This is a genomic window from Bradyrhizobium sp. RT6a (genome assembly GCF_040547675.1).
Classification (GTDB): domain Bacteria; phylum Pseudomonadota; class Alphaproteobacteria; order Rhizobiales; family Xanthobacteraceae; genus Bradyrhizobium.
Genome location: NZ_JBEPQC010000012.1, coordinates 56,527 through 113,789, shown reverse-complemented (window position 1 = coordinate 113,789; position 57,263 = coordinate 56,527). Strand labels below are relative to the sequence as shown.

48 protein-coding genes and 1 pseudogene (2 of these 49 only partly in view) are annotated in these 57,263 nt (G+C 64.0%); 20 read left to right on the top strand and 29 right to left on the bottom strand.

The window, feature by feature from the left end; translation table 11 throughout:
* On the bottom strand, nt 1–241 hold the beginning of the coding sequence (locus ABIC03_RS36780) for an alpha/beta hydrolase (protein ID WP_354065517.1). Its footprint begins 1,076 nt before the window's first position; 241 of the gene's 1,317 nt are visible here — the first part of the coding sequence; its start codon is at nt 239–241; the stop codon falls past the left edge of the window.
* 501 nt (nt 242–742) lie between these two features.
* Here ABIC03_RS36780 and ABIC03_RS36775 point away from each other — a divergent pair.
* Nucleotides 743–2,747: pseudogene (locus ABIC03_RS36775) on the top strand (putative bifunctional diguanylate cyclase/phosphodiesterase).
* 2 nt (nt 2,748–2,749) lie between these two features.
* Here the strand turns inward: ABIC03_RS36775 and ABIC03_RS36770 are convergent.
* The 8 genes from ABIC03_RS36770 to ABIC03_RS36735 are packed head-to-tail and all read right to left on the bottom strand — an operon-like array spanning nt 2,750 to nt 11,113.
* A complete protein-coding gene (locus ABIC03_RS36770) occupies nt 2,750–3,469 on the bottom strand; it encodes an ABC transporter ATP-binding protein (protein ID WP_354065515.1) in 720 nt (239 codons plus the stop codon).
* The gene (locus ABIC03_RS36765; RefSeq protein WP_354065513.1) at nt 3,462–4,217 is read right to left on the bottom strand and encodes an ABC transporter ATP-binding protein; all 756 of its coding nucleotides are present in this window, start codon (nt 4,215–4,217) and stop codon (nt 3,462–3,464) included. The genes ABIC03_RS36770 and ABIC03_RS36765 overlap by 8 nt, the downstream gene beginning before the upstream one ends.
* Nucleotides 4,214–5,212, bottom strand: a complete 999-nt coding sequence (locus tag ABIC03_RS36760; RefSeq protein WP_354065511.1) for a branched-chain amino acid ABC transporter permease — start codon at nt 5,210–5,212, stop codon at nt 4,214–4,216. Before ABIC03_RS36760 ends, ABIC03_RS36765 begins: the two co-directional genes overlap by 4 nt.
* Nucleotides 5,209–6,084: a branched-chain amino acid ABC transporter permease gene (locus ABIC03_RS36755; RefSeq protein ID WP_354065509.1), complete on the bottom strand. Its 876-nt coding sequence runs from the start codon at nt 6,082–6,084 to the stop codon at nt 5,209–5,211. Before ABIC03_RS36755 ends, ABIC03_RS36760 begins: the two co-directional genes overlap by 4 nt.
* Before the next feature lie 10 nt (nt 6,085–6,094).
* Nucleotides 6,095–7,336: an ABC transporter substrate-binding protein gene (locus tag ABIC03_RS36750; RefSeq protein ID WP_354065507.1), complete on the bottom strand. Its 1,242-nt coding sequence runs from the start codon at nt 7,334–7,336 to the stop codon at nt 6,095–6,097.
* A gap of 23 nt (nt 7,337–7,359) precedes the next feature.
* Entirely contained in the window at nt 7,360–9,735 is a 2,376-nt protein-coding gene (locus tag ABIC03_RS36745) for a xanthine dehydrogenase family protein molybdopterin-binding subunit (RefSeq protein ID WP_354065505.1), read from the bottom strand.
* The gene (locus ABIC03_RS36740) at nt 9,732–10,256 is read right to left on the bottom strand and encodes a (2Fe-2S)-binding protein (RefSeq protein WP_354065503.1); all 525 of its coding nucleotides are present in this window, start codon (nt 10,254–10,256) and stop codon (nt 9,732–9,734) included. The genes ABIC03_RS36745 and ABIC03_RS36740 overlap by 4 nt, the downstream gene beginning before the upstream one ends.
* On the bottom strand, nt 10,253–11,113 hold the full coding sequence (locus ABIC03_RS36735; protein WP_354065501.1) for an FAD binding domain-containing protein: 861 nt from the start codon (nt 11,111–11,113) through the stop codon (nt 10,253–10,255). The genes ABIC03_RS36740 and ABIC03_RS36735 overlap by 4 nt, the downstream gene beginning before the upstream one ends.
* A gap of 251 nt (nt 11,114–11,364) precedes the next feature.
* Here ABIC03_RS36735 and ABIC03_RS36730 point away from each other — a divergent pair, with 251 nt between their 5' ends.
* Complete coding sequence (locus tag ABIC03_RS36730; RefSeq protein ID WP_027519406.1) at nt 11,365–11,985, top strand: TetR/AcrR family transcriptional regulator; 621 nt, start codon at nt 11,365–11,367, stop codon at nt 11,983–11,985.
* Nucleotides 11,986–11,991: 6 nt separating this feature from the next.
* Here the strand turns inward: ABIC03_RS36730 and hutU are convergent, their stop codons facing one another.
* The 3 genes from hutU to hutI are packed head-to-tail and all read right to left on the bottom strand — an operon-like array spanning nt 11,992 to nt 16,446.
* Entirely contained in the window at nt 11,992–13,662 is a 1,671-nt protein-coding gene (hutU, locus tag ABIC03_RS36725) for a urocanate hydratase (protein WP_354065499.1), read from the bottom strand.
* 13 nt (nt 13,663–13,675) lie between these two features.
* On the bottom strand, nt 13,676–15,235 hold the full coding sequence (gene hutH, locus ABIC03_RS36720; RefSeq protein WP_354065497.1) for a histidine ammonia-lyase: 1,560 nt from the start codon (nt 15,233–15,235) through the stop codon (nt 13,676–13,678).
* Nucleotides 15,232–16,446, bottom strand: coding sequence for an imidazolonepropionase (hutI, locus tag ABIC03_RS36715; protein ID WP_354065495.1), 1,215 nt, complete (start codon nt 16,444–16,446; stop codon nt 15,232–15,234). Before hutI ends, hutH begins: the two co-directional genes overlap by 4 nt.
* A gap of 99 nt (nt 16,447–16,545) precedes the next feature.
* On the opposite strand from hutI, the gene ABIC03_RS36710 reads away from it, so the two are divergent.
* From ABIC03_RS36710 to ABIC03_RS36680, 7 genes are all read left to right on the top strand, one after another.
* Entirely contained in the window at nt 16,546–17,904 is a 1,359-nt protein-coding gene (locus ABIC03_RS36710) for a formimidoylglutamate deiminase (protein WP_354065493.1), read from the top strand.
* Nucleotides 17,901–18,629, top strand: a complete 729-nt coding sequence (hutC, locus tag ABIC03_RS36705; RefSeq protein WP_354065491.1) for a histidine utilization transcriptional repressor HutC — start codon at nt 17,901–17,903, stop codon at nt 18,627–18,629. The genes ABIC03_RS36710 and hutC overlap by 4 nt, the downstream gene beginning before the upstream one ends.
* Before the next feature lie 106 nt (nt 18,630–18,735).
* A complete protein-coding gene (locus ABIC03_RS36700) occupies nt 18,736–19,680 on the top strand; it encodes an ABC transporter substrate-binding protein (protein WP_354065489.1) in 945 nt (314 codons plus the stop codon).
* Nucleotides 19,681–19,753: 73 nt separating this feature from the next.
* Nucleotides 19,754–20,527 (top strand): ABC transporter permease, encoded by a 774-nt coding sequence (locus ABIC03_RS36695; RefSeq protein ID WP_027519414.1) that lies wholly within the window; start codon nt 19,754–19,756, stop codon nt 20,525–20,527.
* Nucleotides 20,524–21,309, top strand: coding sequence for an ABC transporter ATP-binding protein (locus tag ABIC03_RS36690; protein WP_275173273.1), 786 nt, complete (start codon nt 20,524–20,526; stop codon nt 21,307–21,309). The genes ABIC03_RS36695 and ABIC03_RS36690 overlap by 4 nt, the downstream gene beginning before the upstream one ends.
* Nucleotides 21,302–22,534, top strand: coding sequence for a Zn-dependent hydrolase (locus ABIC03_RS36685; RefSeq protein WP_275173275.1), 1,233 nt, complete (start codon nt 21,302–21,304; stop codon nt 22,532–22,534). Before ABIC03_RS36690 ends, ABIC03_RS36685 begins: the two co-directional genes overlap by 8 nt.
* Before the next feature lie 1,009 nt (nt 22,535–23,543).
* Nucleotides 23,544–24,683 carry an MFS transporter gene (locus ABIC03_RS36680; RefSeq protein WP_354065487.1) on the top strand — a complete coding sequence of 380 codons (1,140 nt, stop codon included), beginning with the start codon at nt 23,544–23,546 and terminating at the stop codon, nt 24,681–24,683.
* 6 nt (nt 24,684–24,689) lie between these two features.
* Here ABIC03_RS36680 and ABIC03_RS36675 read toward each other — a convergent pair whose 3' ends face one another.
* Complete coding sequence (locus ABIC03_RS36675; protein WP_354065485.1) at nt 24,690–25,679, bottom strand: Bug family tripartite tricarboxylate transporter substrate binding protein; 990 nt, start codon at nt 25,677–25,679, stop codon at nt 24,690–24,692.
* 287 nt (nt 25,680–25,966) lie between these two features.
* On the opposite strand from ABIC03_RS36675, the gene ABIC03_RS36670 reads away from it, so the two are divergent.
* On the top strand, nt 25,967–28,807 hold the full coding sequence (locus ABIC03_RS36670) for an ATP-binding protein (RefSeq protein ID WP_354065482.1): 2,841 nt from the start codon (nt 25,967–25,969) through the stop codon (nt 28,805–28,807).
* A gap of 16 nt (nt 28,808–28,823) precedes the next feature.
* Here ABIC03_RS36670 and msrA read toward each other — a convergent pair whose 3' ends face one another.
* The 6 genes from msrA to ABIC03_RS36640 form a co-directional block, all read right to left on the bottom strand.
* A complete protein-coding gene (msrA, locus tag ABIC03_RS36665) occupies nt 28,824–29,339 on the bottom strand; it encodes a peptide-methionine (S)-S-oxide reductase MsrA (protein WP_354065480.1) in 516 nt (171 codons plus the stop codon).
* A 172-nt stretch (nt 29,340–29,511) separates the two neighbouring features.
* The gene (locus tag ABIC03_RS36660; protein ID WP_275173283.1) at nt 29,512–29,934 is read right to left on the bottom strand and encodes an OsmC family protein; all 423 of its coding nucleotides are present in this window, start codon (nt 29,932–29,934) and stop codon (nt 29,512–29,514) included.
* 168 nt (nt 29,935–30,102) lie between these two features.
* Nucleotides 30,103–30,951 (bottom strand): enoyl-CoA hydratase/isomerase family protein, encoded by an 849-nt coding sequence (locus ABIC03_RS36655; RefSeq protein ID WP_354065478.1) that lies wholly within the window; start codon nt 30,949–30,951, stop codon nt 30,103–30,105.
* A gap of 63 nt (nt 30,952–31,014) precedes the next feature.
* Nucleotides 31,015–32,328 (bottom strand): epoxide hydrolase family protein, encoded by a 1,314-nt coding sequence (locus tag ABIC03_RS36650; RefSeq protein WP_354065476.1) that lies wholly within the window; start codon nt 32,326–32,328, stop codon nt 31,015–31,017.
* Nucleotides 32,329–32,592: 264 nt separating this feature from the next.
* Entirely contained in the window at nt 32,593–33,318 is a 726-nt protein-coding gene (locus ABIC03_RS36645) for a VOC family protein (protein WP_354065474.1), read from the bottom strand.
* Nucleotides 33,319–33,351: 33 nt separating this feature from the next.
* The gene (locus ABIC03_RS36640; RefSeq protein WP_354065472.1) at nt 33,352–34,023 is read right to left on the bottom strand and encodes a sensor histidine kinase; all 672 of its coding nucleotides are present in this window, start codon (nt 34,021–34,023) and stop codon (nt 33,352–33,354) included.
* Nucleotides 34,024–34,357: 334 nt separating this feature from the next.
* Between ABIC03_RS36640 and ABIC03_RS36635 the strand changes: the two genes are divergently transcribed.
* Both ABIC03_RS36635 and ABIC03_RS36630 read left to right on the top strand, forming a co-directional pair.
* Entirely contained in the window at nt 34,358–37,201 is a 2,844-nt protein-coding gene (locus ABIC03_RS36635) for an ATP-binding protein (RefSeq protein ID WP_354065470.1), read from the top strand.
* Nucleotides 37,202–37,319: 118 nt separating this feature from the next.
* Nucleotides 37,320–38,027 (top strand): hypothetical protein, encoded by a 708-nt coding sequence (locus ABIC03_RS36630; RefSeq protein WP_354065468.1) that lies wholly within the window; start codon nt 37,320–37,322, stop codon nt 38,025–38,027.
* A 26-nt stretch (nt 38,028–38,053) separates the two neighbouring features.
* Here ABIC03_RS36630 and ABIC03_RS36625 read toward each other — a convergent pair whose 3' ends face one another.
* Complete coding sequence (locus ABIC03_RS36625) at nt 38,054–40,936, bottom strand: ATP-binding protein (RefSeq protein ID WP_354065466.1); 2,883 nt, start codon at nt 40,934–40,936, stop codon at nt 38,054–38,056.
* A 355-nt stretch (nt 40,937–41,291) separates the two neighbouring features.
* On the opposite strand from ABIC03_RS36625, the gene ABIC03_RS36620 reads away from it, so the two are divergent.
* Entirely contained in the window at nt 41,292–42,275 is a 984-nt protein-coding gene (locus ABIC03_RS36620; protein WP_354065464.1) for a helix-turn-helix domain-containing protein, read from the top strand.
* Between the two features lie 82 nt (nt 42,276–42,357).
* On the opposite strand, the gene ABIC03_RS36615 is transcribed toward ABIC03_RS36620, so the two are convergent.
* A complete protein-coding gene (locus ABIC03_RS36615; protein WP_354065462.1) occupies nt 42,358–44,679 on the bottom strand; it encodes a molybdopterin guanine dinucleotide-containing S/N-oxide reductase in 2,322 nt (773 codons plus the stop codon).
* A gap of 339 nt (nt 44,680–45,018) precedes the next feature.
* Between ABIC03_RS36615 and ABIC03_RS36610 the strand changes: the two genes are divergently transcribed.
* Both ABIC03_RS36610 and ABIC03_RS36605 read left to right on the top strand, forming a co-directional pair.
* On the top strand, nt 45,019–45,369 hold the full coding sequence (locus ABIC03_RS36610) for a RidA family protein (protein ID WP_354065460.1): 351 nt from the start codon (nt 45,019–45,021) through the stop codon (nt 45,367–45,369).
* A gap of 476 nt (nt 45,370–45,845) precedes the next feature.
* Entirely contained in the window at nt 45,846–46,610 is a 765-nt protein-coding gene (locus ABIC03_RS36605) for an outer membrane protein (protein ID WP_354065653.1), read from the top strand.
* Between the two features lie 80 nt (nt 46,611–46,690).
* On the opposite strand, the gene ABIC03_RS36600 is transcribed toward ABIC03_RS36605, so the two are convergent.
* The 4 genes from ABIC03_RS36600 to ABIC03_RS36585 are packed head-to-tail and all read right to left on the bottom strand — an operon-like array spanning nt 46,691 to nt 50,681.
* Nucleotides 46,691–46,891: a LuxR C-terminal-related transcriptional regulator gene (locus ABIC03_RS36600; RefSeq protein WP_354065458.1), complete on the bottom strand. Its 201-nt coding sequence runs from the start codon at nt 46,889–46,891 to the stop codon at nt 46,691–46,693.
* A 41-nt stretch (nt 46,892–46,932) separates the two neighbouring features.
* Nucleotides 46,933–47,283 (bottom strand): phasin, encoded by a 351-nt coding sequence (locus ABIC03_RS36595; RefSeq protein WP_063995345.1) that lies wholly within the window; start codon nt 47,281–47,283, stop codon nt 46,933–46,935.
* 17 nt (nt 47,284–47,300) lie between these two features.
* Entirely contained in the window at nt 47,301–48,164 is an 864-nt protein-coding gene (locus tag ABIC03_RS36590) for an alpha/beta fold hydrolase (RefSeq protein ID WP_354065456.1), read from the bottom strand.
* A gap of 9 nt (nt 48,165–48,173) precedes the next feature.
* Nucleotides 48,174–50,681: an alpha/beta hydrolase gene (locus ABIC03_RS36585; protein ID WP_354065454.1), complete on the bottom strand. Its 2,508-nt coding sequence runs from the start codon at nt 50,679–50,681 to the stop codon at nt 48,174–48,176.
* Nucleotides 50,682–50,816: 135 nt separating this feature from the next.
* Between ABIC03_RS36585 and ABIC03_RS36580 the strand changes: the two genes are divergently transcribed.
* The 5 genes from ABIC03_RS36580 to ABIC03_RS36560 all read left to right on the top strand — a co-directional run bounded on the left by ABIC03_RS36580 (nt 50,817) and on the right by ABIC03_RS36560 (nt 54,196).
* Entirely contained in the window at nt 50,817–51,743 is a 927-nt protein-coding gene (locus ABIC03_RS36580) for an alpha/beta fold hydrolase (RefSeq protein WP_275173308.1), read from the top strand.
* Nucleotides 51,740–52,333 (top strand): hypothetical protein, encoded by a 594-nt coding sequence (locus ABIC03_RS36575; RefSeq protein ID WP_354065451.1) that lies wholly within the window; start codon nt 51,740–51,742, stop codon nt 52,331–52,333. Before ABIC03_RS36580 ends, ABIC03_RS36575 begins: the two co-directional genes overlap by 4 nt.
* A gap of 90 nt (nt 52,334–52,423) precedes the next feature.
* A complete protein-coding gene (locus tag ABIC03_RS36570; RefSeq protein WP_354065449.1) occupies nt 52,424–53,071 on the top strand; it encodes a CoA transferase subunit A in 648 nt (215 codons plus the stop codon).
* 4 nt (nt 53,072–53,075) lie between these two features.
* Entirely contained in the window at nt 53,076–53,726 is a 651-nt protein-coding gene (locus ABIC03_RS36565; protein ID WP_354065447.1) for a 3-oxoacid CoA-transferase subunit B, read from the top strand.
* 11 nt (nt 53,727–53,737) lie between these two features.
* Nucleotides 53,738–54,196: a MaoC family dehydratase gene (locus ABIC03_RS36560; protein WP_354065445.1), complete on the top strand. Its 459-nt coding sequence runs from the start codon at nt 53,738–53,740 to the stop codon at nt 54,194–54,196.
* Between the two features lie 18 nt (nt 54,197–54,214).
* On the opposite strand, the gene fabI is transcribed toward ABIC03_RS36560, so the two are convergent.
* The 4 genes in view from fabI to ABIC03_RS36540 are tightly spaced (at most 23 nt apart) and all read right to left on the bottom strand, a layout consistent with a single transcriptional unit that may run on beyond the window.
* Entirely contained in the window at nt 54,215–55,003 is a 789-nt protein-coding gene (gene fabI / locus ABIC03_RS36555; protein WP_275173316.1) for an enoyl-ACP reductase FabI, read from the bottom strand.
* Nucleotides 55,000–56,214: an acetate/propionate family kinase gene (locus tag ABIC03_RS36550; RefSeq protein ID WP_354065443.1), complete on the bottom strand. Its 1,215-nt coding sequence runs from the start codon at nt 56,212–56,214 to the stop codon at nt 55,000–55,002. Before ABIC03_RS36550 ends, fabI begins: the two co-directional genes overlap by 4 nt.
* A 5-nt stretch (nt 56,215–56,219) precedes the next feature.
* Nucleotides 56,220–57,182, bottom strand: a complete 963-nt coding sequence (locus ABIC03_RS36545; RefSeq protein ID WP_354065441.1) for a phosphate acetyltransferase — start codon at nt 57,180–57,182, stop codon at nt 56,220–56,222.
* A gap of 23 nt (nt 57,183–57,205) precedes the next feature.
* Nucleotides 57,206–57,263, bottom strand: partial view of a DUF3141 domain-containing protein gene (locus ABIC03_RS36540; RefSeq protein WP_354065439.1) — the end only. It continues 2,168 nt past the right edge of the window; 58 of the gene's 2,226 nt are visible here — the last part of the coding sequence; its start codon lies off the right edge, out of view — the gene reads right to left on this strand; the stop codon is at nt 57,206–57,208.

Below are 57,263 nucleotides of genomic sequence, written 5' to 3'. Positions count from 1 at the left end.
TTCCGTCAGGAAGCTCAGTGGCACGCGGATAGTTGGGATTGGAGGGATCGCGCGTCGGAGGTGTCGTCTTGAAATCGAGACCCGCCGTATCGATAAAGAACGGGCCCGTCTTGTCGACGGTGTTGGCCCCAGGCGGCACCACCATGTTCTGGGTGACGCAGGCCGGCTGCGAGAAGGCAATCGATGTGGAAGAGACGAGGGAAATCAGCGTCCCCGCAACAACGGAGAATGAATTGATCATTTGAGCTCCCGGTGTTGACGAGTCTTTCTGGCTCGCCTTGGCGCAAAGTATGACGAGCCGCCTGCGCGCGGTCAAACCCCAGCCGGCCGCATTGCAGCTATGGCCGCCATGCTCAAATCGGACAGGGAGGGTTATTCCGCGCACTGTCACGAAATTACGGGACACGTGGCGCTCGAGAAAACAGCGATCGTCTCGCGCTATCTTCACCTCTCCTTCTCCGGGGGAGAGGTGAAGCGGCCATGCCGGCTCGCACCGTTGTCGGTGCGACAATACGTTGCGCCGCGCATATGGTTAGCAGAGCGTAGCCGCTACTTATGCAGGCTCTTTCAGCCAATCACCGCGCTTCCGCCGCCGGATATCGTTAACGCGGTCTCACCGGTGCGCGGATCGAGAAGATCCGCGGCGCGTCGAACCTCTCGCGAGGACGCCAATCTAACGCCCCCTTTACCCCCGCCGTGCAAGATCGCCCGCGTTTTGAGGGAATTCAGGGCTGATATTGCAATGCCTGTCACCAATTTGAAGTCTCATCTAGCTGCCGTTGTAGAGCTGTTTCGCGTGCCGGCCGACAATCCGGAGCTGATGCGGGCGCAATTCGACGCGTTCTCAAAACAGATCCCACTGCTCTATTTCATCCTGATCACCAACACGATCGCGGTGGCTTATACCTATGTGCCGCTGGCACCGGCTTCGCTCAGTATGATCGTGCCGGCCGTGTTGATCGCGGTGACAGGCTTTCGCACATTCTGGTGGCTGCGCCAGCGCGGTGTCGTCCGCAACGATGCCGACATCCTGCGCAACCTGCGCCTCACCAACTGGATTGCAGCGCCGATCGCGGCGGGTTTTACTCTCTGGTCGTTTGCCCTGTATCCCTACGGCGATGCTTTCGCCAAGAGCCAGGTTGCCTTCTACATGGCGGTGACCGTGATCGGCTGCATCTTCTCGCTGATGCATTTGCGTTCGGCGGCACTGATCGTGACGCTGGTCGTCGACGTGCCCTACGTGCTGTTCTACTTCGCGACGGGCGAACCGACGCTGGAGGCGATGGCCGTCAACAATCTGCTGGTCACCGGTGCGATGGTCACGGTGCTGTTCATCTACTATCGCGACTTCGCCGACCTTGTCGCGAGCCGCAAATCGCTGCTGGCGCAGCAGGCGGCCACCCAAGCCCTCTCGGACGAGAACTTCCGCCTCGCCAATCTCGATTCCCTCACCGAGTTGCCGAACCGCCGCCGTTTCTTCGCCGAGCTGTCGAGCGCATTCACCGATGCCGAGCGCAGGAACGTTCGCGTCGCGGTCGGGATCATCGACCTCGATGGCTTCAAGCCGATCAACGACAATTATGGCCATTTGGTCGGCGACCGCGTTCTGATCGAAGCGGGCCGGCGCATCCGCGAGGTCTGCGAGGGCTTCGGCCCGCAGCGAGTGGAATTCGCCAGGCTCGGCGGCGACGAGTTCGGCCTCGTCGTGTGCGGCGACCCTGACGATGCGGATCTGATGCGGCTCGGCGAACGCATCGGTGACCGGGTCAAGCTGCCCTACCAGCTCGACACCGCCCATACCGGGCTGCTCGATCGGCTTCGCGCTATTCCCGCAATCGGCAACGACGGCGGAAGCGCTCTATGAATGCGCCGACTATTCCCTCTATCATGCCAAGCGCCATCTGCGCGGCCGCACCGTGATCTTCTCGAGCGAGCTCGAGGCCGAGATCCGCAGCCGCGGCGTCATCGAGAATTTGCTGCGCACCGCCGATTTCAGCACCGAGATGGACCTGGTGTTCCAGCCGATCGTGGACGCCATGAGCGAGCACACCGCCGGCTTCGAGGTCCTGGCGCGCTGGCGCAGCTCCCGCCTTGGCCTGGTTTCGCCGGCCGACTTCATTCCGGCCGCCGAGCGCATCGGCCTGATCCGGCCGCTGACGCAGGCGCTGCTGGTGCGCGCGCTCGCGACGGCCAAGACCTGGCCCGACCATATCCGTCTGTCGTTCAACCTGTCCGCCCACGACGTCTGCTCGCCCGAGGGCATCCTGCCGCTGATCACCATCATCGAGAGGAGCGGGCTGCCGCCGCACCGGATCGATTTCGAGATCACCGAGACCGCCGTTACCTTCGATTTCGTACGCGCACAACAATCGATCGCGGCATTGAAGGCGATGGGCTGCGGCATTTCGCTGGACGATTTCGGCACCGGCTATTCCTCGCTGAGCCACGTGCATTGGCTGCCGCTCGACAAAATCAAGATCGATCGCAGCTTCATCGCCGACGTCAACGACAATGCAGTGAGCCACAAGATCATCAAGTCTCTCACGGGCCTCTGTGACGACATGGAGATCGCCTGCGTGGCCGAGGGCGTAGAGACCCGCGCTCAGCTCGATACCCTGCGCCGGCTGGGATGCGACTTCATCCAGGGTTACTACTTCGCAAAGCCCATGCACGGCGACGCGATCGACGAGTATCTCGCAAAGGAACGCCAGCGCCTCAGCGGCGCCGGAGCCAGGGTCGTGGCCTAAAGTCAGACCGCGCAGTAGCGCTCCTGGATGTCCTTGTCCGCCAGCAGCGCCGCGGCGCTGCTTTGATGCACGACTTCACCCTGATCGATGATCACGGCACGGTCGGCGAGCCGCAGCGCCCATTCGACGTTCTGCTCGACCAGGAGCAGCGTCTTGCCCTCGTCGCGCAGGCGACGGAACAGCACGCCCATCTCCTCGACCAGGACAGGCATGATGCCTTCCGATGGCTCGTCGAGCAGAAGCATCTTCGGCTTCGCGATCAAGGCGCGTGCAATCGCCAGCATCTGCTGCTCGCCGCCCGACAGCGTGACACCCTCCTGGTCGAGACGCTCCTTCAGGCGCGGAAAAGTCTCGGCGATCTCGTCGATCGCCACGCGTTCATCGATGTCGCTTCCTGCCGCGACGAGGCCGAGACGAAGGTTCTCGCGCACGGAGAGACCGGGGACGATGCGGCGCTCCTCGGGAACGTAAGCCAGGCCGAGATGGAAGCGCTGATGGGCGCGCAGCTGCAGAAGCTCCCGGCGCGCAAAGCGCACGCGACCTGTCGCCTTGGGCATCAGGCCCATCATCGACCGCAGCGTGGTGGTCTTCCCGGCTCCGTTGCGACCCACAAGGGCAACGACCTCGCCGGGCTGGACATGCAAGGAAATGCCGTGAAGGACGTGGCTCGCCCCATACCAGGCGTGGAGATCCCTGATTTCGAGCAGTGCGGTCTCAGCCATAACCTTCACTCTGTCCGAGATAGACCCGGCGTACCTCCGGATTGCTCCTGATCTCATCGGGTGCGCCGTCGGCAAGCAGGCGGCCATGATGCAGCACCACGACGCGCTTGGATAGGCCCAGCACCATCTTCATCTTATGCTCGACGAGAAGCACGGTGCGCTTCTCGGCGAGCCGTTCGAGGAGCGCGACCATGTCCTTTGTCTCTTCCGGCCCCATGCCGGCGGTCGGCTCGTCGAGCAGAAGCAACTCCGGCTCCGAGACCAACGCGATCGCGATCTCCAGCGCGCGTTGCTGGCCATGCGACAGGAGCTTCGCCAATTCGGCGCGCCTGCCCAGCAGCCCGACTGCGTCGAGTGCAACATCGGCGCGAGCATGGAGTTCTGTTAGTCGAGCGCGGTTGCGCCAGATGTCGTAGCTCACGGTCAATGCCTGCGCCGCCACGCGGACGTTCTCGTGCACGGACAGGTCCGGGAAGATGTTTGTGATCTGGTACGAGCGCGAGATGCCCTGATGCACGAACCGATGCTGCGGCAGACCGTTCAGCTCGCGTCCTCTGAAATGCAGCTTGCCTGACGTCGGTGTCAGCGCGCCGGAGAGGATGTTGAAGAACGTGCTCTTACCGGCGCCGTTCGGCCCGATGATCGAGGTGAGCTGTCCGGCCGCAAAAGACACGGTGATGCCTTCGAGCGCGACGAAGCCGCCGAAGTGCTTGCCGATCCCCTCGGCACGAAGCAATTCGCCGCTCATGGCCGCGCCTTTCCGACACCCAATGTGTCGAGCAGCGTGCCCCAGATGCCCTTGGGGAGGAACAGCACGAACAGGACGAAGATCGCGCCGACGAAGAGCTGCCAGTGTGGAGTCCAGACCGAGATGACGTCCTCCAGGATCAGGAACGCCGCCGCGCCGACGAACGGCCCGAAGAAGCTGCGCGCGCCGCCGAGCAGCACCATCATCACGATCATCCCCGAGGTCTGGTAGTGCAGGATGTCGAGCGGCACGATCGACAGATGTAGCGCCAGCATGCAGCCACCGAGCGAGGAGATCGCGCCCGACAGCATGAACACGATCAGCTTGCTGCGCTCGACGTGATAGCCGCAGGCCCGCGCCCGCTGCTCGTTCTCGCGGATTGCCTCGATCACGGCGCCGAAGGGTGAGTTCAGGATGCGCGACTGGAACCACATGGCCAATGCGGCGAAGACCATCAGCACATAATATTTGTTGACGGGGTCGAGGAAATTGACGGGGAGGCCGAACAGGCTGATGCGATCGACGGTAAAGCCGCGCAGGCCATTCTCGCCACCGGTGAAGGACGAGGCCTGGAGCGCCACATAATAAACGAGCTGTGCCAGCGCAAGCGTCACCATGGAGAAGTAAATGCCGCGGGTGCGCGTCGAGACGATGCCGATCGCGGCGGCGAGGCCGGTGCTGAGCAGAACGGCGATCGGCACCGCGGCGAACCAGGGCACGCCGTAACGACCGATCGCAATGCCGGTGAAGTAGGCGCCCGCGCCGAAGAAGGCGGCCTGGCCGAACGACAACAGCCCGGTGTAGCCGAACAGCAGATTGTAGCCCATCACAACGACGCCGTAGATCAGGACGTTGACGGCCAGCGCCTGGGACGGCAGCAGCCACGGCAACACGGCCAGCACCGCGATGGAGAGCAACACGCGTTGGTCGAGAAGCCGGCCGAGCCCGCTGGACGACGGTTTGGCGACCGCTTCGCCGCTCGATGGTGAGGTCACGCGGTCCTCCCTCTGATGCCGAACAGGCCCTGCGGACGGATCAGCAGCACCACGGCCATCAGCGCGAACATGACGATGGTCGCCATCTCCGGCGCGAACAGCGCGACCAGGCTGATGGAGATGCCGACCATGAGGCCTGCGATCACCGCCCCGACGATCGACCCGAGGCCGCCGATCACGGTCACCACGAAGGCTTCCGCCAGCACCAGCGATCCCATCTCCGGATTGACGCTGCGCATGGGACCCGCGAGCACGCCCCCGAGCGCGGCCAGCCCAACGCCGAGTCCGAAAATCGCGAGCCAGACCCGGCCGATGTCGACACCGAGCACCTGCATGATGGTGGGATCGCGGGCCCCTGCGCGCACGATCAAGCCGATTCGGGTCTTCTCCAGCGTCAGCCAGAGCACCAGGAGCACCACCGCCACCAGCGCAATGACGAACAGGCGGTAGCGCGGGAAGAATCCGATCCCGAGATCGAGCACACCGATCAGCTGCGGCGGGGTCGGAAACGGGATGCCGTCGCTGCCGAACACGATCCGCACGCCCTCGACCAGGATGTAGCTGAGGCCGAAGGTAAGCAGCAGCGGATCGTCGATCGAGCGCCCATAGAGCCTGCGGATCAGGACGAACTCGATCAGCATGCCGAAGCCGCCGATCAGGATGGGAGCGAGCAGCAATCCCCACCAGAAGCTTCCGGTGAGAGACGCCAAATACAGCCCCGCATAGGCCCCGATCATGAACAGCGCGCCATGGGCGAAATTGACCACCCCGAGCATGCCGAACACGATCGTCAGTCCAAGCGCAGTGATCACCAGGACCGCCCCAAGGGCGATCCCGGAAAGAAGCTGCATGATGATCAGCGACAGGTCCATTGCCCAGGCTTCAGGTCGCGTGGCCCAGCTCGCTGCAACTGCGCAGCATGTCGTCGGAACCCGTGTCGTTGGCGAGAATGGCGAACAGATCGTTGTCGTTGGCCATGGCGGACTTCTTCTTGGACTCCAGCACCAGCACTGGCTGCACCGACTGGTGGTCGCATTTGCGGTAATGCTGCGGACCCTTGGTCAGGTCGTATTGCAGCTTCTCCAGGGCATCGACCACCTTGTCCGTATCGGTGCCACCCGCGGTTTGCATGGCCTGCAAAAGCGATCCGACGCCGGAATAGCCGTAGGCGCCGTAATCGGTCGGGATCGCGCCGCCATTGGCTGCCTTGAAGGCGCTGTTGAAAGCGGCGGCGGACTTGCTCTGCGTCTCCAGGCCCCAGTAATAGTTGGCGCCGCCGACCACGCCCTCGAACACGTCCGGGCCGACCGCGAGCCGCTGGTTGTGCAGGATCACGGGCACGACGATCTTCATCTGCTGCTTGACGCCGAAGTCCACCGCTTGCTTGATCGCATTGGCCTGGTCGCGGCCGAAATTGGAGATGCAGAGCACGTCCGGCCGCATCGACATCAGGCGCGGCATGAAGGTGGAATAGTCGGCAGCGCCAAACGGATGCAGTATCTCGCCGACATTGTCCGCGCCGATCGCTGCCTGCGCGCGCTTGAAGCCGCGCAGCATCTCGTGGCCGTAGGCATAATCGGCGACGAGATGGGCAACCTTCATGCCCTTCTTCAGGGTCTGCCGTGCCACGGCGGCGGTCGTCATGTGCGGGTTCAGCGCCTCATGGAAGGTGAATTTACTGAAATCCTTGGCCTCGTTGATGGTGTCGGACTGGCTGATCGAAACGTAGATCACGCCGCGGGCGCGGGTGACTTCGTTAACCGCGAGTTGCACAGCGCTGGAAAGCGCGCCGACCACGGCATGAACCTTGTCCTTCTCGATCAGCTCCAGCGTACGGGTCGCGGCCTCACCGGCATTGAGCTTGTCGTCGCGCACCAGCAGCTCGACCTTGCGGCCCCCGATGCCGCCCTTGTCGTTGGCGAGCTTGACCGCAAGCTCGGCGCACTTGACCTGGTCGCGCGCTTCCGCGGCGAACGGGCCGGTCAGCGGGGTTGGAAAGCCGATGCGGATCGTTTCGTCCGCGGCGCGGCCGAGCCGCGGCATGGCGAGCAGTGCCGCGCTTGCCGAGAGACCGGCGAGCGCGGTGCGGCGGGAAATTTTCGAGGTCGGACCGAACTTAGGCATCATTTCCTCCAACTATCTTTTTCCTAGAATCGCTTCAGGGCTTTCAGGACTCTTGCGGGCGTGATCGGGATGGAATTGATCGTCGCATCGAACGGTGTGAGCGCATCGTTGACGGCGTTCAGCACACAGGCCGACGCCGCCGCCGTCCCCGCCTCGCCGCACCCCTTGGCGCCAAGCTCCGTGTCGGCGGTCGGTGTCTCGACATGGGCGATGACGATGTCGGGCATCTCCATCGGCATCGGGACGAGGTAGTCGGCGAGCGAGCCGTTCACGAGCTGGCCGGTCTCGCTGTAGCGGCACTCCTCGAACAGCGCCGCGCCCAGTCCTTGCACGATGCCGCCGCGGAGCTGCTCGTCCACCAGCATCGGATTGATGACCCGGCCACAATCCTCGACGATGAAATGCTTCAACATCTTGATGAAGCCGGTCTCGACGTCGACCTCCAGCGAACAGCCCTGGATGCCGTTGGTGAAGGCGAAAGGATAGCCCTGTGGCGCGAAGTGCTGGCTCACGGTGAGCTGAGCCTGCGTGCCCGGCGGCAGCGTATCGGAACGGAAATACGCAATGCGCGCGATCTCGGAGACCGACATCCGCTGATTTCGCGTGCCGGCATCGACGATCTCGCCATCGATGATGTCGAGTGCCGATGGCTGCTCCTGGAGGATGAGCGCGGCAATTTCCAGGATGTTGCGCCTGAGCGCGCGCGTAGCCTGGAGCGCGGTCTCGCCGCCGATGCCGGCGCCACGGCAGGCCCAGGTCGCCCCGCCATGCGGCGTCACCTCGGTATCGCCGGTGATGACCTTGACGTGCTCCTGCGCGACGCCGAGCTGATCCGCGACGATCTGACTGACGATCGCCTCGGTGCCCTGCCCCTGCTCGGTGACCGAGATAAGGCAGCGCACTTCGCCTGATGGCGTCAGGCTGATGATCGCACCGTCCTGTGAGGAGATACGGGCTCCGCCAACGCCATAGAACGCGGGACTTGGATTGGTGATCTCGACAAAGGCCGCGATGCCGATCCCGCGATAGACGCCGCCCTTGCGCAACTCTGCCTGCTCGGAGCGCAGCGCATCATAATCCATCATCTCGTGCAGCCGCTTCAGGCAGGCCTGATGCGACAGCGCCTCGAAGCGGTAGCCGGTCGGGGAGGTCTGCGGATAGGAATCGTCGGCGATCAAATTCTGCGCTCGGATCGCGAAGGGGTCGAGACCGACCTTCACCGCGGCCATGTCGACCAGCCGCTCCGTGACGGCGCAGGCGATGGGATGGCCGACCGCGCGATACTGGCTGGTCTGCACCTTGTTCTGGAAGATCACCTCGAGCGTCGCGCGGTAGTCCTTGAAGCGATAGGGCGCGCCAATCAGGCGGATGACCTGGTTGCCCTCCACCACGCTAGTACGCGGATAGCTCGAAAATGCCCCGATCGCGGTCAGGTCCAGCACGTCCATCGCCAGGATCTCGCCCGTGCCATCAAGCGCCATCCGGGCGCGGACGCGGTGGTCGCGGGCGTGGATGTCGGAGACAAAGGATTCGATGCGGTCGGCAACGTATTTGACGGGACGGCCGAGCAGGATCGAAAGGCCGACCACGGCCATGTCCTCGTGATAGACATGCAGCTTCATCCCGAAGGAGCCGCCGATATCGGTCGCGATCACGCGAACGCGGGCCTCCGGGATGCCGTAGTGGCGCGAATAGAGGTCCTGGAATTGATACGGCGTCTGTGTCGCGTGGTGCACGGTGAGCGCACCTGCTGCGGGATCGTAGTCGGCGACGATGGCGCGCGGCTCCAGGGTCACGGCCGTATGGCGTCCGAAACAGAATTCCTCTCCCACCACATGGGCCGCATGTGCAAAGGCGTCGTCGACGCTGCCGTTGTCGAGCTGGCTACGGAAGCAGACGTTGTTGGCACTGCCCGGATTGATCAGCGGCCCGCCGGCCTCACGCGCGCTGTCGATATCGGCGACGATGGGAAGGTCCTCGTAGTCGATCTCGATCAGCTCCAGCGCATCCTCGGCGATCGCGCGGCTCTCGGCAACGACTGCAACCACCGCCTGCCCGGCCCAGACCACGCGGTCGAGCGGCAGCGGCAATTGCGGTGCCGAGGTCATGCCCTTGAAATGGTCGAGCGTGCCGGTCCAGGGCGTGCAGATCTTTGCGAGATCGGCACCAGTCGCAACGAGATGCACGCCTTCGAGCGCGCTCGCCCGCCCGGCATCGATGGAGATGATCTTCGCATGCGCATGCGGGCTGCGCAGGAACGCGGCATACAGCATCCGCGGCAGCCTGAGATCGCTGACATAGCGCCCGCGCCCGGCGAGCAGCCGCTTGGCGTTCGGGCGCGGCACGGAGCGGCCGATATAGGAATTCGGGCGATCGAGCGAGGTCAGCGGCGCGCTCATGTCGGGCCTCCGCTTTCGCTTCGCGCTTTTGCCACGGCGTCGATCGCATCGACGATCGCTTCATAGCCGGTGCAGCGGCAGTAATTGCCCGACAGCGCATCGCGAATGTCCTCACGGCTGGGCCGCGTCACCTGCGAGAGGAGTTCGTGGGCGTTGACCAGCATGCCCGGGGTGCAAAAGCCGCATTGCAGAGCGTTGCGGCGGTGGAATTCGGCCTGGAGGTCGGCGATTACGCCGCTCTCGGTGAGCCCTTCGATCGTATCGATCCTGGCGCCGTCAGCCTGCACCGTGAACATCAGGCAGGCGTGTACGGCGCGGCCGTCGAGCTGCACAAGACACGCGCCGCAGGCGCCCATCTCGCAGCCGGCATGCGTGCCTGTCAGCTCGAGCACGTTGCGCAGGCAATCGACCAGCGTCTCGCGCGGCGCGACCTCGCAGGCGACCTTGCGGCCGTTGACGGTGAAGCGAACGCGCACGGTCTCGTCCGCATCATCCAGAAGGGATTCGTCGAAGCCGCTCATGCGCCCGCTCCGAGACGTCCGAGCATGCGTCCGAGCAATACGCGGGCGAGATGGAGCCGCATCGCCGGCGGCACCTCGTCGCCTTCAGGTGGTGCGAGATCACCTTCGAGCGCAGCCTGCGCTGCGGCGATGCGTTCAGCACCAAGGCTCGAACCGATGAGCGCAGCCTCTGTTCCCCTCACCCGCGTCGGCGTATTGCCGACGGAAAAGAACGAGATGCGTATGTCGACGATACGGCGGCCGGTGCAGGTCGCGAGCATACCGCAACCGACCAGCGCGTAGTCCCCGCGTCGCCGGGCCAATTCGTCAAACGCAAAGCGCTGATCGGCCCTGAACAGCGGGACGAAGACCGCGGTGATCAGCTCACCGGGCTGCAAAGCCGTCTCGAACAGGTCGACGAAGAAGTCGTCCGCCTTGACGCGCCGGCTGCCCGAAGAGCCGACAATCTCGATCTCGGCACCGAGCGCCAGCGTCATCGCCGGAAATTCGGAGGCCGGATCGGCGTGCGCGACACTGCCGCCGAACGTGCCACGGTTGCGGATCGCGGGATGGGCGACGAAGGGCGCAGCCGCATGCAACAGCGGCGCGAATTCGGCGATCAGCGGCTCGCTCAGCATCTCGCAATGGCGCGTCAGCGCGCCGATGCGCAAGAATGCGCCTTCACGCCTGACGCCGCGCAGCTCGGCAATGTGGGTGATATCGATCAGCAGCCGTGGCGCCTGCAGCCGCAGCGACAACGCCGGCACGAGGCTCTGACCGCCGGCGATGAAACGCGCATCGTCGCCGGCGCGCGCGTGAGCGTCCAACGCCTGGTCGATCGTCGCAGCGCGAAAATAGCTGAAAGCCCTCGCCTTCACCGCCGTTTCCTCGAATCCCTCGGCTCATCAGCCGGGACGCCAGATTTGTAACCATCTGGTCTCAAAATCCTGACACGCCGCCGGAAGCCGGTCAACAGGAAATGACCATTTGGTTACAAATGCGCGTTGGGCTATGAAGACAACTGGACGTGCGATTCAGCGACGAAATGGCCCGAAAAGCGCAGAAGACGAAGCGACCGGCCCGGAAGCGGGCCGAGACAGGCAGCAAGTCCGCGCCAAAGCGCCGCAACATGCGTGCGGCCGACCGCGAGCGCGCAATCCTGGACGAGGCAATCCGCTTCTTCGCCGAGCGCGGCTTCGAGGGGCAGACGCGCGAGCTCGCCAAGCGCCTGGGCATCACGCACTCCGCGATCTATCGCCACTTCCCGAGCAAGGAAGCGCTGATCGAGCGTGTCTACCAGGAGGTTTATCTCAGCCGCTGGTCGCCCGATTGGGGTCCGATGATCCGCGACCGCTCGCTATCGCTGGAGGCCCGGCTGACGCGCTTCTATCTCGACTATGTCGAACGCGTGTTCGAGTACAATTGGGTGCGGATCTTCGTCTTCTCCGGCATGAAGTCGTTCGGCATCACCGGCCGCTACCTCGACATCATCAGGCGCGAGATCATCGAGCCGGCGGCCGGCGAGCTGCGCCACGACCTGAAACTGCCCGAAGCAAAGACACATCCGCTCGGCGAGCGCGAGACCGAGCTGTTCTGGGGCCTCCACGGCCGCATTTTCTATCTCGCGATCCGCAAATTCATCTACGCGACGCCGATCCCGGCCGATCTCGACGCGATCGTCCGCGATGCAGTTCAGACCTTCATGGACGGCGCGAAGACGACCATGCCGAGGCTCCTGGCGCGCGACTGAGCCTGGCTACTTCGTCAGGCTCGGCAGATCGAGCCCTTTGTCGCGGGCGCATTCGATCGCTGTGTCGTAACCCGCGTCGGCGTGACGCATGACGCCGCTGGCGGGATCGTTCCAGAGCACGCGCGAAATCCGCTTTGCCGCTTCCGGCGTGCCGTCGGCGACGATTACCATGCCGGCATGCTGGGAATAGCCGATGCCGACGCCGCCGCCGTGATGCAGCGACACCCAGGTCGCGCCGCTGGCGCAATTGAGCAGCGCGTTGAGCAAGGGCCAGTCGGACACGGCGTCCGACCCGTCCTTCATCGCCTCGGTTTCGCGGTTGGGGCTCGCCACCGAGCCGCTGTCGAGATGATCGCGACCGATCACGATGGGTGCCTTCAATTCGCCGCGCGCCACCATCTCGTTGAAGGCAAGGCCCAGGCGATCGCGATCGCCAAGCCCGACCCAGCAGATCCGCGCCGGCAGGCCCTGAAACTTGATGCGCTCCCTGGCCATGTCGAGCCAGTTGTGCAGATGCTTGTCGTCAGGCATCAGCTCCTTGACCTTGGCGTCGGTCTTGAAGATGTCCTCGGGATCGCCCGACAGCGCGGCCCAGCGGAACGGCCCGACGCCACGGCAGAACAAGGGACGGATATAGGCGGGGACGAAGCCGGGAAAATCGAAGGCATTCTTCAGGCCCATGTCCTGCGCCATCTGGCGGATGTTGTTGCCGTAGTCGAGCGTCGGGATGCCTTGCGCATGGAAATCCAGCATGGCCTGCACGTGCTCGACCATCGAGGTCTTCGAGGCGCGCTCCACGGATTTTGGATCGGCGGCGCGCTTGGCTTCCCACTCCGCGAGTGTCCAGCCCTTCGGCAAATAGCCGTTGATCGGATCGTGCGCGCTGGTCTGATCGGTGACGATATCCGGCCTGACACCACGGCGGACCAGCTCGGGAAAAATCTCTGCGGCATTGCCGAGCAGGCCGACCGAGACCGCCTTCTTCGTCTTCGCCGCCTCCGCCATGATCGCAAGCGCCTCGTCGAGCGTCGCGGCCTGGCGATCGAGATAACCGGTGCGCAGCCGCATCTCGATGCGGCTCGGCTGGCATTCGACCGCCAGCATCGAGGCCCCCGCCATGGTCGCAGCCAGCGGCTGCGCGCCGCCCATCCCGCCGAGACCGGCGGTCAGAATCCATTTGCCGGCGAGGCTGCCGCCATAGTGGCGCCGGCCAACTTCAACGAAGGTTTCGTAGGTGCCCTGCACGATGCCCTGGCTGCCGATATAGATCCAGGAGCCGGCCGTCATCTGGCCGTACATCATCAGGCCCTTGCGATCGAGCTCGTTGAAGTGATCGAGCGTCGCCCAGTGCGGCACGATGTTGGAGTTCGCGATCAGGACGCGCGGCGCATCGGCATGGGTGCGGAACACGCCGACCGGCTTGCCGGACTGGACCAGCAGCGTCTCGTCGGCTTCGAGCTTGCGCAAGGCCGCAATGATCCGGTCAAAGCTCTCCCAGTCACGCGCGGCGCGGCCGATGCCGCCATAGACGACGAGCTCGCTCGGACGTTCTGCAACGTCGGGATCGAGATTGTTCATGAGCATGCGCAAGGGAGCTTCCGTCAACCAGCTCTTGGCGCTGATTTCGCTGCCGCGGGGCGCGCGGATGGTGCGGTCATTGTCCAGTCGGCGGTTCATGCGGAACACCTCGTTAGGCAAGCGTCGGAAACGGGTCAGTTGAAAGTACGGCGAGCGCCGCAGCCGGCAGCGCGTCGGCCTCGACCAGCGCGGCAGCCTTGGCGAGATCGCCGGCCATGTAGCGATCGGCGCCGAGCGGCGGCACCTGCTCGCGTAGCGCGGCGATGACGGCGGCGAGCGGTGCGCTGGTTGCATGCGGCGCGCGCAGCGTGATGCCCTGGGCGGCGACCAGCAGCTCGATGCCCAGGATGGTCGCGAGATTGTCGGCCATGTCCGACAGCCGCCGCGCGGCATGCGCGGCCATGGAGACATGGTCTTCCTGGTTGGCACTGGTCGGCGTCGAGTCGATCGAGCAGGCAGAAGCGCGCTGCTTGTTCTCGGCATAGAGCGCGGCCGCCGTCACCTCGGCGATCATGAAGCCGGAATTGATACCGGGATCGGGGGTAAGGAACGGCGGCAGGCCGAAATTGAGCGCGGGATCGACCAGCGTCGCGATGCGCCGCTCGCTGATCGCACCGATCTCCGACAGCGCCAGCGCGATGGTATCCGCGGCAAAGGCCACCGGTTCGGCATGGAAATTTCCGCCGGAGACGATCTCACCGGTCTCGACCAGCACGAGCGGATTGTCGGTGACGGCATTGGCCTCGACGACCAGCGTCCGCGCCGCCTGCACGATGAGGTCGAGCGCAGCGCCCGCGACCTGCGGCTGGCAGCGCAGGCAATAGGGATCCTGCACGCGCTCGTCGCCTTCGAGATGCGACAGACGGATGTCGCTGCCGTCGAGCAGCGCCATCAAGGTTGCCGCGGCCGCGATCTGGCCGGGATGACCGCGTAGCGTCTGGATCTCGGGGCGGAACGGCGCCGTCGAGGCCATCGCCGCATCGACCGACAGCGCGCCGGTGACGAGCGCGGCGCGAGCCAGGCGAAATGCACGCAGCACGCCGGAAACGGCGTAAGCGGTGGAGAATTGCGTGCCGTTGATCAGCGCGAGCCCTTCCTTGGGCCCCAATGTCAGCGGCACGATGCCGGCGGCCGCGAGCGCCTCGCTGCCCGACACCGTCTGGCCGTCGACGATCGCCTGCCCTTCGCCGATCATCACGGCGGTCATATGCGCGAGCGGCGCGAGATCGCCGGAAGCGCCGACCGAACCTTGCTGCGGCACCAGCGGTAATACGCGCAGCGCCAGCATGGCCTCCAACTGCTCGATCACCTCGCGGCGCACGCCAGAGGCGCCGCGCCCGAGCGAGACGATTTTCAGCGCCATCATGAGGCGGACGATCGGCTCGGGGGTCGCCGCACCGACGCCGCAGCAATGCGAGACGATGAGATTGCGCTGGAGCAGCGCGGTGTGGTCGGGCGGAATGCGCTTCGAGGCAAGTTTGCCGAAGCCGGTGTTGATCCCGTACACGGGAGCATCGGCTCGCGCAGCCCTTGCAACGATCTCCGCGGCCGCGTCGACGCGCGGCCAGAACGCGGGATCGAGAACGACAGATGCGCCTTCGAGCACGCGCGCGAGACCATCGAGGCTGACCGTTCCCGGTTTGACAACGATCGCCGCGCCCGGCTCCGTCATTGTCCCCTCCAAACCCGGCGGTGCAGCGGATTGAAGCCGATGCGGTAGACCAGCTCGGCGGGGCGATCGATGTCCCAGATCGCGAGATCACACCATTTGCCGGCCTCAAGCGTGCCGGTATCATGGAGCACGCCGAGCGCTCGCGCGCCTTCGCGGGTGACACCGGCAAGGCATTCGGCCACATTCATCCGGAACAGCGTCGCGCCCATGTTCATGGCGAGCAGGAGCGAAGTCAGCGGCGAGCTGCCCGGATTGCAGTCGGTCGCGAGCGCCATGGCAACGCCGTGCTTGCGGAACGCCTCGACCGGCGGTTTTTGCGTCTCGCGGATGAAGTAGAAGGCGCCGGGCAGCAGCACGGCCACGGTTTTAGCTCTTGCCATCGCCGCTGCACCGGCTTCGTCGGTGTGCTCGAGGTGATCGGCCGATAGCGCCGAGAATTTCGCGGCGAGCGCAGCACCGCCCAGGTTCGAGAGCTGGTCGGCATGCAGCTTGACCGGCAGTCCAAGCCGGCTCGCGGTCTCGAACACCCGTGCGGTCTGTTCTCCGGAAAATGCGATCCCCTCCATGAAGGCATCGACGGCATCGGCGAGGCCCGCCTTCGCGACCGCCGGCAACATCTCCCTGCAGACGAGATCGATGTAGCGATCCTTGTCGCCGTCGGCCTCTGGCGGCAACGCATGCGCGCCAAGAAACGACGTGCGGATCGCGACCGGCCGCTGACGGCCCAGGCTTCGCGCGGCGGCCAGCTGCCGCATCTCGGTCTCGGTATCCAAGCCGTAGCCGGACTTGATCTCGACCGTGGTGGCACCCTCGCCAATCAGCGCATCGAGCCGCGGCAGCGCGTGTGCGACGAGCTCGGCCTCGCTTGCCTTGCGCGTCGCGGCCACCGTCGAGACGATGCCGCCGCCGGCGCGCGCGATCTCCTCGTAGCTCGCGCCCTTCAGGCGCAACTCGAATTCATGGGCGCGGTTACCGCCATAGACGAGATGGGTGTGGCAGTCGACGAGGCCGGGCGTGATCCAGCGCCCCGCGCAGTCGATCCGTTCGGCTGCATCGGCATCTGCCGGAAAATCGGTCCGTGAACCCGCATAGACGATATGGCCGCCGCGCGCGGCGATCACACCGTGCTCGATCTCGCCGAGATCGGGACGATCGGCCCGCATCGTGGCGAGCCGGGCGTTATGCCAGATCCGGTCGAAGCGCTCTGCCATGCAACTGTCCCTTCGCGGATGCCCCTGCGCCCTGGGATGCTTGACTTATATGTCTAGACATATAATCGTGTCGCGGTTCTGTCCAGCCGGCATGGAAACATGACACGACTGCATTTCGCCTCCGCGCTCCTGCCCTCGGGCTGGGCCAATGCCGTGCAGGTGGTGATCACCGCCGGCGCGATCGCCGAGGTGACCGCGGGCGTGGCCCCGGCCTCCGGCGACGAACGCCACGCTATTGCACTTCCTGGACTTGCGAGCTTGCACAGCCACGCCTTCCAGCGCGGCATGGCGGGACTTGCAGAACTGCGCGGCGATAGCACCGACACCTTCTGGACCTGGCGCGAGACGATGTACCGCTTCGCGCTGGCGATGACGCCTGACGACGTCGCAGCGGTCGCGACACTGCTTTATGTCGAGATGCTGGAGCAGGGTTTCACCCGCGTCGGCGAATTCCACTATCTGCATCATGATCGCGACGGCTCGCCCTATGCCGACGTCGGCGAAATGGCCGCACGGATCGCGCAGGCCGCCGAAGCCTCGGGTATTGCGCTGACGTTGCTGCCGAGTTTTTATGCGCATGGCTCATTTGGCGGCGCAGCACCGCATGCCGGACAGCGCCGCTTCATCTGTACGGTTGATCAATTTTCCGCGCTGATGGTGGCCTCGCGCAAGGCGATTGCACGATTGCCGGGCGCGAATATCGGCATCGCGCCCCACAGCTTGCGCGCGGTGACGCCGGCCGAGCTTGCCGCGATCATTCCGCTCGCGGATGGCGGACCGGTGCACATTCATGCCGCCGAGCAGGTGAAGGAAGTCGAGGATTGCCTGGCGTGGTCCGGGCGACGTCCGGTGCAATGGTTGCTGGAACACGCGCCCGTCGACCAACGCTGGTGCCTCATTCACGCCACCCATACGACGAATGAGGAACTGGCCGCCGTCGTCAAGACCGGCGCGGTCGCCGGCCTTTGCCCCATCACCGAGGCGAGCCTTGGCGACGGCATTTTCCCGGCTCGCGAATTCGTCGGTGCCGGCGGCGCCTTTGGCGTCGGCACGGATTCCAATGTGCTGGTCGGCGTCGCCGACGAGCTGCGCCAGCTCGAATATGGCCAACGGCTCAAGCACCGCGAGCGCAACGTGCTCTCTGCCGGCGCAGGCCGCTCGACGGGACGCGCCCTGTTCGATCATGCATTTGCAGGCGGTGCGCGGGCACTGGCACAGATGTCAGTCGGTCTCACGCCAGGTGCGCGCGCCGACATCGTCTCGCTCGACATCACCCATCCCTCGCTGGCGGGGCGCGTGCGCGACGCCGTCCTCGACGGCTGGATCTTTGCTGCGGGCAGCGGTGCGGTCGATTGCGTCTGGGCCGGCGGCGACAAGGTCGTCGAAGGCGGCCGGCACAGACTGCGCCAGGCCGCGCGCGAACACTTCAACGCATCGGTGCGGAGGCTCGTTGCATGAGCCTGGCCACTGATACGACCGACCAGCCCACGCTCTACAAACGGATTCGCGCCGATATCGAGAACCGCATTCTGACCGGCGAGTGGCCGCCCGGGCATCGCATCCCCTTCGAGCACGAACTGGTCGCGCGTTACGGCTGCTCACGCATGACCGTGAACAAGGCGCTGTCGGAGCTCGCGCAAGCCGACCTGATCGAGCGGCGGCGACGTGCCGGCTCCTTCGTCCGCCGGCCGCAACATCAGTCCGCCGTGCTCAAGATCGCGGACATGCGCGCCGAGATCACCGCGCTCGGGCGTGCTTACGGCTACGAGCTGATCGGCCGCAAGCTCCGCGCCGCAACGGCTGCCGACCGCGACCGCCTCGGCGTCAAGAAGGCCGGCAAGGTGGTCGCGATCACCTGCCGCCACAGCGCCGACAACGTGCCTTTCGCCGTCGAGGACAGGCTGATCGATCTCGCGTCGGTGCCGAATGCAGCGACCGCGGATTTTTCGCGTGAGCCGCCCGGCTCGTGGCTGCTTCACCATGTTCCATGGACAGAGGCCGAGCATACGATCAGCGCTATCGTCGCGGATGATCGCACGGCGGAAGCGCTCGACATCGCCGTCGGCGCACCCTGCCTCGTGATCGACCGCTATACCTGGCGCAGCGCGCGCACGATCACCGCGGTGCGGCTGCTCTATCCCGGTGACTCTCACCGCCTTGTCGCCCGATTCAAGGGAGGCTGAGAGGACGATGTCGGCACAAATCGTGCAACGCTTCGCGCAACGGTCCATGAGGACCGACCAAGATCAACAGGACGTCAATCCATCGATCGGCAAGAGGACGACAATCATGCGTAGTTCGAAAGTATTTGCGACAATCATTGCTCTCACAGCTTCCACTTCCGTGCTCGCCGACGACGTCAAGGTCGGCGTCGGCATTTCCGGATGGACGGGGTTCGCGCCGCTGACGCTGGCGAAGGAAGCCGGCATTTTCAAGAAGAACGGCCTCGACGTCACCATCAAGAAGATTCCGCAGAAGGATCGCCATCTCGCGATCGCCTCCGGCGACGTCCAGTGCGCGGCAACGACCGTGGAGACCTGGATCTCCTGGAACGCCAACGGCGTCGCGACCAAGCAGATCTTCCAGCTCGACAAGAGCTACGGCGCTGACGGCATGGCCGTGCGCAACGAGCTCGCCGCGATCAAGGATCTGAAGGGCAAGACGGTTGCGGCGTCCGCGCCCGGCACCTCGCCCTATTTCGCGCTGGCCTGGATGCTCAAGAAGAACGGCTTGTCGGTTAAGGACGTCACCGTCGTGAATCTCGAGCCGGCTGCGGCCGCGCAGGCCTTCGTCTCCGGCCAGAACGATGCCGCCATGACCTATGAGCCGTACCTGTCGACGGTTCGTGCCGCACCCGACAAGGGCAAGATCATCGCGACCACGCTCGACTATCCGATGGTCATGGACACGTTCGGCTGCACGCCGAAATTCCTCACCGAGAACCCGAAGGCCGCCAAGGCGCTCGCCGACAGCTATTTCGAGGCCCTCGAAATGATCTCCAAGGACCAGGCCAAGGCCTACGAGATCATGGGCGCCGACGTGAAGCAGACCGGCGAGGCCTTCGGCAACTCGGCAAAGTATCTGCGCTGGCAGGACAAGGCTGCGAACCAGAAATTCTTCGCCGGCGATTTCCTGACCTTCAACAAGGAGGCCGCCGACCTCCTGCTCGAGATCGGCATCATCAAGGCCGCGCCGAAGGTCGAGGATCTCTTCGACGCGAGCTATATCAAGTAAGTCTCCTAGGAGCCGCCGGCCCCGTCTCGCGGCGGGGCCGGCAAACTTGTTCACCGCCCGGATAGACAGTTTGATGCGTCCCCTCGATCCCGTGACGTCAAGGCAGCGCGTGGCTTACGGCCTTGCGTTCTTCGTGGTGTTCGTTGCCCTCTGGTCCTGGGCGACCTTCGGCGGCCACGTGTCGAAGGTGTTCCTCGCCAACCCGCTGACCATGGTGCAGGAAGGCGTCGATCTGATCGTCAAACAGGGCTTCCTGTTCGACATCGGCATGACAATCTGGCGCGTCGTCGGCGGCTTCGTGCTGGCCGCCATCATCGCGGTGCCGTTCGGCGTGCTGATGGGCGCGTACAAGCCGGTCGAGGCGTTCCTCGAGCCGTTCGTCTCCTTTGCGCGCTATTTGCCGGCCTCCGCTTTCATTCCTCTCCTGATTCTGTGGGCCGGCATCGGCGAGCTGCAGAAGCTGCTCGTCATCTTCATCGGTTCGGTGTTTCAGATCATCCTGATGATCGCCGTCACCGTCGGTACCACGCGGCGCGACCTGGTCGAGGCCGCCTATACGCTGGGGGCCAGCGACCGCGGCATCATCCGCCGCGTGCTGTTGCCCTCTTCCGCGCCGGAGATCGCCGAGATCCTGCGGCTGGTGCTGGGCTGGGCCTGGACCTATGTCATCGTCGCCGAACTGATCGGCTCCTCCTCCGGCATCGGCCACATGATCACCGACAGCCAGGCGCTGCTCAACACCGGCCAGATCATCTTCGGCATCATCGTGATCGGGCTGATCGGCCTCGTCTCGGACTTCCTGTTCAAGGCGTTCAACGCGTGGCTGTTTCCCTGGAGGCTCGCATGACGATCCTCAAGATCGAACAGGTCTCGCGGACCTTTCCCGCGCGTCACGGCAACGCCCCAACGAGGGCACTGGAGCCGACCGATCTTGTGATCGGCAACAACGACTTCGTCACCATCCTCGGCCCTTCCGGCTGCGGCAAGTCCACGCTGCTTCGCATCGTCGCCGGCCTGGATCGCCCGACCGGCGGACGCGTGGTGCTCGACGGACGCGAGGTCACCGGTCCGGGCGCCGACCGCGGCATGGTGTTCCAGTCCTACACGCTGTTTCCCTGGCTGACGGTGCGCGAGAACATCGCCTTCGGCCTGCGCGAGCGTGGGGTGTCCGAGTCGGAGCGAAACAAGATCGCCGACGCCTTCATCCGCCAGGTCGGTCTGTCCGGCTTCGAGAACCATTGGCCAAAGCAGCTCTCCGGCGGCATGCAGCAGCGCACCGCGATCGCGCGCGCGCTCGCCAATGACCCCAAGATCCTGCTACTCGACGAGCCATTCGGCGCGCTCGACAACCAGACTCGCGCCCTGATGCAGGAAATGCTGCTCGGGATCTGGGAGCGCGACCAGAAGACCGTGCTCTTCGTGACCCACGACATCGAGGAAGCGATCTTCCTCGGCAGCCGCGTCATCGTCATGAGCGCGCGCCCCGGCCGCATCAAGGCCGAGATCAACGTGGACCTGCCGCATCCGCGCTCCTACAAGATCAAGACCACGCCCGAATTCGTCCAGTTGAAGGAACGGCTGGTCGAGGAGATCCGCACCGAGGCGTTGAAGGTTGCCGAGCATGCCTGACACTTTTTCACGCGCAAACGGGATACGCGTTCTCGCCGATCTCAATGCGCTCCGCGCCATCGGCGCCTACAAGACCGGCGTGCACAAGCCGACCTTCTCCGAGCCGCACAGGCTTTCGCTGGATTGGCTGGTGCGGAAGCTGCCCGACGCGGGCCTCACCGCGGCGATCGACGGCATCGGCAATGTCTTCGGCACCAGCGCAAAGCCGGGACCCAAGCTGCTGGCGGGATCGCATCTCGAAAGCCAGAACTACGCCGGCTGGCTCGACGGGCCGCTCGGCGTCGTCTACGCGCTCGAAGCGGCCCGCGTGCTCAATGCCGATCCCTCGCTCGACGGCGCGGTCGAACTTGCCGCCTGGTGCGACGAGGAAGGACATTTTGGGCACTTCCTCGGTTCGCGCTCCTATGTCGGACAAGTGACCGAGGCCGACATTGATGCCGCACGCGACCGCACCAGCGGCCGCAGCATGCGGGAGGCACTCGCCGACATGGGGCTGGCAGGACGACCGCGCATTACCGCCGAGCCGGGCCGGCATGTCGGATATCTGGAAGCGCATATCGAGCAGGGCGACACGCTCGAAAGCGGTCGCCTTGCGATCGGCGTCGTCACCTCCATCGTGGGCATCTGGCAATACCAGATCAATTTCGTCGGTGAGCAGAATCACGCCGGCACCACCCGCATGGCTGCACGGAAGGATGCCGGGCTGGCGCTGGCAAAATTCTGCGTCGCGATCGACGAGCGTTTCCCTGATACAAGCGGCCCGCGCACGGTCTGGACCACCGGCCGCATCACGCTCGATCCTGGCGCGCCCAGCATCATTCCGGGGGGAGCCGAAATGCTGTTCCAGATCCGCGACGACGATCCATCGGTTATCGCGCGGCTGGAGGAGTTGCTGCGGAGCATGGTGTACGAGGCCAGCGCGAAAGGCCCCTGCACCATCACCGTGGAAAAGATTCGCACTGGCGCTCCGGCCATGATGAACGCGGGCATCCAGGACGCGATCGAAGCCGCGAGCAAGGCCCTTGCCGGCGGACGGTCCGTCCGCATGCCCAGCGGCGCCGGCCACGACGCGCAGATGCTGGCGACGGTCATGCCCGCGGGTATGCTGTTCGTACCGTCGATCGGCGGCATCAGCCATCACTGGACCGAGAACACCGCCGACGTCGACATCGTCACGGGCGCGCAAGTGTTCGTCGAAGCTTGTCGGCGGATACTCGGCGGCTAGAACGGCGTGCCGCCCCCACTCTCTCCCCATCGTCATTGCGAGCGAAGCGAAGCAATCCAGAATCCCGCCGCGGCGGCAGACTGGATTGCTTCGCTTCGCTCGCAATGACGGAGTATGAGGCGGTAGCGCCGCTGTTCCAGTTAGCATTTTGAATTGCAGACACAGCTTCGCAGCCTCGCGGCGCATTTCGCCCGAGTTTTGCTTCGTCATTCCACCCTCAAATCCAAGAGGGCGCAGGGAAGGCCGGGTGCCGGCTGGCACCCGCGGTCCGCTGCGCGAAGATGTAGCGCAAGGAAACCGCACAGCAGCATACAGGTGTAGCCAATCACTCGGCCTTCCCTGCGCGATGGTTGGACGGCTTATGCCGTGCTCTCCCGGGAGCCGAACTTTCCTTCTGGCCTCCCTCGCCTCGCGAATTGGATGATGCTGTCTGCCCGGTTGGGCTCGCACACACCTCCGCGAAAGCTTGACCGTAGCAACGACGGCCAGGACCACACGGTTTTGCCGTACGCGCATTCGCCATTTCGCCGCAGGGTTCGACGGCATCGTGCACGTAGCCATCGAAATACCGACGAGACGAACTTCACAGCGCCGCTCGTCCGCACGTGGCCACGGGCTCACAGGGACTACCCGCCCTGCCCGCACCTCTCATGCCGACGCTGCCGCGTCCATCGCAACCCGGCTCGCAATCAAGACGACAACGAGATCGCCCCTCAAGGATGAGCCGGGATGGCCGACACATACGCCATTTCCGAATTTCGGTAAAGTGGAATATTTTTGCGCGCACGGCTTGACACCGGCGCAGGTCGGGCTGTCAGGGTGTTTCGTCTGACGGCGCAGCCCACCGGCGCCGCCGAGATGCCGGTGACGAGCCAAAAGGCCTGTGTGTCCGCTTGCGGCCAACCCACGGGCCGCCTGCGACAATCCGAGTCTGCCGCGGACATAAAGACGCAACAATTGCGCGGCTTGTCGATTGCCCCTGCCCCTGATTCCCCCTCCCGGAGTTCCCATGTCTTCTGCCGACAGGCCAGCGACACGCCTTGCGACCAGGCTTGCCTTCCTCGTCGCGGGCTTCGGCATCGCGTGCTGGGCACCGCTGGTGCCGTTCGCGAAGGCGCGGCTCGCCGTCGACGACGGCATCCTCGGACTGCTCCTGCTCAGCCTCGGCATCGGCTCGGTCGTCGCGATGGTTCTGACGGGCGTGCTGAGCGCGCGCTATGGCAGCAAGCCGATCATCATTGCGGGCGGGCTCGGTCTTGCCCTGGTCCTGCCTCTGCTGACAATCGCGAGCTCGCCCATGACGCTGGCGCTGGCACTGCTCGCATTTGGCGCCGCGCTTGGCTCCATCGACGTCGCCATGAACATCCACGCGGTTGAGGTGGAGCGCGCCGCGGGACGTCCGCTGATGTCCGGCTTCCACGCGCTGTTCAGCATCGGCGGCTTCGCCGGGGCCGCGCTCATGACCGCACTGCTCTCGCTGCAACTCGGTGCGCTCGCCTGCACACTGATCTGCTCCGTCCTGATGCTGATCGCGACGCTGGCGGCCTGGCCGCGGCTGCTTCGCTCCGTGCAGGTACAGGAGGGGCCGTTGTTCGTGTTGCCGCATGGCGCCGTGCTCCTGCTCGCGCTGCTTTGCGCCATCACCTTCCTCGTCGAAGGCGCGATGCTCGATTGGGGCGCGCTGCTCGTCATCGGCGCGGGTCTCGTTTCCGAAGCGCAAGGCGGGATCGGTTATATCGTGTTCTCCGTCGCGATGACGATCGGGCGGCTCGGCGGCGACGCCGTCGTCGCACGCATCGGAGACCGCACGACATTGGTCTGGGGCAGCCTGATTGCGATCGCGGGTTTCATGGTCCTGCTCACCGCTCCCGTCGTGGCGGTCGCCGTAGCCGGCTTTTTGCTCATCGGCCTCGGCGCATCGAACCTCGTGCCGGTGCTGTTCCGGCGGGCGGCGAGGCAGACGGTGATGCCCACGGGGCTCGCCGTCGCGGCGATCACGACCGCCGGCTACGCCGGCGTTCTCGTCGGCCCCGCCGGTGTCGGCTTCGTCGCACGTCTTGGTGGATTGCCGATGGCGTTCTGGCTCCTGGCTGTGCTGATGGGCCTCGTCACGCTGTCGGCGCGCATCGTTACGCGCGCCGACGGCTGAGCGGCCTCACAAATTGCTCAGCCCGATCGATTTGATCAGGGGCGCGAGGCTTGCGGATGTGGCCTCGACGATGCGCTGGAATTTGTCCGGGCCTGAATCGTTGTCCGGCTCCATGCCCTGGGCGCGATAGCTCGCCAGAAGCGCCGTATCGGCCATGGCAAGCCGCGTCGCCTGCGCGATCCGGCCGATGATCGCATCGTCGGTGTCCTTGGGTGCGAACAGACCGAACCATCCCTCATACCGGATGCCGGGCATGCCGGATTCGACGGCGGTCGGGATCTCCGGCGCGCCGCTCAGCCGCGTTTCGGTGGTGACCGCAAGCAGCCTGACTTTCCCGGCTTGAGCCAGCTGCTGCAATTGAACGGACATGACGGCAATGACGAGCGATATCTGGCCGCTGACGAGGTCGTTGGTCGCCTGCGCGATGCCTCGATAGGGCACGTGGACGATGTCCAGCGCCCCGGCCTGCTGCTTGAAGGCTTCGCCGACCAGATGGTTTCCGGTGGCGATCCCCGGCGTGCCATAGGACAGCTTTCCCGGATTGGCTTTCGCATAGGTGATCAACTCGCGCAGGCTTGCGGCGGGCACCGAAGGATTGATGGCGAAAACCAGCGCGCTGTTGATCAGCCGGTAGATGGCGCGGAAATCGCCAACGGAATATCCGGGATTCGCCGACGTCATGGGAATGATGACCTGCGTGCTGCCGTTGCCGAGCAGCAGCGAATAGCCGTCGGGCACCTCGCGCGCGACCGCCGCGGACCCGATGGCGCCGCCCGCGCCGCCGATATATTCGACGAAGGTCGGCCCGAGCAGCGATGGCATCCTGTCCACCCAGGGGCGCGCGATCTGGTCACCCGATCCGCCGGCTCCGTAGGGAATCACCAGGCGAATGGGACGAGACGGATAGTCGGCGGCTTGTCCGTTGCGGGGAAGCGCGGCGAGCGCCGCTGCGCTTGTCAACGCGCGCACGAATTGTCGCCGCGTGAAAGAGGCCATGCTGGAAATTCCGGAAGTCGGCAGTCAATGTGGTGGCGGGACCGGCTCCCGGACCATGCCATCGCAGCAATCCGGCATCACAGTCAATGCTCCATCCGGATGAACCCCGGCGTCATCGCATCGTCACGTCGGCCTAACACGTTATTTTTCAAGCATTATTTCGGCGAGCCATCCGTCCACGCAGGGCTGCCAACCCTGCCCACTGCTTTCGGCCAGTTTACTGTACGCCTCGTTCTGGTAGACCAAAAAGTAATACCTTTTGACTCCCTTCGAGGGGGCGATGGCGCGTGCCAGATCGTAGCGAAGACTCGGCCATTTCCTTTGGGCCATTTCGACTGTTTCCGAAGTCCCGACTCTTGGAGAAGGAGGGCTCGCCGCTTCACCTCGGCGGCCGCGCTCTCGACATTCTCATCTTCCTTGCCGGACGCCCCGGAGAAGTCGTCGACAAGAGAGAGCTGGTCAAGCGCATCTGGGCTGGCGTCAATGTCGACGAGGGCAGCCTGCGCTTCCATGTCGCGGCGCTGCGCAAGGCGCTCGGCGACACCGGCAAGTCGGCCCGTTACGTCGTCAACGTGCCCGGCCGCGGCTATTGCTTTGTCGCCTCGTTCGCTCAAGCAGCTCCGCCGGCCGCCCCGCTCCCGGCCGAAACCGCCCCTCCCCGCTCCCTGCCCGCTCAGCTCACCAGGATGGTCGGCCGGGAAGATGTCATCGAGAAGATTTCGAACGGACTTTCGCTCTATCGCTTCATGACCGTCGTCGGCCCGGGCGGCATCGGCAAGACCTCGGTCGCCGTCACCGTCGGGCATCGCCGGTCCCAGGATTTCGGCGGGCGAGTCTTCTTCGTCGATTTCGGTCCGCTGAGGGATGCCAGTCACATCGCGACCACGATTGCTTCGGCGCTCGGACTGACCATCAGCGCAGAGGATCCGACGCCGGCTCTGCTGACGCTTCTGAAGACCGGCCCGGCCCTGCTGATCTTCGACAGTTGCGAACATGTGCTGGATCATTTGGCGCCGCTCGTCGAGCGCATCGTTCGCGAGGCGCCGCAGCTTCGTGTTCTCGCAACCAGCCGCGAGTCGTTCCGCAGCGAAGGGGAGCGGATTTTTCGGCTGTTCCCGCTGGATTGTCCGCCCGAGCGCGAAGGGCTTGCTGTCGACGAGGTCCTTGCCTACCCCGCAGCTCAACTCTTTGTGGAGCGCATTGCGCAGAGCTCGGGCCCGTTCCAGCTCAGCGCGGAAGAGGCGCCGCTCGTCGCGAGCATCTGCCGACGCCTCGACGGCATCGCGCTGGCGATCGAGCTCGCGGCGGGCCGCGTCAATGCTTACGGCATCGCCGGCACGGCATCTCTGCTCGACAGCCGCTTTTCGCTGCAATGGCGCGGCCGGCGCACCGCCGTGCCACGGCACCAGACGCTTGCCGCGGCTCTCGACTGGAGCTACGACCTTCTGCCTGCTGCGGAGAGCGCCACGCTGCGACGCCTGTCGGTCTTTGCCGGGCCTTTCGCGCCGGAGGCGGCTGCCGCGATCGCGTCCGGTGACGGCCTCAATGCATCCGAGACTCTCGAAGCGATCGACAGCCTGGTGACCAAATCGCTGATCTCGCCGTCCGGCTCGCGGACACTGCGCTATCGGCTGCTCGACACCACGCGGACCTATGCATACGGAAAACTCAACGAGCTCGGCGAAGCCAGGCAGTTCGCGCGGCGTCATGCCGAGCATTTTCGCGATCTATTCGAGCGCGCGGAGGCCGATATTTCGACGCCGCTGCCGGAATGGCTGAGCATCTATGGCGCGGAGCTGGACAATGTGCGTGCGGCGTTGGACTGGGCGTTCGGGCCCGACGGCGAGGCGAGACTTGGTATCGCGCTGACGGCGGCCGCGGTCACGCTATGGGTGCGTCTTTCGCTGTTCGCGGAATGCCGTGAGCGCAGCAGAACGGCGCTCGCGGCGCTCGGAGACACCGCCGACGACGACCGCATCCGCATGCAGCTTCTGTCGGCGCTCGGATGGTCGCTGATGTATGGCGAGGGCCGCGCGCGCGAGGCGCGACCGATCCTCGAGACCACCCTGGAGCTTGCTGACAGGCTCGAGGACAAGGATTTTAGGCTGCGGGCGCTCTGGGGCTTGTGCATCGACCAGTTCAACAACGGACAGTTCGGCAAAGCCCGTGCCCTCGCCGATCGCTTTGCGAACGCAGCCGCGAATTCGCCCGACAAGACCGATGTCATGCTGGGCGACCGGCTGATGGCCGTCGCGCTGCACTATCTCGGGGACCAGAACGAGGCGCGGCTGCGCATCGACCGGGTCAATGCATCGCTGCATGTGCTGGCGGAGAAGCCGAAGATCTTCCCGCTCGATCTGAGAATCTCGACCCAATATTTTCGGGCTCGCATCCTGTGGCTTCAGGGCCTGGCCGATCAGGCTCAGGCCCTCACGGCCAGGAACATCGAGGAAGGCCGGGCCAATGGCCACGCGCTGACCTTCTGCAGCGTGCTCGGACAAGCCGCCTGTCCGATCGCCTTCTGGTCCGGCGATTTCGACGCTGCGGAGCGTCACGGCGCCGAACTGCTCGAACACACCGAACGCCACGCGATCCGGCTGTGGGGCCTGTGGGCACGCGCCTTCAACGCCGCAGTCATGGTCAAGCGCGGGGACGTCACAACCGGCCTGCCGCTGCTGCGCGAGGAGCTCAATCGCGCCGGCGATGCGCGCTTCCTGCCGCGTTTCCTGCCCTTGCTCGGCGAGCTCGCCGCGTGTTCCGGAGAGGCCGACCAGGTTGATCGCGGCCTCGACGTGATCGAGGATGTGCTGACCCGCTGCAACGACCGGCAGGAGCTCTGGTATCTGCCGGAGTTGATCCGCATCAAGGGAGAGTTGATGCTCAGGAGCGCCCGGCATTCAGAGGATGCCGAGGCGCGTTTTCGCGAGGCCATGGCCATTGCCGGCCAGCAAGGCGCGCGCTTCTGGGAGCTGCGAAGCGCAGTCAGCCTGGCACGGTTGATGATCGGGGCCGGCCAGAGCGCGGAGGCTCTGGCGGTTCTCGATCATGTCTCCGGGGCGTTTGCCGAGGGCTCAGACTTCGCCGATATGCGCGTCGCCCGCGACCTGGTCGCGCAATTGCGAACCTGAACGCGCGCTAACTAGCCTAGCCTGCCGCTGCAGCCCCGCGCCGCGGCAGTTTCCAGTCGGGGCGGATGAAGTGGCAGGTGTACCCGTCCGGATAACGTTCGAGATAATCCTGATGCTCCGGCTCGGCTTCCCAGAATTCGCCCGTGGGCGCGACCTCGGTCACGACCTTGCCAGGCCAGAGACCGGACGCCTCGACGTCTGCAATCGTATCCTTTGCGACCCGCTTCTGTTCATCGCTCGTATAGAAGATCGCCGAGCGATAGCTCGTACCCAAATCATTGCCCTGGCGGTTGAGCGTGGTCGGATCGTGGATCTGGAAGAAGAACTCCAGCATGGTCCGAAAGCTGGTCTTGGCGGGATCGAAGGTGATCTCGATCGCTTCGGCATGACCTTCATGATTGCGGTAGGTGGCATTCTTCACCGCGCCGCCGGTGTAGCCGACGCGGGTGGAAACCACGCCCGGCTGCCTGCGGATCAGATCCTGCATGCCCCAGAAGCAGCCTCCGGCCAGAATTGCGCGTTCCGTTGTCATATCTCCACTCCCAATTGATCCGGCTGTCCGTTCTGCATCCGTCGCATTCTATGCTTATGGCGGCCCAGCCGAAAGCCGGGCATTTGTCCATCCGGTTCCTGTCGTGGAGGCCAAAGCTTCGACGACCTCAGCTTTCCCAACCAGAACCAGATGGACATAAATTAAGCCCGCCCTAGATCAGCTTGGCGTCAAGCGTGATCTCGGCGTTGAGCACCTTGGACACCGGGCAGTTCTTCTCGGCCTCGCCCGCGATCCTGGCGAAACCGGCGTCGTCGAGGTTCGGCACCTTGGCACGCAAGGTCAGCGCCGATTTGCTGATCTTGAAGCCTTTGCCTTCGGGCTCGAGGCTGACCGCGGCTTCCGTCGACAGCTCGTCCGGCGTGAAGCCGGCGAGCTGCAGGCCGAAGGCCAGCGCCATGGTGAAGCAGCCGGCATGGGCCGCCGCGATCAACTCCTCGGGATTGGTCCCCTTCTCGTTCTCGAAGCGGGTCTTGAAGGAATAAGGCGTCGCGGCGAGCACGCCGGATTCGCTCGACAGTTGACCGGTGCCATCGCGACCGGTGCCCTTCCAGACTGCTGTTGCCTTGCGGATCATCTCAATTCTCCATGTTTGATTTCAGCACGGCGCCCAGTACGGTACGAAAGCGACATTGGCACGACCACCTGTCGCCGCTCCAACCGGCCGAGCGCCGCAGCGGTTCCGTCATTCTTGCTTTGACGCGTTTTTTCACGCGAACCGGTATCCACTTCGATCGAAAACGCGCTAGCTACCGATCTGTCCGACGTGGAAGCCGAGCCGGTTCTCGACGTCACCGGCGCGGTGGAAGCCGCGCGACATCAGCGCCTTGATGCGGGTCTGGCTCGCGGGGCGGCCGAGCGAGGCCAGGAACGCGTCCCATTCCGGCTTGATCTCGATATCCGGCGGCAGGCTTGCGACGTCGACGAGGCGCTTGGTCTCGGCAATCGCCTCCTTGTCGAAAGACGCGATGCGCATGGCGAGCGCCTCGACGAAGCCGTCGAGCTCTGCATCGGGCAACGACCGGTTCACATAGCCGTAACGTTCGGCGAGATCGCCGTGAATGTCGTCGGCGCCGAGCAGAACTTCGAGCGCGCGGCCGCGGCCCATCAGGCGCGGCAACCGCGCCATCGGCCCGCCGCCGGGCACCAGGCCCGCACCGACCTCCCATTGCGACAGAATCGCCTTTTCGCGGCTGGCAAAGCGCATATCGCTCGCGAGCGCCAGTTCGCTGCCGACACCGGTCGCGCGGCCCCTGATCGAGGCAATCGAAACGACCGGCGCGCGGCTGAGACGCACCAGCATGTCGGGCAGCGCCTGCAGGCCGGTTGGCCCGGGCGGGATCCGAAGCGAAACCTCCAGCGGCGCGAGGAAGTCGTAATGCGTGATGAAGAAGCCTTCGACGGCACTGTCGAACACCACGACCTTCACCTCAGGATCGGTCTCGATCGCCGTGACGACGTCGTCGAGAAGCGGAAGCTGCTTGGGGCCGAAGATATTGACGGGAGGCATGTCGAAGGTGACACGCCAATACGACGGCAGCCGACGTTCCACGCGGATTTGGTCGGTCGTGAATGTGCGTTCGGGGCGGTTCATGATTTGCATTCCTGGTTTGTGGGGAAAGAAGGGAACGCGCGGAAGTGCGCGTCCTCGCAGGTCTCAGATCGACTGACGCAGCGGTCGAAAAGCGGTGCGCATTTCCGCGCAGAACAACGCAGGCTGCTCCCAGGCCGCGAAATGGCCGCCCTTGTCCAGACGGTTGTAGTGCATCAGCTTCGGATAGGCCTTCTCGGTCCAGCTGCGCGGCGCCGCATAGATCTCGTCCGGGAAGACGCTGACGGCGACCGGGATCTTGATGTGCTTGGGCTCGAAGAACACCAGCTTGTTCTCCCAGTACAGCCGCGCCGACGACACTGCGGTGTTGGTGAGCCAATAGAGCGTAATGTTGTCGATCACGTCGTCGCGCGACAGCCCTTCCGTCTTGCCGTCGAACACCCGGGCGATCATCGCGGCGCTGCGCGCATCATGGTCGAGCATCCAGGACGCGAGGCCCGCCGGCGAATCCACAAGGCCATAGAGCGTCTGCGGCCGGTTGGACATCTCGATCGCGTAGCCGAGACCGTGCTTGTAGAAGTCATCGAGCTGATCGTAAGCATGGCGCTCGTCGGCCGAGAGGTTCGACGGCCGCGATCCGCCGGGCTGAAGCGCCTTGGCGATGTCGTCCGGAACGGTCGCGGGCATGTTGGTGTGGATGCCGAGCAGCTCCGGCGGCGCGATCACCGCCATCTGCTCCGTCACGGCATTGCCCCAATCGCCGCCTTGCGCGACATAGCGGCTATAGCCGAGCCGCTTCATCAGCACGATCCAGGCGCGCGCGACGCGCTGCGGATCCCAGCCCAATTCCGTCGGCTTGCCCGAAAAACCGTGACCGGGCAACGAGGGGATCACGAGATCGAAGGCGTCCGGCGCCGTCGCGCCATGTGCGGTGGGGTCGGTGAGCGGGCCGACGATCTTCATCTGCTCGATGATCGAACCGGGCCAGCCATGCGTGACGATCATCGGCAAGGCATTCTCGTGCCTGGAGCGGACGTGAATGAAGTGGATGTCGACGCCGTCGATGTCCGTGACGAATTGCGGCAAGGCATTCAGCCGCGCCTCCATCTTGCGCCAGTCGTAGTCGTTCTGCCAGTAACTCACGAGCTGCTGCACTGTCGTCAGCTGCACGCCCTGTGATTGATCGGCAACGATCTCACGATCCGGCCAGCGCGTCGCCGCGAGACGGCGGCGAAGATCAAGCAGATCCTGCTCGGGCACGCTGACATGGAACGGGCGAACCGCCCCGCTTACGCCCGCCTTCGCGGAATGCAGTGGCAGCAAGCTCGATACGCTTGCCGCAACTGCGGTCATCGCGGCCTGGGTCAACAGTTGACGGCGGTCTGGATTGAGAATGTCGGTACGTGCTTGCGTGGTCATGATCGATCTCCCTGACTTTGGTCGGTGGCGCTGATCGAATTCGACATCAACGCCTCGGTTCGTCATGCAGGGAGATTGGCGCACACCCAGGCAATTTGCTCGTTATGGGTTGTTAGACCGCGTTAGCCGTTGCGAGCCGCGCGAGAGCGAGCAGAGCGATCGGCGATCCGCGATGCGCGCCGCAAAAGCAACACGGCGCGCGATGAACTCAGTCATCGCGCGCCGCGTCGGCTTGCATCAGTCGAAGAATCCGTGCTGTCCGGCTCAGGATGGCAGCGGCTGGCCCGCCTGCTCGCGGACGATATGATCGGCGTACCAATCGGCCCAGTTCTCATCGTGCCCGCCGGTCCGCTTTTCGTGCTCGCCATGTGCCGCCGCCGCGCGGCCCAGTGCTGCGGCCAGCGCAGCCTGCGAAGCGAATGTCGTATCGTCGCCCGCGATCCGTCCCGGCAATCGCGACGTGACCTCCTGGAACAGCCAGCCATTGCCGTCAGGATCGCTGAACGAGGCATATGAGCCGTAGCTGCCGCGCTTCGGGTCAGCACCGCTCACCCGAACGCTGCCGGAGAGATAAGGCTCGTCGGTCCCGGCGTGAACATCGCCGGCACCGTGGAATGGAGCGCTGACCTCGATGCCGCGGTCGATCAGATCCGTTCGCGCCGCCTCCAGATCGGAGACGATCAGGTACAAGCCTCGCGCCGAGCCCGGCGCTGCCGCGGTCACGTTCCTGCCGAAGATCACCGAGCAGGCCGAGCCCGGCGGCGTGAACTGGATTACGCGCCAGTCATCGCCAGAGGCAAAATCGGCGTCCAGTCGCCAACCGAGACGCGCGTAGAAGGCCTTGGCGCGATCGACGTCGGACACGGGGATCACGATCACCTCGAGCCTCTGATCAACGCCACGCGATGTCGAAGGCTTGTTCGCAAATTTATCGGTAGACTTGTTGGAAAGCTTGGCCGAGGCGTCGCGGTCGATTTCTGTAGTGGCCATGTCGAACTCCCTGGGTTGGATTCAAGACGAGCTTCAAACAGCTGCGATCGGCATCACGATCGTTACACGTGTGCCGTCTTCTCCCGCCTCGCCCTGCAGCCGGGCGTGAATGCTGCGTGCGAGTCCTTCGAGAATCCGGCTGCCGGTGCCCTGAAGCGGGCCGGTCGCGCCGATCCCGTTGTCTGTTGCCGTGCAGAACCAGGCGCCGTCGCGGTTGGCCATCTCGATGCGGATCATTGCATCATTCCTGTTCGGGAAGGCATGCTTGGCCGCATTCGTCACCAGCTCCGTCAGCATCAGCGCGAGCCGATGGCATTGCGACGCCGGCAGCGTGCCGCTTTCGATCGCCGCCTCGCAGCGGATGCCCGCCGGCTCCAGCACGGCCTCGGAAATCGCTCCGCACAGGTTTTCGAAGAAGGCCGCCACCGGGATCGCCGTATGGTCGTCATTGTCGGACAAGAGTTGATAGAGCCTGCCGAAGGCGACGATGCGCCGCTCGAGCCGGTCCGCTGCAAGCGACACGTCCCTGGTGCCCGTTCGGGTGAAATCGCGGCGGACTGACGCACCCAGTATCGTCAGCGTGTTCTTCATCCGATGGTGGGATTCCCGCAGCACCAGCTCCCAATCACGCGACTGATCGTCAAGACTGGCCACAAATTGAGATCGAACGACGTCGTCATTCGGCCGAGCATTGATACCGGACATCGTAGCCTCCCGTTGGAACTAGCGCCAAACTCGGAACGGATACTGGATGCAGTTCGCGCGCATTGCTCGTTAGACGTTGCAAGATTCTGTTATGATGAGGGTACGACGACCGGACTCCGAACTGTGAGCGGGCGGTCAGCCACGCTGCCGGGGTTGTCCCGATCGCTTCGCAAGATGCTCGCGTTTGAGTACAATTTGCGACGGATCGTCGCGCGCGAGCGGCCAATTGCCGGCACCCTCCACGCGATTTCGCCACTTTCGACCAGTTTACTCACGGTTCCCTTCTGGTAGATCAAAGTGCAGAGTTCAGCTCTTTCACTGGAATGATTGGCCCGTGCCGGACACTAACGACCAGGATTCGGCCATTGCTTTCGGGCCATTCCGGCTGTTCGCAAAGACGCGGCTGCTCGAGAAGGACGGCGCCCCGGTTCACCTCGGCGGCCGCGCACTCGACATTCTCGTTTTTCTCGCCGAGCGCGCCGGCGAGGTCGTGGACAAGCGTGAGTTGATCCGGCGGGTCTGGGCCGACGTGAATGTGGACGAAGGCAGCCTGCGCTTTCACATCACGACGCTGCGCAAGGCCTTGGGCGATCCGGGCGAAGGCTCCCGCTACGTCGTCAACGTCCCCGGGCGGGGTTATTGCTTCACGGCCGCGCTGTTCCGGGCTGCCCCATCGGAGAACCGGACCAGCGTGCCCGTTGCTGCGGCGCGCTCGCTGCCCTCGCCGCTCGCGAAGATGATCGGGCGGGACGATGCGGTCGCGAAAATTTCCGCCGAGCTTGCCTTGCATCGCTTCGTCACGATCGTCGGCCCCGGCGGGATCGGCAAGACCTCGGTCGCACTGGCCGTGGCCCATGGCGAGCTCCAGGCTTTCGACGGCCAGGTGTGTTTTGTCGATTTCGGCGCACTCAGGGAGACCCGGCTCGTTGCGGGAACGATTGCGGCCGCGCTGGGCCTGACCGTCAATTCCGAGGACCCGATGCCGGGGTTGCTGACGTTCCTGCGCAGCCGGCGGATGCTGTTGGTCTTCGACAGTTGCGAGCACATCCTCGACGATCTCGCCCCTCTGGCGGAGCGTATCGTCCGGGAAGCAGGCGGGCTGCATATTCTCGCCACCAGCCGCGAATCCTTCCGCGCCGAAGGTGAGCGTGTCCATCGGCTGTTTCCACTGGATTGCCCGCCGCAGCGCGACGGACTCGGCATCGCCGATATCCTTGCCTATCCCGCAACTCAGCTCTTCGTGGAACGCATTGCAGAGAGCCTGAGCGAATTCGAGCTCAGCGAAGAGGATGCGCCGCTCGTGGCCGATATCTGCCGTCGGCTGGACGGCATCGCGCTCGCGATCGAGCTCGCGGCCGGGCGTGTGAACGCCTACGGCATTGCCGGGACCGCCTCGCTGCTCGACAGCCGTTTCTCACTGCTCTGGCGCGGGCGGCGCACCGCTGTCCCGCGGCACCACACCCTGAGTGCGGCGCTCGCCTGGAGCTATGATTTGCTGCCGGCGACCGAAAGCGCAACGCTGCGCGGATTGTCGGCGTTCGTCGGGCCGTTCACGCTGGAAGCCGCGCTTGCGGTCTCGTCCTGTCAGGGCATCGGCGAGGCAGAAGCCGCCGAGGCGATCTCCAATCTGCTTTCCAAATCGCTGATCGCGACCTCGCCTGCGGAGCGGCGGCTGCGCTATCGCCTGCTGGATACGACGCGTGCCTTCGTCGCGGAGAAGCTCGTCGAGAACAGCGAAGCTGACCGCGTCGCACGCGCCCACGCCGAATATTTTCGCGATTTCCTGCGCGACATCGCGCTCCAATCCACGGGTATGCAGAGCGCCGGCGGCTTCCTTCCCTATGCCGACCACCTGCCCAATGTTCGGGCCGCGCTGACCTGGAGCTTTTCAGACGGCGGGGACCGAACGATCGGCGTGGATCTGGCGGCGTCAGCGGCGCAATTCTTTCTCGAGCTGACATTGCTGACGGAATGCTACCGCTGGACCCAGCAGGCGCTGGCGTCCCCCGATGCGAGCGCGATGGATGGCCGCAATGAAATGATCTTGCAGGCCGCGCTCGGCGTCTCCGCGATGTTCACGCGGGGCAATACCGAAGCGGTCCGCTCGGCATTCACGCGCAGTCTCCAGCTTGCCCGGGAGCTCCAGGATCTGCACTGGCAGCTCTGGCTGCTGCGCGGATTACACATCTACCTGACCAGGGTCGGGGATTTTCACGGAGCACTCGGGACCGGCGAACAGGGCGAGAGCGTCGCGCGGAAGCTGAACGATCCCGCCAGCACGCTGAACGTCGAATGGATGCTGGGCGTCGCCCATCATTTGATCGGCAACCAGGAGAAGGCGGTGCAGCTCTGCGAGAGCGCGATGTTGCATAATCCCGGCTCGCAGCGGCTGAATATCGGGCATCTCGGCTATGACGACCGCATCGTCGCACTGGTGGCGCTGGCACGCGGGCTTTGGCTCACCGGCCGGCCCGATCGTGCGATCGAGGCGTCCAGATACACCGTTCGCGAAGCCGAGCTGCTCGAGCAACCGCTCACTCTCGGTATTTCCTTGATCTGGACCATCTACGTGTTCCTCTGGGTCGGCGACTTGGCCAATGCGGAAATCCTGATCGAGCGGCTGATCGATCATTCCGCGCGGCACTTCCTCGGGCCCTATCACGCGGTCGGCATCGGCCAGAAGGGTGAGCTGCTGCTTCGCCGCGGCGACGTCGCCGCCGGCATCGAGCACCTCCGCCGCAGCCAGGCCACGCTGTACGCGACGCGACACCGGATCATGACGACGGTGTTTGCGACCGCGCTCGCGGAGGGACTCGTGGCGCAGAACCTGGCCGACGAAGCCTTGCAGACCATCAATGGTGCCATCGCGGAGATCCCCGCTCATGGCGAATCCTTCGACATGCCCGAGATGCTCAGGGTCAAGGGCGACATCCTCGCGCGGTCGGGCAATGCCGCGGAGGCCGAAAGCTGTTTCCGGGACTCGCTCGATCTGTCACGCCGCCAATGCGCGCTCGGCTGGGAGCTGCGGGGGGCAATCAGTCTCGGCCGGGTCTGGCGCCAGGCCGGAAAGGCCGGAGATGCACGCGCCCTGCTCGCCCCCCTAGTCTCGCGGTACCAGGAGGGCCTCCAGACTCGTGATCTCGTCGCCGCCAGGGAGCTCCTTACGGCGCTGAATTGAGAGTATCTTCAATGGGATACTGCGAGGATATCCGCTCGCAACTCCTAACAAATTCTAACACGCCAAGCCGCATCCGCCCCGCCATGGTGGTGGCACTTCATGGTGGATATGGCGGGACATGGCGCTTCTTGACGATGTAATTGATGCCAGCGGCGGAATGGCCCGTTGGAATAGCTTGAGCCGGTTCACGCTTCACCTCTCCGTCGCCGGAACGCTGTTCTCCAGCACCGGACATGCCAGCGAATTCAAGGACGTGACGGCGGAGGGCTCGACCCGCACGCAGTCGGTCCGCTTCACCGGCATCACCGGAGGCGAACACTCCGGCTCTTTTCAGCCGGACGCGATCACGATCGAAAGCCTCGAGGGTGAGATCCTGCGGACTTGGCGCAATCCAAGCCTCGCGTTCACCGAGGCCGGTTCGCCCACGCTGGTGGACGAACTGCATCTCGTCTTCTTCTGCGGCGTCGCGATCTGGAATTATCTGACCAATCCATTCCTGCTCGCTCATCCAGATGTCGTGGTGGAGGAACTGTCACCGTGGCAGGAGAACAACGAGTCATGGCGGCGGTTGCGGGCGCAGTTCCCTCCGGGCCTGATCACGCTTGCGCCCGAGCAGATCTTCTATTTCGACGACAACGCGTTGCAACGGCGGACCGATCACGATCTGTTCGGGATGAAGGTCGCGCAATACTCGTGGGCCCATGACAGCTTCGGCGGCATCGTGGTGCCGACGCTCCGACGCGCGCAGACGCTGCGGCCCGACGGAACCGTGGTCGCCAAGCCCGTGCTGATGGACGTCGAGATCTTTGACGCCGTCTTCGAGTAGCGGCACGCGCGATTCGCTTCGACTGTTCAGGCCGCCGGCTCGTTCAGCATGCGCCGTGCTGCAATGAGGTCGGCGGTCTCGAATCCTTCCGAGAACCGGGCATAGGTTTGGGCGAGCTGTTCGAGCGGATCTTGCACACGCTGCCGGATTCGAAGGCGCGCCAGCGACATCGCGGCCCGCAGCCGCCAGGATAACGCGCCCTGCTGTTCGGCGAGCGAGATCGAGGCGACAAGATCCGCCTCGGCCGCGTCGGGACTGCCGTTAAGGGCCTCCAGCTCTCCGCGCAGACGGAGCAGCTCGGGCATGTCGAAGGCGCCGCCTTCCTGCTCGACCCGCAGAATGGTTTCGTGAAGAACCTGAATGCCTTCCGTCAATTCTCCCAAGCTGACCAAGCCCCGAGACAGATCCGCGGCGAACGCCGAGGCGTAGAGTTCGTAGCGATCGGCGTGCAGGCGTGGAAGCGCACTCCGCAACAGGTCGACGCCGCCGGCGACCTCGCCCCGAGCGATCATGCTCTGCGCCCTAAAACCCGTCGCGACGGCTTCGTAGGGCACGAGTCCGTGCATGCTCGCATGCGCGGCCAGGCGATCGGTCATGGCCTCGACTGACGACCAGTCGCCGAGCCAGCCGAACACCGAAGCGGACCAGCATAATGCGATACAATGCATGACCACGTCATGCGGCGCTGAAGCGCCGACAAGCGGCCGGACGCATTCAAGCGCACGATCGGGAAAACCGCGCAGCCACAGCACGCGTGCGAGCGGAATCTGCGGCGTGCGTGAATAGGCGAAATGCCCGGGTTGGGTCCCGCGGAGCGCAGCATCGTCGCGCAGGCCCTGGTCGAGATGGGCTTGCGCCTCGGCCTGGTCTCCCGCGAGGTGATATGACACGCCGAGAAGCGCTTTGCTCCCGGCGATGCCCGCGGTATCGCCGATGACGCGGGCAATCCGCTCGGCGTAAAGCGCAGTCGGCACCAGATGCCGATAGCGACCGGTTCGGCGATAGAACATGTTGAGCCGGGACAACAGCCTGAATGTGTTGGCGTGATCGGAAAGCGCTTCCGCTATTTCCAGCCCGCGCTTGAGCGCCGCTTCCGCCTGCTCGCTGTTGCGCTCGGTGAACATGAAGGCGTGACCGAGCGTCGACTGAAGTTCGAGCTCCCATGCGCCACCCCGGTCGGCCTCGTCGAGCATTGCGAGTGCGCGATCGGACCAGATGCGCGCCTCGTTCAGCAAATTGAGTTCGACGAACAGCCTTGTGCAGCTGCCGGCGAGCGGCACGCGCAAGCCGGCGCCTTCGTCGTTGGCATAAACCCATTGCAGCGCAGCGCGGGCATCGGCGAGCAGGCTCGCGCATTCCTGCAAACGTAACGCATGATCGCTGCCCTCCTTGTCCTTCATGCCCGCTTCGAGCGTGCATTGAACATAGAAAGCGTGACGGTGCGCGACCTGGGCCAGCTGTCCGCCGTCGGCCAGCTTCTGCAGGGCATAGGCGCGCGTTGCGTCGAGCAGGCGATAGCGCCGCGATGCGCCGTCCGGCTGGGTGGAAACCAGCGACTTCACCACGAGTTGCTCCAGCGCCTCGACGACGCGATCCTCCGGCATCTCCGCCTCGGCCGCGACCGCTATCGCGCCCTTCAACGTGAAGTGACCTGCGAAGACGGCGAGGTGCTGAAATACGATCCGCTCGTTCTCGCCGATCAGACCGAAACTCCAGTCGAGCGTAGCGCCGAGCGTCTGCTGCCGCGGCGGCGCCGTTCGCCGCCCGCGCCATTCGAGCTGCAGCCGATTGTCGAGCAGCGCCGCCATCTCGCGCAGTCCATAGAGACCGACACGTGCGGCAGCCAGCTCGATCGCCAGCGCGATGCCATCGAGCTTGCCGCAAATCCGGGCCAGGACCTCGGCATCGTCGTCGGTGATGTCGTCGCGATGCCCGGCCGCGACGGCGCGATCGACGAACAAGCGCACAGCGGGATAAGCCAGCACCTCGCCGGCACTGAGGCGGGTGTCCTGCGGTGGCCCCGGGAGCGAAACGAGCTCGAAAATCTGCTCGCCTTCCACCAGCAGCGACTCGCGGCTGGTTGCGAGGATGACGATGCCGGGCGCCTCCCGGTAGATGTTTTCTGCAAGGCGCGCGACCTCCTCGATGACGTGCTCGCAGCTGTCGAGCACGAGAAGCAGCCGGCGGCCACGCAGGAAATTGACGATGCTGGCCGAGGGGTCGTCGTGGTGTACGACGAGGCCCAACGCGGCGGCGACCGTGCTCGCGACCAGGGCCGCGTCCTTGAGCGGACCGAATTCGAGGAAATGGACGTTGCCGTCGAAGCTATCGCACATCTCGTGCGCGAGCGCGGTCGCAACGGTGGTCTTGCCGATGCCGCCCGGCCCTCGCAGCGTGACGAAGCGATCGCGGAGCAAGCGGGCCGCCAACTCGGCCACGGCGTCATCCCGCCCGACCATCCGGTCCAATCGGCGCGGCAGCGACGGTGGCGGCGCGGCGCTTCCAGGCGCACGCGACGCCGGCGCAGGCAACTCCGCGCGCTCGCCACGCCGCACGGGCGCGACGAAGCAATAGCCCCGCCCCGGAATGGTGGTGATGTAACGTGCCCCATCCTTTCCGTCGCCGAGCACCTTGCGCAGCTCCGCGACATGGACGCGCAGGCTGACCTCCTCGACGGAAAGTCCGGACCACGCATAGCCGAGAATTTCGTCCTTCGGGACCACTTCGCCGGCGCGACTGACCAGCAGGCGCAAGATATCCGTCGCGCGGCTGCCGAGCCTGACCGGCAAGCCATCCTTCTCCAGCAGCCGCGACCGAAGCGAAAAGGGCCCGAACGCGACGGCATCGAAAGCTGGGATCGTCGCGGCGTTGCTGCCGCGGGGGCCGTGTCCCGTCGAGAGCTCGGTCACTTCTGACTCATCCTGACAGCTGATCCATGGAAATGCGGCGCGACTATACCCGGCACTGGTGCGAGGTCCAGCGAGGGCACCGCACAGAACTCACACCGCCGCATCGATCTCCACGGGATGTTCTGCGCTCTCCCGAGTCGGATCAGGGAGGCGCAAATATCTGATAAAATTTGCAAAAAAGGCGCTTCCTGAGACGGGATGTCGCACCTGATGCGCTCCCACAAAAACTAACACATCCTAATCACCACTAACGAGCTTGCAGCGCAGCTCACCCCTATCCTCTCACCATGGAAAACGTGGGGCTTTGCGCGTTTGCTGGTCGCAAACAGCGGAGGAAGCCCGGAGAGGACGAACGATGTTGACCAATTTGCAGGCGGCTGAAGCCTGGATTGAATTTCCGGGCGGCTCGGGGGATTGCGAGATCCCCCAGGCAACACAAGCGATCATTCGCGAGCGTCAATGGCGTCAGGTCGATCCGCGCACCGGGGCGGCCGCCGATGACATCGCGATCTCGCGATGGGAGGACCCGCGGAGCACCTCGTCGCACCAGGCGACGACGCCTGACGATCGCTATTTCGTCGGCATCGCACTGAAGGCCACGCGCGCGAAACTCACCCGGGATCGTCAGGTCATTTTCGACGGGACCATGCCCGCAGGCACACTGTATCTCACCGCGCCGTCGAAGCCCCTCGCCGTGCAATTCCAGTCGCCATGCGCCTTCCTGCACTTTCACATCTCCGCGGATCACTTTCCGGAGCAATCCTCGGCGATCGAAGGATTGAATGATCTCGTCCTGTTGCGCGATCCGCTCGCGGCCGAGCTTGCCAAGGCGCTGATCGAACTTGGCGACGCCGCGGACCACGAGTTTACGCGCTGCATTGGCCAAACCCTCGCGATGCATCTCGCGCGCCTGGAATTGCCACGCGTCAAGGTCAATGCCTTGCCGAAATGGCGGCTGCGGCGGGTTGAGCAATATGTCGCCGATCATTTCCACCGCTGCATCAGCCTGTCCGAACTCGCCAAGGTCGCCGGCCTGTCCAGAATGCACTTTGCGGCGCAGTTCCGCGTCGCGACCGGTTACCGGCCCCGCGAATATCTGCTCAATCACCGGATCGAGCAGGCCAAGACGCTGCTGGCGACTACCGAGCGGCCGCTGGCGGAGATTGCGCTTGCGGTCGGCTTCAGCACGCAGGCGCATTTTTCGACCGTCTTCAAGCGCATCAGCGATCAATCCCCGGCACGCTGGCGCCTCGCCAGCAAGGGTGAACGGCGAGAGGTGCAAGCACTCCCGCCGCGTCGTCCTTCTACGGAGAGGGACTGGATCAGCGCAGCCGCGTAAGCATCCGCTCGCGCCTCGTCCTCCCAGGCCTGCGAGCCACTCGGGCCGCCCCTGCACCCACACAGGGCGGCCCGTTTTTTTTCTACACCGGATCGAAAGCCCGGATCGGCGGCAGATTGCCGGTGAACTTCTCGACCTCGACTGTCGTGAGCTGGCCGGTGCAGCCCTGCGCAAAGGACGACGTGCCGACGTCGCGGGTGAGCACATTCGGGTTGCCGTGCACGCAGAGCGGCGCGTCGTCTTCGGGGTCCATCGGGTCGTACCAGGCGCCGGTCGGGAGCTGGACCACGCCGGGCGCGATACCGTCGGTGACGTGGACCGCGGCGAGACAGGCGCCGCGCGCGTTGAACAGGCGGATGATGTCGCCGTGCTTGATCCCGCGCGCGTCAGCGTCCTGCGGGTTCATGCGCGCGACCTCGCGGCCGCGATGTTTGCTTTGAAGCGAATGTCCACCGAAATCGAGCTGGCTATGCAGACGCGTCACCGGCTGGTTCGCGACCAGGAAGCACGGCGCCCCCGGCTTAGGCATGTCGGACTTCTCCAGCCAGACCGGATGGCCCGCACAATCCGCATCGCCATGACCCGCGATCTTGGCGGAGAATATTTCGATGCGGCCGCTCGGCGTCGGCAAAGCGTGATTGACGGGATCGTCGCGGAAGTGGCGCAGCCGGCCGCCGTCGTCGGGCTGTTGCGGCACCACCAGGCTGCCGCGCCGCCAGAACGCTTCGAAGCTCGGGGCCTCCAGGCCGCGCGCTTCGAGCGAAGCGCGGGTCGGCTCATAAAGATGTTCCAGCCACTGACGTGACGTCCGCCCCTCGGTGAAGGGTTCGCGCGCCCCGAGACGGTCGGCGAGATCGGCAAAGATCTCGTAGTCGTCGCGCGCAAGGCCGAACGGCTCGGCGATCCGGTGCATGGCGACCATCAGGGGATCGTTGCTGGAATAGCCGATGTCTTCGCGCTCCAGCGTCATCGTCGAGGGCAGCACGATGTCGGCATGCCGGGCCGTGGCAGTCCATGCGAGTTCGTGCACGACCAGCGTGTCGACTTTCGCAAACGCCTTGCGCAAGCGGTTGATGTCCTGGTGGTGATGGAAGGGATTGCCGCCGGCCCAGTAGACGAGGCGGATATCCGGATAGGTGCGCGTCTCGCCGTTGTAGCGATAGGTGCTACCGGGATTGAGCAGCATGTCGGCGATGCGCGCCACCGGAATGAAATCGCGGACAGCATTGCGGCCCTGCCCCAATGTCGGCCCCGGCACGTCGTTGACGCGGCGGCCGTAATAGCCGATCGCCCCCAAAGAATAGGCGTATCCGCCGCCTGAGAGGCCGATCTGGCCGAGCGCTGCCGCCAGCACCATGCCCATCCACACCGGCTGCTCGCCATGCTCGGCGCGCTGGAGCGAATGCGAGACGGTGATGAGCGCACGCTTGCCGGCGAGCCGGCGCGCCAGCTTGCGAATTGTGTCCGTGTCGACGCCGCAGATCGCAGCGGCCCATTCCGCGTCTTTGGCTTGGCCGTCGCTCTCACCGGTGAGATAGCGCAGGAAGACGGGCCATCCCTCGGTGTAGCGATCGAGGAAAGCCTGGTCATGCAGGTTTTCCGCAACCAGCGTATGGACGATGCCGAGCATCAGCGCGGTGTCGGTGCCGGGCACGCACGTCATCCATTCCGCGCCGGCCTCGACGGGCAGGTCTTCGCGCAACGGGCTGACCAGGATGAACTCGCAGCCGCGGCGGCGCGCAGCTTCCATCGCGCCGCGCTCGACATGCTTGCTGATCGAGCCGCCTGCGACCATCGAGTTCTTCAGCGCCATGCCGCCGAACGCCAGCACGATGTCCGTGTCGGCAGCGATCTGCTCCCAGGTGACGTTGCGCTTGGTGATGTCCTCGTAACCGCAGAGGATCTGCGGCAGCAGCACGGAGGACGCGCCGGAGGAATAGGAGTTCACCGAGCGCACATAGCCGCCCAAGGCGATGTTGAGGAAGCGATGCACCTGGCTCTGGGCGTGGTGGAAGCGGCCCGCGCTCGACCAGCCATAGGAGCCGCCGAACACTGCGCCCGGGCCGCGCGTGTCACGGATGCGTGCCAGTTCGTCGCCGAGCAGATCGAGCGCCTTCTCCCAGCTGACGGAGACGAATTCGTCGCGGCCGCGGCGATCGTCCGGACCGGGACCGCGTTCGAGCCAGCCGCGGCGGATCGCCGGTTGGGTGATGCGCGCCTGATGGCGCAGCGCGCCGGGAAAATTGCCGATGATGCCGTTCGGATCGGGATCGCCCGCATACGCCCTGACCTCGAGCCCGGCCTCGCCTTGACGTGCCGAGAACACGCCCCAATGCGAGGTGTGCGGCTTGAAGCCGTCGGACAGGTCGAGGCCGGGGTCGGGGAAGCCAATCGTATCGTCCATCGTCGCATTCCTTGTTCCGGTCGCGGCACTGTCCCGGCCGCACCGATGTCATCCGGGTCGCAGTATAGCGATCCGCTCTTCGATGTCGTCGGCTCAGGGCCGGCGAAAATGCCGGACGCTTGTGCAAGGACAGATTGGCGAACGTTCGAGGGAACCAACGGCGGTGATTTTTCGACTGATTTGTCCCTTTATTTTCAACACTCTAGTCGGCTTCATTCGGAGCCGCGCGGCCCGTCTTTCGGTAAAACTTTTCGGTAACTTTGCGCGAGATCTCTTGCAACGACACTGACATTGAAATGTGCGATATCCCGGCCCCTCACACACAACATCGGTCCCGTCATGATCAAGCGCGTCTTGCCCTACGAAGGTCTGCTCCACGAAGTAGTCGAGCACAATGGCGTGCTTTACATCGGTGGAATCGTCCCCGAGGACACGAGCCTCGATATGTCGGGCCAGGCCAACGACGTCCTCGGGCAGTTGGCGCAGCTGCTGAAGACCCTCGGATCCGATCTGACCAACGTCTTGCAGGTGACCATCTACATGGCGAGCCTCAAGGAGAAGGCAGAGTTCAATGCGGCCTGGAAGGCGCATTTTGCAGAGGCTCATCTGCCGGCGCGCGCCGCAATCGGCGTGGCCGATCTCGGTCCTGGCGTCAAACTCGAGATCACGGCCATCGCCGCTCGACAATAGTGGCACGGGATCCGCTGATTGAGAGTCCCGACGATTATGAAGCCTGAATGCGTGACTTGGTGCGGTTGAGGCAAGTTGCATCAGGAGGCGGCCGCTTGGTACAGGCACTCGCGTAGCCATATGGCGCTGGCCGCGACCTCGGCGCTCTCCGTCGCACAGACGTTGGGCAAGGAAAGCTCGAAGTGGCGGTTTAAGAACAATCCGCGCATCGACATGCGGTTCGACCGCCCGGCCCACGTGAGCGAGGGTCGGCGACGGGCCAAATGGCGACATCCAAGCGCAATCCAGGACCTGGACTCCTAGTTGATTGGTCAACGCCTCTGTCACAACCACAGCATGCTTATTGCTGAATTTACCCGACTGTTGCCGCCTGGGCACGTCGCATGCTGGTCGGATCAGCTAGATTCGAGCCGGGAATGCCGGACACCAGAAAAAGAACCGGTGTCGTTCGGGTGAAACGTGGATGGAGCGAAAATATGAAGAAGTTGATGTTAAGCGGCATGGCCTTGCTGGCAGTAAGCATGGCGGCCCCCGCCTCAGCGGCTGATCTGGCTGCTAAACCTTACGTCAAGGCCCCGCCCCCGGTGGTCGCGCCGATCTATGATTGGACCGGATTCTACATCGGCGCAAACGGCGGTTGGGGGCAAAGCCACGGTTGTGTGGATTTCGTGACGCCCGCAGGGACAGTCGCAGGTGGTTGCGCGGATCGCTCCGGGGGTCTTGTGGGCGGCCAGATTGGGTACCGCTGGCAAACCAATCAATTTGTGCTCGGCCTGGAAGCGCAAGGAGATTGGGCCGAGATCAAGAACACGCGCGTCAGTCTGATCGATCCATTGATTTCGACCACAGGCAAAATTGACGCAATCGGTCTTTTCACGGCACAACTCGGTTGGGCGTGGAACGCCTCGCTGTTCTACGTGAAGGGCGGCGCCGCCGTGACGCGCAACCGATTCGATATATTCAACAACGTTACCGGGGTCGGCCTGGCATCGGCTGGCCACACGCGCTGGGGCGGGGCCCTTGGTGTTGGCTGGGAGTACGGCTTCACGCCAAATTGGTCGTTCGGTGTCGAATACGACCATCTCTGGATGGGGCGTGACAACGCCGGCTTCGCAGGCGTGGTTACTCCTGGAGGGTTTGTCCTCACCGGCGGTGGGATCAGTCAGGATGTGGACATGGTCACGCTTCGGTTGAACTACCGCTTCGGTGGATACGGCGCACCGGTCGCGGCCAGATATTGATGGCACCCACCTTGGCAAACCAAAAGCCCCGGCACGCCGGGGCTTTTTCGTGGTCGATCGCGTCAAACTGGTCACATTCGTTAAGCAAGCAATCCGAGCCGTTGAGCTATGGTGACCAGCTGTGCCAGAGACCGCACTTTCATCTTCTCCGTCACTCGATGACGATGTGCCTTGATTGCCCGCTGCGTCGCTCCCAATTCAGACGCGATCGGCCTGTTGAGTCGTCCGCGCACGACAAGCTCTAATACCTGACGTTCACGTGCAATCAGTGTCGCCAGCATCGCCTGCATCTGCTGCAGCGCGCGTCCGCGACGAGCGTGGCTCAATTCTTCGGTGCAAACGCTTCGGTCGCCGCCTTCATGGCAGACTCGCCCATGCTTCTGGTTTGCTCGGTGAGCAATCGCATTTGGGCCTGGAAGAAATCAGACTGGATCTCGAGGGCGTCCTTCATGTCCTTGGCCTGCATGAGCTTGTCGCCGAGGTCGAACGTCGCGGTGACGTTGCGCTGCATGTAGCCGCAGAACTCCTTAGCGCCGCTTGCAATCGGCAGCTTCGAGGCACTTAAGCCCATTTCCAGCTGCTCAAAATACTCGGCGTTGGCCTTGCGCAGGCGAACAAGCGTCTCGGCGAGCATGGTGCGGATACCCGCTGCGGATGGATTGCTATCGGCCATGGTGTCATTCCTCCTTGTTACGCAGCAAGTCCCCCGAACCACGCACCAAAATAGCCGGCGTAGAGTGCGGGCATTTCAAGATTCATCGAATGTCCGATACCGGGCACCACGACGAGGCGACAGTCTGGCATTGCCGCGGCCATCGCATGAAGATCGGCGGGGGGGATCCAGCCGTCCCGTTCGCCCCACAATACCAGATGCGAATGCCCGATCTCCGGCATGCGGCTCTCCAATTCCCGGCTCTCCCGCTCGCGCGTGAGATTGACGGGTGTTCCGATCCAGATGCCTTCGGAGACGCCGAAGCTTTGTTCGATGATCCGCTCGAACAGCGCCTGGATGTCCGCGCCCCCTGGACGGAATTGCGGGACCTTATTCGGCGCCATGCTTTCTGGGATAAACAGGGATGAGGCCGCGGTCGCCATCACCGAACGGGTCAACTCCTTGCTCGCCATCATGGCTCGGAACAGTCCGATCTGATCGGTATTGAAGGCCATCCCCAGCGGCGTGACCGGATCAAGCGCGAACACCCGTCCGAAACGGCGCGGTTGCATCAGCAGCATACGGGCCGCAATGATGCCGCCGGTCGAATGCGTTGCAAGATGGCAATAGTTGATATCCAGGGTGTCGAGCGCAGCCAGCATGTCCTTTGCGTGCTGCAGCATCGTGTAGTTGGTGTAGTCAACCGTAGGCTTCGGCCGGTCGCTGTCGCCGCAACCGCGCCAGTCGATGCCGATGACGCGAAGACCAGAAGGAAACAGCGGGGCAGCGAGCTCGATCCAGTCCTTGCTGGCGAGATTGCCGTGGATGAAGACGACGGTGACGTCGCCTCGTCCCCACTCTCGCCAGCCCAGCTGGACTTCGCCTGCCTGCACCCTAGGCATCAACCGGCCCTACTTGTTTAGGCCGGCGGTAGGCGCGGCCCCGGGCGGTGTCGGAGCCACCGGCAAGGCCGAGACCACCGCCCCCTTGAGCATGCGGTCGGTCCCGAGCGGCGATGACGTGTCGACGCTTCCCCGCGTCACGAAATCCACGACATCGGACGAGTATTCGACCGGATTGTCTGTGTGAATGAAATGCCCGCTCTCCGGATAGATCTTGAGGATCGGCCGATTGCCCGCATTGGTCATGCGCGTCATGAACGGCGTGATGGCGTCGCGTCCGAGGTCTGTCAGCCCATTGAATGCCGGCGTCGGGATGAACGGCTCCTTGTCGCCGAATGCGAGGAAGATCGGCGCCTTGATCTGCGTGAGCCGCTCGTACAGGTTCTTCGGATCATCCTGCTGGAGCTCCGCGCCGATCGTGTAGATGTCGTAGATAAAGATGTTACACCACTGCTCCAGCTCCTTCGGATTGCCTTTGGTCAGCCCGACGCGCTGCTCGGTGTGGAGGCGGGCATATTCGCTGTCGCTGAAGAAATAGCCGCTTTTGGCAGCCGACACCGCGCCGGTCTCCGGGTCACGCTTCTTAAAGTAGAAGAAGTCACGGATGTTCTGCTCGTCACGCGCCTTCTCCGCGGCAAGGATGCCCGTCTGGTCCCAGGTCGCCCTCCATTTGCCGAAGTCATGATCGAAGGCCGGGTCGAACAGTGGCGCCTTTTTGCCCTTGGCGATGGTGATCTCGCGCGGATATTCCTCGAGACCTGACGGCGCCTCCAGCGCCAGGCCCTGCACTGCATCCGGCCAGGTCAGGGCATAGCCCATCACGAACTGACCGCCGAGCGAATGGCCGAGATAATACGCCTTCTTGACGCCGAGCTGGTTGACGACGAGGTCGTAGATGACCTCGCGCATGTCCTGCATCGTGCGCGCCGGACTCTTGTCGAGATTGCCGGGCCCGGACATGCCGTAATGCGGCAGGTCGGGCACGATCACGCGAAGGCCGCTGCGCAGCGCATACTGCATGATATTGCCGTAGTGACCGCCGAAAGCGCCTTTGCCATGGATGACGACGAGGACCTTCGGATCCTTGTCCGTGCCGGCATATTCATCCATGTAGCCGATCTGCCAGGAATTGCCGCCCTTGTCCTTGGCATTGGCGTATTTGACCGGATAGGGGTAGGTCACGAACTCCTTCCAGAACGACTTTTTGGGGTCGATGTTCTCTGCGACGCCGGGCACCCGATAATTCTTGTCAATGAATTTCTGCGCGCGGTCGAGGCTCGCCACATCATCCATGAACGCAACGAACTTCGGGTCATTCTTGCGCTGGTTGATGATCGGAAACACACCATAATGGGCGACCGGGCTTTCCTGAGCAATAAGGTCCGCGCCAGGCACGCGATCGACTGCCTTCTGAGCCAACTTGAAGTTCAGCCACAGGTCATTGGTGATGTGCATCACCAGCGTCCGCGCCTGGATGCGGCCGAGATAAGGGTTGATGTTGTGCGTTTCGCCGACACGGTTGCGCCAGACAAGGTCGACCGCATCGTAAAGCTTGGCGCGGTTGACGACGTTCAACGCCGCCTTTTCGTTCGGGGGGTCCCAATAGAAGATTTCGGGCTGGACGGCGCCCCAATTCTGGGTCGTACGGAAGGCAAAGTCATAGCCCGTCATGCCGAGGATCGACCAGCCGAACGCCACGCCCGGCATCGGATGCTTCTCTTTGGCCAGCTTGTAATAATCACCCTTGGTGTCCTGCCACACCGGATCGGATTCGATCGCTGCCGTCATCATCTGGAATGTCCAGTTGCCGACCGGATCTTCGCCATCCGATTGCGTGGTGCCGCCGATCGGCATCATTGCGCCGATATATTCGGGATGCATCACGCCCCAGACATAGGTCTGCGTGCCGCCCATGGAAACGCCGGACACCAACGCAACGCGCGCGACCTTCAGCCCGTCGCGCAGCATCCGGTAGTTGGCCTGGACCATGTCGTAGTAACTGTACTGCGGAAACTTTACGCCGAGACCGTCCGAAGGTTTGCTGGCGCCCCAGGTCCCAAGCGGATCGACCATGATGACATAGTAGCGATCCGTATCGATCGGCCGGCCCGGGCCGATAATTGGCACGGTGCCTGACAAGGCTGCTCCTTTGACCCACTGCTCGTACATGTCAGTGGAGTCGCCGGAATAATATGAGTTGATGACAACGGCATTGGTGATCTCACCGGCGGCGTTGCGGCGCGGCGTACCGACCGCGATATAGGCCGTGTGCAGTTTCCCGGCGCCAAGCGATTCCAGGGTGACACCGCCCTCCCCGCCATTCTCCCACTTCGAGGGATCGGCGAGATCGTACTTGCCGCCAAGTCGGAAATTCGCGATCTCATAGGTCTTCTTCAGCCCGTCATGCTGCATCTGCGATGAGCGGCGCGTGAAGGGCTGCGCGACCGCGAGCGATGTCCCGATCAACAGCAACAGCAGGCTGATGAGATATCGCCGCATGACATGTCTCCCGATCATGGCGAATTCCTCCGGCAGGCTTTGATTTTTGCCGAAAGCTAGGAGCGGACGCGGCGCGACCTTTGATCTAGCGCAAGGGAATTCGAACTGCCCGCGCGAGAATTTTGAGGACGAATTACATGCCGGGTCGCCGCGATGCCTTTCCTCACCCACGGCTCCTACCGGATCCGGTATGAGCTCGACGGTCCTGCGACGGCGCCGGCCTACGTGCTGGTCAATGGACTGACTCAATATTCCGAACTGTGGACCGCTTATCGCGACGCGCTCATCGCACGGGGCTTTCGCGTCGCGACATTCGATCTGCTCGGCCAGGGCGCCTCCGACAAGCCCACGCTTTTCATCAATCAGGACGACCATGTCCTTGCGCTGCATCGCTTGATCGAGATGCTCGGTGAAGGTCCGGTCTTCCTCAGTGGAATCAGCTTCGGCGGCCTGATCGCGCTGCGCTACGCGATCGAGCATGGGGCGCGCCTCTCGGGTCTGGTGCCAATGAGTTGCTTTGCCGAGCTTTCGCCTCAACTTCTCCTGATCGGCAACGCACTACGCACCGGCCTAATTCTGGGTGGAACCGGCTATCTCCAGGATCTGCTGCTGCCGATGAATCTGTCCGATGAATGGTTGAAGCCGCTGTTGGACAAGCTCGACGGGGTCAAGCGGCAGGGCTGGCTGGTCAATGACCTCTACGCGTTGCAGAACCTGATGGAGTCGTTCCTCGACTTCCAGCCGCTGACGCCGCAACTCGCCTCGATCGCCGTCCCAACCATGATCCTGAACGGAGAGTTCGACTTCCTGACGCCGCGCGCCCTCCACGAGACCCTGCGAGTCGGAATCCCCAACAGCGCGCTCGTGATCATCCCGGGCGCCTATCACGCTTTCACGTTGGAAAAGGGTGCACTCACAGCCGACCTGCTCGCGCGCTTCGCCGATGACGTGCTGGCAGGACGCTGGGAGGGTAACAAGGCGGTCCGGATTGCGCCGGAAGATCCTGGCGGTGAGCTCACTCCATTTCCCGCCGGGTACGACCATCTGCGCGCCATCCCCGTTCAGAAGACGCTGCGATGAGCGGATTTCTCGGACCACTCGACTCCGAAGGTCGCGTGCCGCCGAGCCAGCAGACCCGCATCGCCGCTTTCCTGATCTCGGCCCATGGCGCCCTCGCAAGACAGTTCGCCCTCGCCCTGCCGGCTAAGTTCGAGGCCGGCTGGCAGACAGAATTGAACGCTCAGTTCTACCGCGAAAGCGAGATCGTCTCGCTTTTGATGCGGGCAACCGCATGGGTGCCGGATCTCGCCCTGGGTTACATGGCCGTGTCCTGGGAGGCCGCCTGGCTTCCGACGCCGAACGAAGGCATGGCCGATCGCTCTCTCTGGCAAGCAGTCCATCTTGCCACGCTCGCGCACGCCCTCCACGCCGCAATCCGGCCAGCGGCGTTGTTACCGGTCGAGGCAAACGCGAATGACCCCTTCGTGATGGCGTTGCGCCGCATCGAGTTCGAGAGCGGGCGTCTGTTGCAGGCACAAATCCTGTTCCTGAAAGGTCCCGACCTATTACCCTTCCGCGACACCGTCAGTACAGTCCTGGAAAGCCGACACACCGAACTGCGCAAGCTCTGGCACGACACGCTCGCGAGCCTGGGAATCGTCTGCGAATGATGCGGAGCCTTGACGCAGATCAAAGCACCGCGACTTCCGCCCTCCAGCATTCATTGACCGTCCTGCACGCGCCGACCGGAGTTCTCCCTCATGAAGGCCATTTCCCTCGAAGAAGCCGTCGCAATGATCCCGGCCGGCGCGAGTGTCATGGTCGGCGGGTTCATGGGTGTCGGAACACCAGAGCGCCTGCTCGACGAGGTGGTTCGGCAGAAGAAGAGCGGCCTCTCGCTGATCTGCAACGACGCGGCGATCCCCGGCAAGGGCGTCGGCAAGCTTTTCGATGCTGCGCTGGTCGCGCGATTGACCGCAACGCATATCGGTCTGAATCCGAAAGCACAGCAGCAAATGTTGGCGAACCAGATCGTCGTCGATCTGGTACCCCAGGGAACCTTCGTCGAGCGCATTCGTGCGGGTGGATGCGGGCTGGGTGGAGTTTTGACGCCAACCGGCGTCGGCACGCTGGTTGCCCAGGGCAAGCGCGAGATCGAAGTCGACGGAAAGCCTTTTCTGCTTGAGACAGCCTTGCGTGCACAGTTTGCGCTGGTGCATGCTTTCCTTGCCGACTACCTCGGCAACTTGGCGTACGCGCTGACCTCGCGCAACTTCAATCCAGTCATGGCGATGGCCGCCGACACCGTGATCGTCACGGCGGAAAACATTGTGCCTGTCGGCGTGATCGCGCCCGACCACGTCGTCACGCCGGCGCCGCTGGTCGACTACCTCATTACAAACGGGTGACGGCATGGATCCGCAGATCATCATCGCCCGGCGCGTCGCCAAGGAGCTTCGGAGCGGCGACCTCGTCAATCTCGGCATCGGTATCCCGACGCTGGTCGCGAACTACGTGCCAACGGACTTGAAAGTGTTCTTCCAGTCGGAAAACGGTCTGATCGGAACGGGGCCCATCCCCGAGCAAGGCCTGGCGCATCCAACGCTAACGGACGCAGGGGGGCGCCCAATCAGTGCGCTGCCCGGGGCCTCCACCTTCGACAGCGCGATGTCTTTCGGACTGATCCGTGGCGGCCATGTCGACGTCACGGTGCTTGGCGGCCTTCAAGTCGATGCCCATGGCCATCTGGCCAACTGGATGATCCCGGGCAAGATGGTTCCTGGCATGGGCGGCGCCATGGATCTCGTCAGCGGCGCCAAGCGGGTCATCGTCGCCATGCAGCACGCAGCAAAGGGCAAGTCGAAGATTGTTGCGAAGTGCAGCTTGCCGCTGACCTCGGCGCGGCCGGTGAATCTGGTCGTCACCGACTTGGCTGTGATCGGCTTTGCCGACGGCAGAGCGACGCTTCTTGAGACCGCGCCGGGCGTCACGATCGGCGAAGTGATGGCTGCGACGGAAGCCGACCTCCTCGTCGGCGACCATGTCCCGGAGATGATGATCTGAAGGTGAAGGACATGCGGATATTTGGCGATTTCGATGAGATAAGATCCGCGGTCGGCACCGAAATCGGCGCCAGCGACTGGATCGAGGTGACGCAGGACCGGATCAACAAGTTTGCGGAGGCGACCTGCGATGAACAGTGGATCCATGTCGACCAGGAGCGCGCAAGGACGGAAATGCCCGGCGGCACCACCATCGCCCACGGCATGTTGTCCCTGGCGTTGGCGCCGATGTTCATCCGCTCTGTGATGGGGTTGAAAGGCCTCCGAAATACCCTGAACTACGGCGCCGACCGGATCAGGTATCTTTCGCCGGTCCCGGCGGGATCGAAGCTGCGCGGCCGCGTCAGCGTTGCTGAGACGGAGGACGTGCCTCCCGATGGGCTGCGCGTGAACTATCATCTGGTCATCGAGATCGAAGGCGGCAAACGACCGGCCTGCGTCGCCGAGTTGATCGCCCTGCACTATCGCTGAGTCGCGTTCCCGTCCTCATCAATCGATGATGTGATAACCGCCATCAATATAGAGAACGCTTCCCGTAATGAGCTTGGCGCCGTCGAGTGCGAGAAATGCCGTGGCGTTGCCGACGTCGTCAATGCTGACGAGACTGCGCGCCGGCGCCTTGGATTGCGCCTTGTCCATCAGTTCGTCGAAGTCGGGAATGCCTGATGCCGCTCGCGTGGCCAGCGGTCCGGGCGAGATCGCGTGCACGCGGATTCCCCTCGGACCCAGCTCGGCGGCGATGTAGCGCACCGAGGCCTCGAGCGCTGCCTTGGCTACGCCCATGACATTGTAGTTCTCGACCACCATCTGGCTGCCATAATAGGTCATGGTAAACATGGTGCCGCCGTTTTTCATCAGCGGCTCGGCCAGATGAGCCATGCGCATGAAGGACCAGCAAGAGACCTCCATCGTCTTCAGGAAACCGTCGCGGCCGACGTCCACCACACGTCCGTGCAAGGCTTCCTTCGGTGAGAAGGCGATCGAATGCAGCAGGAAATCGAGTTGGCCCCAGTCCCTCTCGATCCGGGCAAACACGTCTTCAGTCTGCCCCTCCGTCATGACGTCGAGGGGCATGAAAATAGACGCCTCGAGTGCCTGCGCAAGAGGCTCGACGTGCTTCTTCGCGCGCTCGTTCAGGTAGGTGACGGCGACATCCGCGCCGAGGGCGCGAAAGGCCTTGGCGCACCCCCATGCGATCGACTGGTCGTTGGCGATGCCTACGACGAGGCCTTTTTTCCCCTTCAGGGCAATCTTGGAATCTGGAAACACTGGAATCATGATGCCCTCTCCTGCCTTTGATTGTTCGCTGTTCTCTTCATCAGCAGCGCCAGTGTGTGCTGCGCGATCATCAGCTCCTCGTCGGTCGGAACCACATAGACTGGGATGCGACTGTCGGAGCCCGAGATCAGCTGTGCGTCGCGCAAATTCTCGGCGGCGCTGAGGGTGACGCCGAGCCACGCGAGCTGGCGAACGACATGCGCGCGAATTGTTGCGGAATTTTCGCCGATACCGGCTGTAAAGACAAACGCGTCCAGCCCCTGCAGCGCCGCGGCAAGCATCCCGGCATTGAGGCCGATGCGATAGCTGAAATATTCAATCGCCAGTCTAGCTCTCGGATCCTCACTGCTCTCCAGCTCCCGCATATCGTTGCTGACGCCGGATAACCCTTTCAAGCCGCAATCGCGGTAAAGGAAGTTCTGGACGTTGGAGGCTGACATCCCCTTTTCGGAAATGAGATAGAGCACGACCCCGGGGTCGATCTGACCAGGGCGGGTTCCCATCGGAAGCCCATCGAGAGCGGTGAAGCCCATGGTGCTTTCGACGCTTTGTCCCGCGCTGAGAGCGCACATCGAGGCGCCGCTTCCGAGGTGAGCGACGATCACCCGACCATTCGCGATTTTCGGCGCGACCTTTGGCAAGGTCTTCGCAATGTATTCGTAGGAGAGACCGTGAAAGCCGTAGCGGCGCACGCCCTCGGCATAGAGCTGATGCGGGATCGCGTAATGATCGGCGACCGCGCTGTGCGTACGATGAAATGCCGTATCGAAACAGGCGACCTGCGGAAGCTCCGGGAAATTGGCCAGGATCGATCGGATCGGGGCCAGATTATGCGGTTGATGCAACGGCGCGAGCGAGATGAACCGCTCCAGCCGGGTCACCACACCATGGTCGACTAGAATCGGCCGGTCGTAGTCCGGGCCGCCGTGAACGACGCGATGACCGACCGCGATCGGGTGAATGCGCATCTCGTCCCGCAACCAGGCGCCGGCGATGTCCATCGCGGCCGGAACATCGGGCACCGCCTCGATCGGATAGGCGCGATCCGCAAGCGGATCGCCGGTGGAGCCACTCGCACGCAGACGCGGGCGGCTGCCGATCCCATCCATCTGCCCTTTCAGCTGTCGCCGCAATATTCCGTCACCCTCGATCGAGTAGACCTGGAACTTGACGCTGGAGGAGCCGGCATTGACCACAAGGATGGTGTCCATGGCGTTCACGCGGCAATCGTTGGAGCACGCCGGCGCCGGGCATGGGCATACAGCGCTGCGACCGCGCACGAGGCCATCCGCGCGCGCGCCGAATCCGCGCGTGACGTCAGGACGACCGGGACCCGGGCTCCGAGGACGATGCCCGCGCCGTCCGCCTTGGCGAAATAGGCGAGATTCTTTGCCAGCATGTTGCCGGCCTCCAGGTCGGGAACGACGAGGATCTGCGCGCGACCGGCGACCTCGGACTTGATCCCCTTGATCCGCGCCGCCTCCACGTCGATCGCGTTGTCGAAAGCCAGAGGTCCGTCGAGGATCCCTCCGGTGATCTGCCCGCGGTCCGCCATCTTGCAGAGTGCTGCCGCCTCGATCGTAGACGGAATCTTCGAGGTCACGGTTTCAACCGCCGACAGGATTGCCACGCGCGGCGATTTGCCGAACCCAGCTTCCACATACAGATCAATCGCGTTCTGGATGATGTCGCGTTTGGCGTCCAGATCAGGGAAGATGTTGATGGCCGCGTCCGTCACGAAGATGGTCTCGGCATAGGCCGGCACGTCCATCACGAAGACATGGCTGATACGGCGGTCGGTGCGCAGGCCTCCGGCCTTCGCGGTGACCGCGCGCATCAACTCGTCCGTATGCAAGCTGCCTTTCATCAACAGCTCACCTCGGCCGGCGTGGATCAGCTCTACCGCCTTTGCAGCGGCTTCGTCGCTATGTGCTGCGTCAACAAGCTCGAAGGCCGCGATGTCGAGACCATGCCTGGCGGCCGTATCCCGGATCTTCCTTTCAGGTCCGACCAGGAGTGGCCGGATAATGCCGGCCTGTGCACTATCGACAGCGCCGCGCAATGAGCTTTCATCGCACGGATGCACAACGATGGTTGGGGCCGGCGGCACGGCCTGCGCGGCCGCGATCAAGCGGTCGTATTTGCTCGGGGACTGTGCCTGCGACGTGTCGGCCGACATGAGCCGGTTCCTTCCAGACAGTGTTACGATGCCTTCGCCTTGGGGTCGAAAGGGGCAACGTTCGACGCCCTCCCCGACGTT

What these genes read in the sequence shown, in the direction of transcription:
- ABIC03_RS36770 (WP_354065515.1), bottom strand. Translation starts at nt 3,469, where the DNA reads ATGGCTGAGACCGCACTGCTCGAAATCAGGGATCTCCACGCCTGGTAT.
- ABIC03_RS36765 (WP_354065513.1), bottom strand. Translation starts at nt 4,217, where the DNA reads ATGAGCGGCGAATTGCTTCGTGCCGAGGGGATCGGCAAGCACTTCGGC.
- ABIC03_RS36755 (WP_354065509.1), bottom strand. Translation starts at nt 6,084, where the DNA reads ATGGACCTGTCGCTGATCATCATGCAGCTTCTTTCCGGGATCGCCCTT.
- ABIC03_RS36750 (WP_354065507.1), bottom strand. Translation starts at nt 7,336, where the DNA reads ATGCCTAAGTTCGGTCCGACCTCGAAAATTTCCCGCCGCACCGCGCTC.
- ABIC03_RS36745 (WP_354065505.1), bottom strand. Translation starts at nt 9,735, where the DNA reads ATGAGCGCGCCGCTGACCTCGCTCGATCGCCCGAATTCCTATATCGGC.
- ABIC03_RS36740 (WP_354065503.1), bottom strand. Translation starts at nt 10,256, where the DNA reads ATGAGCGGCTTCGACGAATCCCTTCTGGATGATGCGGACGAGACCGTG.
- ABIC03_RS36730 (WP_027519406.1), top strand. Translation starts at nt 11,365, where the DNA reads ATGCGTGCGGCCGACCGCGAGCGCGCAATCCTGGACGAGGCAATCCGC.
- hutU (WP_354065499.1), bottom strand. Translation starts at nt 13,662, where the DNA reads ATGAACCGCCGACTGGACAATGACCGCACCATCCGCGCGCCCCGCGGC.
- hutH (WP_354065497.1), bottom strand. Translation starts at nt 15,235, where the DNA reads ATGACGGAGCCGGGCGCGGCGATCGTTGTCAAACCGGGAACGGTCAGC.
- hutI (WP_354065495.1), bottom strand. Translation starts at nt 16,446, where the DNA reads ATGGCAGAGCGCTTCGACCGGATCTGGCATAACGCCCGGCTCGCCACG.
- ABIC03_RS36710 (WP_354065493.1), top strand. Translation starts at nt 16,546, where the DNA reads ATGACACGACTGCATTTCGCCTCCGCGCTCCTGCCCTCGGGCTGGGCC.
- hutC (WP_354065491.1), top strand. Translation starts at nt 17,901, where the DNA reads ATGAGCCTGGCCACTGATACGACCGACCAGCCCACGCTCTACAAACGG.
- ABIC03_RS36700 (WP_354065489.1), top strand. Translation starts at nt 18,736, where the DNA reads ATGCGTAGTTCGAAAGTATTTGCGACAATCATTGCTCTCACAGCTTCC.
- ABIC03_RS36695 (WP_027519414.1), top strand. Translation starts at nt 19,754, where the DNA reads ATGCGTCCCCTCGATCCCGTGACGTCAAGGCAGCGCGTGGCTTACGGC.
- ABIC03_RS36690 (WP_275173273.1), top strand. Translation starts at nt 20,524, where the DNA reads ATGACGATCCTCAAGATCGAACAGGTCTCGCGGACCTTTCCCGCGCGT.
- ABIC03_RS36685 (WP_275173275.1), top strand. Translation starts at nt 21,302, where the DNA reads ATGCCTGACACTTTTTCACGCGCAAACGGGATACGCGTTCTCGCCGAT.
- ABIC03_RS36680 (WP_354065487.1), top strand. Translation starts at nt 23,544, where the DNA reads ATGTCTTCTGCCGACAGGCCAGCGACACGCCTTGCGACCAGGCTTGCC.
- ABIC03_RS36675 (WP_354065485.1), bottom strand. Translation starts at nt 25,679, where the DNA reads ATGGCCTCTTTCACGCGGCGACAATTCGTGCGCGCGTTGACAAGCGCA.
- msrA (WP_354065480.1), bottom strand. Translation starts at nt 29,339, where the DNA reads ATGACAACGGAACGCGCAATTCTGGCCGGAGGCTGCTTCTGGGGCATG.
- ABIC03_RS36660 (WP_275173283.1), bottom strand. Translation starts at nt 29,934, where the DNA reads ATGATCCGCAAGGCAACAGCAGTCTGGAAGGGCACCGGTCGCGATGGC.
- ABIC03_RS36655 (WP_354065478.1), bottom strand. Translation starts at nt 30,951, where the DNA reads ATGAACCGCCCCGAACGCACATTCACGACCGACCAAATCCGCGTGGAA.
- ABIC03_RS36650 (WP_354065476.1), bottom strand. Translation starts at nt 32,328, where the DNA reads ATGACCACGCAAGCACGTACCGACATTCTCAATCCAGACCGCCGTCAA.
- ABIC03_RS36645 (WP_354065474.1), bottom strand. Translation starts at nt 33,318, where the DNA reads ATGGCCACTACAGAAATCGACCGCGACGCCTCGGCCAAGCTTTCCAAC.
- ABIC03_RS36640 (WP_354065472.1), bottom strand. Translation starts at nt 34,023, where the DNA reads ATGTCCGGTATCAATGCTCGGCCGAATGACGACGTCGTTCGATCTCAA.
- ABIC03_RS36630 (WP_354065468.1), top strand. Translation starts at nt 37,320, where the DNA reads ATGGCGCTTCTTGACGATGTAATTGATGCCAGCGGCGGAATGGCCCGT.
- ABIC03_RS36620 (WP_354065464.1), top strand. Translation starts at nt 41,292, where the DNA reads ATGTTGACCAATTTGCAGGCGGCTGAAGCCTGGATTGAATTTCCGGGC.
- ABIC03_RS36615 (WP_354065462.1), bottom strand. Translation starts at nt 44,679, where the DNA reads ATGGACGATACGATTGGCTTCCCCGACCCCGGCCTCGACCTGTCCGAC.
- ABIC03_RS36610 (WP_354065460.1), top strand. Translation starts at nt 45,019, where the DNA reads ATGATCAAGCGCGTCTTGCCCTACGAAGGTCTGCTCCACGAAGTAGTC.
- ABIC03_RS36605 (WP_354065653.1), top strand. Translation starts at nt 45,846, where the DNA reads ATGAAGAAGTTGATGTTAAGCGGCATGGCCTTGCTGGCAGTAAGCATG.
- ABIC03_RS36600 (WP_354065458.1), bottom strand. Translation starts at nt 46,891, where the DNA reads ATGCTGGCGACACTGATTGCACGTGAACGTCAGGTATTAGAGCTTGTC.
- ABIC03_RS36595 (WP_063995345.1), bottom strand. Translation starts at nt 47,283, where the DNA reads ATGGCCGATAGCAATCCATCCGCAGCGGGTATCCGCACCATGCTCGCC.
- ABIC03_RS36590 (WP_354065456.1), bottom strand. Translation starts at nt 48,164, where the DNA reads ATGCCTAGGGTGCAGGCAGGCGAAGTCCAGCTGGGCTGGCGAGAGTGG.
- ABIC03_RS36585 (WP_354065454.1), bottom strand. Translation starts at nt 50,681, where the DNA reads ATGATCGGGAGACATGTCATGCGGCGATATCTCATCAGCCTGCTGTTG.
- ABIC03_RS36580 (WP_275173308.1), top strand. Translation starts at nt 50,817, where the DNA reads ATGCCTTTCCTCACCCACGGCTCCTACCGGATCCGGTATGAGCTCGAC.
- ABIC03_RS36575 (WP_354065451.1), top strand. Translation starts at nt 51,740, where the DNA reads ATGAGCGGATTTCTCGGACCACTCGACTCCGAAGGTCGCGTGCCGCCG.
- ABIC03_RS36570 (WP_354065449.1), top strand. Translation starts at nt 52,424, where the DNA reads ATGAAGGCCATTTCCCTCGAAGAAGCCGTCGCAATGATCCCGGCCGGC.
- ABIC03_RS36565 (WP_354065447.1), top strand. Translation starts at nt 53,076, where the DNA reads ATGGATCCGCAGATCATCATCGCCCGGCGCGTCGCCAAGGAGCTTCGG.
- ABIC03_RS36560 (WP_354065445.1), top strand. Translation starts at nt 53,738, where the DNA reads ATGCGGATATTTGGCGATTTCGATGAGATAAGATCCGCGGTCGGCACC.
- fabI (WP_275173316.1), bottom strand. Translation starts at nt 55,003, where the DNA reads ATGATTCCAGTGTTTCCAGATTCCAAGATTGCCCTGAAGGGGAAAAAA.
- ABIC03_RS36550 (WP_354065443.1), bottom strand. Translation starts at nt 56,214, where the DNA reads ATGGACACCATCCTTGTGGTCAATGCCGGCTCCTCCAGCGTCAAGTTC.
- ABIC03_RS36545 (WP_354065441.1), bottom strand. Translation starts at nt 57,182, where the DNA reads ATGTCGGCCGACACGTCGCAGGCACAGTCCCCGAGCAAATACGACCGC.